Genomic DNA, 54,709 nt, shown 5'->3' with positions numbered 1-54,709 from the left:
CCGACGTGCGGCGGATCGAGATGCTGCCGCGCGCCGGCCACCTGATCCAGCTCGAACGCGCGGACGAGGTCAGTCGGCTGATGGTGGAGTTCCTGGCGGAGCTTTAGGCATCACTCAAAACCACCGTTCGTCCCTCGACTGCGCTCGGGACGAACGACTTGAGGAGGTGAGGGCTTAGGCTCCTACTCGGCCGCCTCGGCGGTGAAGGGCAGGCAGACCTCGTCGAAGCCGAGCACATGCGCGACCCGGCCGAGGCCGACCCAACTGGCGACCGAATTGGCGAGGTCGGCGATCTCGGCGTCGGAAAAGGCGGCCCGCGCTTTGGCCCAGAAGGCCTCGTCGCGCGCCAGTGCCTTGGGCTCGACGGCGAAGCGCTCGGCGAACTCGATTGCCAGCCGTTCCCGCTCGCTGAACAGCGGCGAGGTCCGCCACTCGGGCACCGCGGCGTAGAAGGCCTCGTCGGGGGCCGGGCCGTTGTCGACGACGGTCCCGCGCGTGCCGGTGCCCGAGAACATCCCGCCCAGATCGCGGGCGGCGCGGAAGCGCTGGCAGATCACGCAGCCGTTGATCTCCGCGGTGCGGGCGCGGGCGCCCTCGAACTCGCGCAGCGACAGCTTCGAATGGCGATAGACGGCATGGCTGAAGGCGCCGCCCGCCCGCATGATCTCGGGCGCCAGCGTCTCGGTGGCATAGCCATAAGGGTCATGGGCCTGGGCGGCCGGAACGTCGATGCGCATGCGTCCTCTCCTCGTCTTCCCTGTCGCGGGGAGGCTATAGCATCTTGCGATTCTGTCCATCTTTTCTGTTACGAAAGATGGAGGAAAATATCGGGAGAGATCGCGCTATGCGTGAAACGAAATCGATCATGGAGCGCAAAATTCCGGTCGGCGACGGCCTGCGCCTCCATGCGGTCGAAGCGGGCGAGGGGCCGTTGCTGCTGATGATCCACGGCTTCCCGGGCCTGGCCTGGTCGTGGCGGCACCAGATGCTCCCCTTCGCCGCGGCCGGCTTCCGCGCGGTGGCGATCGACAGCCTCGGCTATGGCGGCAGCGACCGTCCGCTCGATCCCGCGCTCTATGCGTCGGACCGGATGCAGGCCTATCTGCTCGCGCTGCTCGATCATTACGGGGCCGAGCGCGCGGTGGTGATCGGGCAGGATTTCGGCGCGCAATATGCCTGGAACCTCGCGGTGCGCGCGCCCGATCGGGTGCGGGCGCTGGTGGCGACCATCCCCTATGACTACGACCTCGCCGGCCGGGCGCTGCTCGGCGCGGCGGAGCGGCTGCCGCCAGGGTCGCCGGCGCGGCCCGAGATGGCCTCGCCCGACCATCGGCCGAGCGAGCGCTTCGCTGCGATGGCGGAGGCGCATTTCGTCCATTTCCATTATTTCCAGACGGTCGGACCCGCGGACCGCGAACTGGGCGGTGCTCTCGCCGATTATCTGCGGCGCAGCTTCCACGCACTGAGCGCGGCCGGAGACCTCTGGGCGTGGAAGACGCTGCCCTCCGAAGGCACCGGCTATCTCGATGCGCTGCCGCCCGCGCCGCCGCTGCCCTGGCCGTGGCTGAGCGAAGCCGAGTTCGCCACCTTCGTCGCCCGCTACGACCATGCGGATTCGGCGCGGCGGATGATCGGCGGACTCAATTCCTACCGCACCGCCGACCGCAACTGGGAGATCGGCCGCGCCTGGGCCGATGCCGACGTGACCGTGCCGACGCTGATGCTGTTGGGCGCCGCCGATCCCTCCTTCGCCTTCTTCCCCGATTGGGAGGACAGGCTGCGGCGGCGGGTGCCGGGGCTCGCCGGCATCGTCGCGATCGAAGGGGCGGGCCACCTCGTCCAGCAGGAGAAGCCCGAGGCGTTCAACGCTGTCGTGCTCGATTTCCTCGCCAGCCTGTGACGGACCGGCCGCGCTGAAACGGAACGGGGCCGGCAAGCGCGCGACACTGTCGCGGCCGGCCGGCCCCGGGGGGGGCTGGAGGCGGTTAGAAGGAGAAGCCGACGTCGATCCCGTAGGTCGCCGGATCGCCGTAGGAGATCGCCTGGTTCTGATAGCCGGCGATGATCGAGCCCGAGCCGATCACGAAGCCGGGATAGCGCTTGTCGAACACGTTCTTGCCCCACAGCGCGATCGAGATGTTGCGGCCGTTGCCGCGATCGATCGTGTAGCTCAGGCGCGCGTCGACGACGCCATAGGCCTTGTTGATCGGCGCGTCGCGGCCGAGCGGGACGCTCGGGCCGTCGCCGGCGGTGGTGTAGACCTTGTCCTTCCACGTATAGTCGACATGCGCGGCGAGGTCGCCGCTGCCGAACGTCCCGATCACCCAGTCGCCCGAAAGCCGGACGCTGTTCTTCGGCGTGAATGGCAGCACGAAATAGCCGGTGATGTCGTCGCCGACCTGCACCGGCGAGCCGGGATTGACGGCGGGATCGAAGATCGAGCCGGCCGGGGCCTGCACGTTGCGGATCTTCGAGGTGGTATAGGCATAGCTGGCGCTGAGCGTCAGGCCGGGGACCGGCACCGCGGTCAGGTCGGCCTCCAGCCCCTTCACCGTGGCGCGGCCGACGTTGAACGTGTCGGCCAGCGACGCGTCGGCGGGGTCGGCCGAGATGTCGAGCTGCAGGTCCTTGTACTTGGCGACGAAGCCGGCGAGGTTCACGCGCAGCCGCCGGTCGAGCAGGTCGGACTTGATGCCCGCCTCATAGCTCGTGACCGTCTCCGGCCCGAAGGTGCGGGTGAAGGTCGGCGATGCCTCGTTCGATCCGCCCGCCTTGTAGCCGGTCACGACCTTCGCATAGAGCGAGACGTTCTCGACCGGGCGATAGGACAGTGTCAGCGCCGGGTTGAACTTGCTGTTCTTCACGTCGGTCGCGCCGACCACCGAGCCGAGCGGGATGGTCGCGCCCGGGCCGTTGAAGCGGCGGGCGACCAGCGGCGACGTCTGGCCGATGAAGAAGTTCGAGGTGCGGATGCGGTCGGCGGTCCGCTTGTCGCGGGTGTAGCGGCCGCCCACGGTCACGTCGAACTTGCCGTCGGCGAAGGCCGGGGTCCAGGTCAGCTGGCCGAAGATCGCCTTGGAGGTCGACTTGGCGTTGGTGTCGCGATCGACCAGGACCTGCTGGCCCGGCGTGCCGGTGCCGACGTCGACCGTCTCGAAATGGTTGGCCTTCTCGCGGAAATAATAGATGCCGACGACATATTTGAACTGGTCGGCAACGGTGCCTACCGCCTGGAATTCCTGGGTGTAGGTCTTCGAGCCGATCCGATCGAAGGCGAAGAAGGGCGCCAGGAAGGCTTCGGTATAGTCCTGGTAGGTCCGTACCTTGATATGCCGGTAGCTGCTCAGCGAGCGCAACGTCAGCGCGTCGCTCGCCCGCCATTCGCCGATCAGCGTATGGCCGTCCGACTTCACATGGCTGTAGGGCAGGTAGACCGGGCGATAGGCGGTCTCGGGATCGGACGTGTAGCCCGGGAAGAGGAAGGGCGCGAAGGCGTTCTCGGTGACATAGCGGACCGGCGTGGTGCGCTGGTCGCTATAGTCGCCCGAATAGTCGACGGTGATCCCGTCGGTCGGTTCCCAGCGGACCGCGCCGCGCACGGCATATTTGCGGTCGGACTGGAAATCGTGCGCGTCGGGCGTGCCCGCGGTGTTGGCGGCGTTGTTCGCCCAGCCGTCCCGGTTCGAATAGAGGCCGGTCAGCTTGACCTTGAAGGTGCCGAACTGCGGCAGGTCGAGATTCACCAGCGCGCGGCGATAGTCGTAGTTGCCGAGCGACAGCAGGCCGTGCGCGCCGAGCTCGCCGGTCGGCTTCTTGCTGATGATGTTGACCGCGCCGCCGGTGGTGTTGCGGCCGTAGAGCGTGCCTTGCGGGCCGCGCAGCACCTCGACCCGCTCGACGTCGGCGAGGTCGAAGGTCGATGCCTGCGGGCGCGACTGGTAGATGCCGTCGACATAGAGGCCGACGCCGCCGTCCTTGGTGATGATGTTCGGATCGCCGATGCCCTGGCCGCGCATGAACAGGACCAGCGTGGTGGTCGAGCTGGGATAGGGCGCGAAATAGAGGCTGGGCGCCGCCTGCACCACGCCGCGCAGGTCGGTGATGCCCGACGACTGGAGGCTGTTGGCGGTCAGCGCGGTGATCGCGATCGGGGTGCGCTGCAGGTTTTCGGCCCGGCGCTCCGCGGTGACGACGATCTCCTCGACCCCGGCGACGCCATTGTCCTCGGCGGCGGCCGGAGCGGCCGCCTGCGACGGCGTCGCCTGCGCGAAGGACGGGGCGGTGGCGGCGATCGCGAGCGCGATGGTGGAGGCGCGCGCGAGCTGGAATGCGACGGTCATTTCCTCTCCCTCATATGATTATGTGTTATCCGCATATAATGACACAAAACAGGAAGTATGCAAGCCATGCGTAATAGATCGGCGATTGATTTTACGCAGAATCGCGATGAGCGTCCATCTCAGGACAGGAAGTCGAAGCTCGGCTGCGCCCGCGCGGCGATCATCGCCTGGCGTCGCTCGAGCATGGGATCGAGTGCCTCGGGCTGGGGGACGATCCAATAGTCGCCCCGCGCGATCGCGTCGAACACCGCCGCCGCGAAGGGCTCCGGGTCCATGCCATATTGGTCGATCATGCCGCGCAGTCCGGCGACGAAGCGCTCGGTCGCGGGATGGACGGCGCCGCCGAACGGATCGTCGAAGATCGCCGAGCGGACCGGGCCGGGGGCGAGCAGGCTCACCGCGACCGGCGCGCCGAGCATGTCGAGCTCGCCCTTCAGCGCCTCGGTCAGGGCGACGACCGCGAATTTGGTGGCGCTGTAGGGGGCCATTAGCGGGCTGGGGTTGAAGCCGCCTACCGAGGCGGTGTTGACGATCCGCGCGGGCCGCGCCGCCTGCAGCATCCGCGGCACGAAGGCGCGGATGCCGTTGAGGACGCCGCCGATATTGACCTTCAGCGAGGCGTCCCAGCGCGCCGGATCGATCTCCCAGCTGAAGCCGGTCGCCATGATCCCGGCATTGTTGAACAGCAGGTCGACCGGGCCGAGCCGGTCATAGGCCGCGGCGGCGAGCCGCTCGACCGCGGCCGGGTCGGTCACGTCGGTCGGCACCGCCAGCGCGTCGGGCAGCGCGTCGGCCGCCGCCGCGAGCGCATCGGCGTCGCGGTCGGCGAGGACGAGGCGCATGCCGCGGCGAGCCGCCTCGCGGGCGAGCCCCAAGCCGATGCCGCTGGCGGCGCCGGTGATGACGGCGTTGTTCGGGGCCTCGCTCATCGATCGGCTCAGAAGCTGATCTTGAACTCGACCGACACCCGGCGCGGCTCGGCGTAGAATTTGCCGCCGAAGCCGAGCGAGCCGAAGTCGATGCCGTAGAGCACCTGATCCTCATTCAGCAGATTCTCGCCGACCAGCGCGATCTCGCCCTTGGCGCGGGCGCCGAGCGCGATGTCGCTGAGGGCGATGCGCGCGTCGACCGTGTTGGTGGCGGGCGAGTCGACCTGCTGTTGATAGGGGTTCACCGCGTCGTTCGGATAGAAATAGACATGGCTGCGGTAGGCGTAGGAGACCCGCGCCGACAGCGTGCCGAAATCCATCGGCTCGAAGGTGTAGTCGACCGCGAGGTTCGAATTGAACTTGGCGACGTTCGGGAAGCGCGCCGTATCGGCGATGTCGCTGATCGTGTTGGTGTTCGGGTTGAGGAACAGGAAGCGCTTGTACTTCGGGTCGGTGTAGCCGAGCGATCCCGAAAGGGTCAGGCCGCGCGCCGGGATGGCGGTGACCTCCAGCTCGAAGCCCTTGAACTCGGCCTTGCCGGCGTTGACCAGCAGGGTCGACGCGCCGCCGCTGCCGGCCGCGAACTGTGGCACCTGCAGGTCGTCATATTTGCTCAGGAAGGCCGCCGCGTTGATCCGAAGATGGCGATCGAACAGGTCGATCTTGGCGCCGGTTTCGTAGGAGACCAGCTTTTCCGGGGCGAAGCTGTTCAGCGTGTCGGCGCGCGGGTTGAACCCGCCCGACTTGTAGCCGGTCGAGACCTTGGCATAGACCAGCGCGTCCGGGTTGATCTGGTAGCTGACCGAACCGAGGAAGGACGTGTTGGTGTTCTTCGTGCTGCCGCGGGCCGGGCCGATGATCGTCGACACGCCGCCATTGCTGTTCTGCAGGAAGATGTTCTTGCGGTCCTCGGTGTAGCGGATGCCGCCGGTCACCTCGAGTTTCTCGTCGAGCGCCTGCGGTTTCCAGCTGACCTGACCGAAGGCGGCATAGGACTTCGAGGTCTGCGAATAGGCTGCGACCGGGCTGGTATTGAAGCCGATCAGGTCGATCCCCTGCGCGGTCAGCGCATCGGCCACCGCACCGGGAAAGCCGAGGAAGGGCAGGGCGGCGGGGGCGAGGACCAGGGTCAGGTTCTGGTTGTTCCGCTCCGACACCTTCTCGCGGAAATAATAGCCGCCGAGGACATAGCTGAAGTCACCCGCCTTGCCGAGCAGCTGGATCTCCTGCGACCACTGCTTCTGCTTCTGCGGGCTGTTGTAGCCGTTGTACGGCGTCACCGACTGGACCGAGGTCAGGGTCGGCGAGGTGAAGTCGAGGACGAGGCCCTTCAGGTCGCCCTGGCCGCTGAGGCCGAGCACGTTCTCGAGCAGCAGCTTGCGGTAGCCGGTGATCGACTTGAGCGTGACGGCCGGCGAGATTTCGTAGGAGAGGGTCAGGTTGTGGCCCTGGCTGCGGCTGTGCGAGGTGTAGGTGTTGCCGGGGCCGCCGGGCTGCTGCAGCCCGCGCTCGAGCCGGGTGTCGGCGCCGACGAACTGCAGCGCCGGGCCGCCATATTGCGGCGAGCGGCTGTAATAGGTCTGGGCTGCGGGGCTGAGCGCGACCGTCTGGAAGAAGCCGGGCGCGCCGGTGCGGTCGTCATAGTCGAAGCCGTAGCTCGCCTTGAACGGGCCGAAATCGCCGTCCAGCGCGACCGAGAAGGCGTCGACGTTGAGCGAGCCGGGGTCCTTGCTGCTGGGGGTCAGCAGGTTGTTGAAATAGCCGTCGCGCTGCCGGTGATAATAGCTGCCCGAGGCCGAGATGCCCGAATCGCCGAACTCGCCGGTATCGACGCGGAGGCGCCCGAACATGTTGTCGCGGCTGCCATAGCCGCCCTTGGCGGTGACGCCGAAGCTGTCGGCGGGCTTCTTCGACACGATCTGGATCGCGCCGCCCGTCGTGTTGCGGCCGAACAGCGTCCCCTGCGGGCCGCGCAGCACCTCGATCCGTTCGATGTCGACCAGGTCGAAGATCGAACCCGCGCTGCGTGCCACATAGACGCCATCGAGATAGATGCCGACTGCGGTGTCGAGGCCGAGTGAGGGATCGGTCTGGCCGATGCCGCGGATGTTGATCGACGCAGCCGACAGCGCCGAGGACTGCTGGCTGATGACGAGGTTCGGCGCGACCTGGCCGATCTTGTCGACCGCCTGGATGTTGCTGCGTTCCAGCGCGCGGCTGTCGAGCGCGGTGATCGAGATCGGTGTCTTCTGCAGCGATTCGGACTGGCGGCGGGCGGTGACGACGATGTCCTGGATGCCGCCGTCGGCCGTGGCCTGGGGAGCCTCCTGGGCAGGCGTCGTCTGGGCGTGCGCGGCGCAGCCGCCGATGGCCAGGGCGATCACCGCGGCGCGCGTGGAAAACTGAGCTTTTTGATGCGACATCTTCTACCCCTACCGATTCCCGATTGGCTGTCGGGTGTTTCTGTATTCGTGAAACGCATAGCGCGGGAATATGGCGGTCGTCAATCTCCAACGCGTAATCATACGCGTAAAATGATGCGCATAATGAGTCGACCCGTGCCTCGATGGCGGCGATCGTCTGGCCTTTCATTCCCTTTCTCTATTAACGGATTGCGTAGAGATAACATCGGTATGGTTACGCATTGCTTCGAATGCGCTGGCCTTGACGATATGTGTCGATTAGGGTGGGCGGGTTCGCAAAGGCGGGCGAAGGAGGGCGATGTGCCGCGCGCGTGGACCGATGGCGAGCTTTGCACGGACAGGACCCGGGTCCATGTCTATACCTACCGTTACGAGCGGCCCTCGCTCGACACCCGCGCGCCGGGCAAGGACCTGATGGTATTGTGCGACAATCCGGGCCGTGGCGCGGCGGGCGTCTACCATGCCGCCGATACCCGCAGCGCGGTCCTGCCGCTCGGCCGGATGATGGTCATCCCCGCTTCGGCGGTGATCAGCGCGACCGGCCCCGGCGGCGACCGGCAGCTGTCGGTGTGCAGCACCGCCGCAGGCCTGCTGCCGCCCGACTTCGATCCTACCGACGCCCGGCAGATCGCCCTGTGCGGGGACGTGCGCGACGTACGCGTGCGCGCGACGATGGAGCGGCTGGCGGCCGAGGCGGTCGCGCCGGGCTTCGCCGCCGACCTGCTGGTCGATGCGCTCGCCGCCTCGCTCTCGGTCGATCTCGCCCGCTATTTCCACCGATCGCGCGCCGCCGCCTCGGTCGCCGGCCAGGGGCGGCTCGCGGCCTGGCAGCTCCGCCGGGTCGAGGACCTCGTCGCGGGCTCGGTCGGCAAGCGGCTGACCGTGGCCGACCTCGCCGCCGCTGCCGAGGTGAGCCCGAGCCATTTCGCGCGCAGCTTCCGTGCCAGCACCGGCCGCACCGTCCACCGCTTCGTCGAGGAGGCGCGGCTGGCGCGCGCGCAAGCGATGCTGCGCGAGACCAACCTGCCGCTGAAGCAGGTTGCGGCGGCGCTCGGCTTCAGCGGGCCGAGCAGCTTCACGCTCGCCTTCCGCCGCGCCACCGGCACCACGCCGGCGCGCTACCGGGCGGAGGCGCCGCCCTGCTGATCCGATCGGATCGGAACATCGGCGGCGGGATTCGAACAGAGGCGGTGCTCGCCCGTCGGTCCGGACGCCTTTAGCGTATCGACGAAATGAGGATGCGCGTGATCAGCAACGACCCTGTCGATGAGGGCGCCGGGACGGACGGGAAACTGGCCGTTCGTGCCTTTCGCGGCGCGGGCGGCATTGCGCTGGTCGCCGACGCGGCCGGGCCCGCCGGCGCGCAGCCGGTGCTGTTGCTTCATGGCGGCGGCCAGACGCGCGGTTCATGGGGCGCGGCGGTCCGTGCGCTCGGCGCGGCCGGCTATCAGGCGGTGGCGCTCGACCAGCGCGGCCATGGCGAGAGCGCCTGGTCCGATGATGGCGGCTATACGCTCGACCGCTTCGCCGACGATCTCCGCCGGGTGGTGGCGAGCTTCGATCGCCCGCCGATCCTGGTCGGCGCCTCGCTCGGCGGCCTCGCCGCGCTGCTCGCGGCGGGGGAGGCTCCGGCCGCCGGAGTCGCCGCGGTGGTGCTGGTCGACATCGTCCCCTGGATGGAACGGGCGGGCGGCGAGCAGGTGGTCGGCTTCATGCGCGGTACCGGCGGCGGCTTCGCGACGCTGGAGGCGGCGGCCGAAGCGATCGCCGGCTATCTGCCGCACCGGCCGAGACCCGCCAGCCTCGACGGTCTGTCGCGCAGCCTGCGCCGGGGCGACGACGGCCGCTGGTACTGGCATTGGGATCCCGCCTTCGTCCGTCCCCAGGACGGCTGGGACATGGACGCGATCAACCGCCGGCTGTCGGCGGCGGCGCAGGCGATCCGCGCGCCGCTGATGCTGGTCCACGGCACCGCGAGCGAGATCGTCTCGCCGGCGGGCGCGGCGCGCTTCCGGGCGATGCTGCCCGATGCCGAGATCGTCCCGATCGCGGGCGCGCATCACATGGTCGCGGGCGACGACAACGACGCCTTCCTCGGCGCGCTGCTCGCCTTCCTCGATTGCCTGCCGGAGCGCACCGCATGAAACCCTTCGTCCTGCCGTCCCGCGAGGAATCGATGCAGCGGCTGATGCGCGGCTATGCCCGCGTCGCCGGCTTCACCCGCGACCTCGCCTATTCGGTCGCCGACCGGCTGGAGGAGCGTGCCGCCGACGCCGCCGACACGCCCTTCATCCTGTTCGAGGATCAGTCGATCAGCTTCGCGGCGATGAACCGGCGCGCCAACCGGGTGGCGCACGCCGCGCGGGCGGCGGGGCTGGGGAAGGGCGACGTCGTCGCGTTGCTGATGCTCAACCGCCCCGAGTTCGTGACGATCTGGCTGGGCCTCGCCAAGATCGGGGTGGTCACCGCGCTGCTCAACACCAGCGCGACGGGCGAGGTGCTGGGCCATGCGCTGCGCCAGGTCGACGCGCGCGCGCTGATCGTCGGATCGGAACTGGCGGCGACGGTCGGGCGGATGGCCCCCGACGCCCTGCCGCCGCTGGTCTTCGAACAGTCGGAGACGGGCGCGGACCGATCGGCCCATGGCTGGCGCGACCTCGACGCGGCGATGGCCGCCGCGCCGGACGACGATCCGCCGCGCGGCGCGCGGGCGGGCGTTGTGCTCGCCGATCCGCTCTACCTGATCTTCACCTCGGGGACGACCGGCCTGCCCAAGGCGGCGCGGATGAGCCACATGCGCTTCCTCAACGCCGGCGAGATGATGGCCGGGCTGATGGAGTTCGGCACAGAGGACGTCTTCTACTGCGTCCTGCCGCTCTACCATGGCGCGGGCGGCATGGTGGTGCCGTCGGTGGCGCTGGCGACTGGCCGGCCCTTCGTGCTGCGCCGCAAATTCAGCCGGTCGGGCTTCTGGTCCGACGTGCGCCGGTACCGGATCACCGCCCTCTATTACATCGGCGAGATCGTCCGCTACCTGCTGGCGGCCCCGCCGGCGCCCGACGACCGCGACCACAGCCTGCGGGTGATGACCGGGGCGGGGCTGAAGCCCGACCTGTGGGAGGCATTCGCCGATCGCTTCGGCGTCGACGCCATCATCGAGGGGCTCGGCTCGACCGAGGCCAATTACGGCATCACCAACGTCGACGGGCGGCCCGGCTCGGTCGGGCGCCTGCCCTATCCCCGGGCGACCAACATCCGCATCCTGAAATGGGATGTCGCCGCAGGCGAGCATGTCCGCGACGCCGCCGGCAACCCTGTCGAGGCGGGGCCGCACGAGGCGGGCGAGCTGGTCGCCGAAGTGCTCGATGGCAACGGCGTCGCCGGTTTCTTCGAGGGCTATACCTCGGCCGAGGCGACCGAGGCGAAGCTGCTGCGCGACCTGTTCCGGCCGGGCGACCGCTGGTTCCGGTCGGGCGACCTCGTGCGGTTCGACGAGGAGGATTATTTCTTCTTCGTCGACCGGGTCGGCGACACCTTCCGCTGGAAGAGCGAGAATGTCTCGACCGCCGAGGTGGAGACGGTGCTGTCGGGGTTCCCGGGGCCGTCGGTCGTCAACGTCTACGGCGTTCGCGTGCCCGGCACCGAGGGCCGCGCCGGCATGGCCGCGCTGACCTATGGCGACGGCGCGGCCTTCGATCCGCAGGGCTTCCACGCCTTCGCAACGGCGCATCTCGCCCCCTATGCGGTGCCGCTGTTCGTGCGGCTGTCGGCGACCGCCGAGATGACCACCACCTTCAAGCTGCGCAAGGTCGATCTCCAGCGCGAAGGCTATGACCCTGCGGCGGCCAGGGGCGACCGGCTCTACGTCGCCGACCCCGCGGCCGGCCGCTACGTCCCGCTGACCGGCGACGCGCTCGCCCGGCTCGGCATCCCGCCCTTCGAAGGAGCATCCGGCGATGCATGTTGAGTTCACCCCCGAGCAGAAGGCGCTCCGTGCCGAGTTCCGCGCCTATCTCGACGGCATCATGACCCCCGAGGTGCGCGCCGCGACGGTCGATGCCGAAAGCGGCCCGGTCTATCGCGAGGTGATCCGCCGGATGGGCCGCGACGGCTGGCTCACCCCGGGCTGGCCGGTCGACTATGGCGGCCGCGGGCTCGATCCGCTGACCCAGAAGATCCTGCTCGAGGAGCTGGTGCTGGCCGAGGCGCCCTTCCCCTTCGTCACCGTCAACACCGTCGGGCCGGCGCTGATGCGGCTCGGCACCGAGAAGCAGAAGCGCGAGATATTGCCGCGCATCGCGACCGGCGAGCTGATCTTCGCGATCGGCTATTCGGAGCCGGGGGCGGGCACCGACCTCGCCAGCCTGACGACCCGCGCGGTGCGCGACGGCGACGATTATGTCGTCAACGGGCAGAAGATCTTCACCAGCGGCGCGGAGGGCGCCGACTATGTCTTCCTCGCGGTTCGGACCGATCCGCAGGCGCCGCCGCACAAGGGCATCACCATCCTGATGATGGACACGCGGCTGCCGGGCTTCTCGGTCTCGCCGATCTGGACGGTCGGGGGCTTCCGCACCAACGTCACCTATTATGAGGATGTCCGCGTCCCCGCCGACATGGTGATCGGCGAGGTGAACGCCGGCTGGCGCCTGATCGCCGAGCAGCTCAACCATGAGCGGATCGGCCTCGCCGCGCTCAGCTACAGCGGCAATGGCTGCTTCGACCAGGTCGTCCAATGGGCGCGCGAGACGCCGGCGGGCGCGGGGCGGCTGATCGACGTGCCATGGGTGCGATCGACGCTGGGCGAGGCCTATGCCCTGCTTCGCGCGATCGGGGTAATGGGCAACCGGGTCGCGGCGCAGGTGGCGCAGGGGTCGACCCGCGCCGATCTCGCCTCGGGCCTCAAGGTGTTCGGAACCGAGGGAATGATCCGGGTGATGCGGCTGCTGCTCGATGTGCTGGGGCCTGCCGGGCTGATCCGGGAGGGATCGCCGGGCGCGGTGCTGCGTGGCCGGATCGAGCGCGAATATCGCAAATGCCAGATCAACACCTTCGGCGGCGGCACCGCCGAGGTGCTGCGCGACATGGTGGCGCAGGTCGGGCTCGGCATGCCGAGGGGAGGACGCTGATGAGCGAGTTGCTCGAACAGGCCCGCGCCTGGGTGGGGCGGCCGGCCAGTCCGCCGGCGACGGCGCGCGACCCGGTCAACCTGCCGATGATCCGCCGCTGGTGCGAGGCGATGGGGGAGACCAATCCCATCTATCTGGACGAGGCGGCCGCGCGCGCCGCCGGCCATCCCGGCATCGTCGCGCCGCCGGCGATGCTCGACGTCTGGGCGATGGCCCCCTACCGCCCCGGCGGCCGCACCGCCGAGGAGGGGATGGCGGTGCTCAGCCTGTTCGACGCGGCGGGCTATACCGGCGTCGTCGCCACCAATGTCCGCCAGGATTATGGCCGCTACCTGCGGCTGGGCGAGGTCGTGACCTCGACCCCGATCGTCGCCGATGTGTCGGACGAGAAGCGGACCGCGCTCGGCATCGGCCATTTCGTCACGCTCGCCTACGACTTCACCGTCGACGGCGAGCCGGTCGGGCGGATGACCTTCCGGGTGCTGAAATTCAGGCCCAACCTGGCCCAACCGCATTCGGCGGAACCGTCGGCGGAGGCGAAGGCCTGGCCGCATCCGCGCCCGGCGATCACCCATGACAACGCCTTCTTCTGGGAGGGGGTGAACCAGCGCAAGCTGCTGTTCCAGTCCTGCGAGGGCCGGCTGCGTCATCCGCCCGGGCCGATGGATCCGCTGACCGGATCGCTCGACTTCGAGATCGTCGAGGCGAGCGGGCGGGGGACGATCCACAGCTTCGTCGTCATGCACCAGCCGCGCCTGCCCGGCTTCGACTATCCGCTGCCGGTCGTGCTGGTCGAGCTGGAGGAAGGTGTCCGCATCGTCGCCAACATGATCGACGCCGCCCCCGAGGCGGTCGAGATCGGCCGCGCCGTCGTCGCCGACTTCGTCGAGATCGAGCCCGGCTATCTGCTCCCCGCCTTCCGCTTCGCCTGAGGACATCATGGACTTCACCCTGACCGACGACCAGCAGGCGCTGCGCGACCTGGCCGTCCGCATCCTCGACGATGCGACCGGCGACGAGGCCATCCGCGCGTTCGCCGACAGCGGTCGTCCCTATGACGCTGCCCTGTGGAAGACCCTCGCCGAGGCGGGCATGCTCGGGCTGGCGCTGTCAGCCGAGGCTGGCGGGCTGGGGCTCGGCATGGTCGAGCTGGGGTTGCTGCTGGAGGAGCAGGGGCGCACCCTGGCGCCGCTGCCGCTGACTCCGGTTGCGCTCGCCGCCTGGGCGATCGATGCGCATGGCAATGCTGCGCACAAAAAATGGCTTGAAGCGATCCTGTCGGGCGCGGCGATCCTCGCTGTCGCGATCGAGGAGGTCGGCGGCGTCGATCCCTGCGATCCGGCGGTGACCGCCGCGGCGGACGGCGACGGCTGGCGGCTGGGCGGGGTCAAGGTCGCGGTGCCCTATGGCGCCGAGGCGCAGGCGCTGCTCGTCACCGCGCGCACCGCCGACGGGCCGGCGCTGTTCCTGGTCGATGCCGGCGCCGACGGCCTCGCGGTCGAGCCGCAACGCTCGACGAGCGGCGAGCCGCAGGCGATGCTGCGCTTCGACGGCGTGCGGCTGGCTGGCGACGCGGTGCTCGGGCCGGCGGGCGGACGGGCGGCGATCGTCGCCGCGCTCGTCCAGCGCGCGCAGGTGGCGCTGGCGCTGCGCCAGGTCGGCGTCGCCGCCGAGGCGCTGCGGCGCACCGCCGACTATTCGAGCGGGCGGATCCAGTTCGGCAAGCCGCTCGGATCGATGCAGGCGGTGCAGCAGCGCGCCGCCGACGCCTTCATCGACGTCGAGGCGATGCGCTCGACCGCATTGCTCGCCGCCTGGCAGATCGACGCCGGCCGCGTCCAGCCCGCCGACATCGCCGCCGCCAAATATTGGGCGGCGATCGGCGGCCACCGCGTCGTCCATGCTGCGCAGCATCTGCACGGCGGGATCGGCGCCGATATCACCTATCCCATCCATCGCTATTTCCTGACCGCCACCGCGATCGGCGAGGCTCTGGGCGGCGCCGCCCCGATGCTCGCCGCGATCGGCGATGCGGTCGCCTCGGGCCGGACGGAGCCGCTCGCATGAAGACCGTGACCGTGGGGCAGGGCCTGCCCGAACTGATCGTGCCGATCACCGCTTCCGCCATCGTCGCAGGCGCGATCGCCACCAACGACTATGAGGATGTCCATCACGACAAGGCCGCCGCGCAGGCGACCGGCGTGCCCGACATCTTCATGAACATCCTGACCAGCAACGGTTTCGTCCAGCGCTACGTGTCCGACTGGTGCGGGCCCGATGCGCGGATCGCCGCGGTCGACATCCGGCTGGGCGCGCCCAACTTCGTCGGCGACACGATGCGGATCACCGGGGAGGTGAGCCGGGTCGAGGGCGACGAGGTCGACGTGCGGGTCAGCGGCCGCAACGCGATCGGCGAGCATGTCGCCGCCACCGTCACGCTGCATTGGGGAGCGAGGGCATGAACGGGCTGTCCGGCAAGGCCGCGATCGTCGGCATCGGCGCGACCGAATTCTCGAAGAACAGCGGCCGGTCCGAACTGCGCCTCGCGGTCGAGGCGATCACCGCCGCGCTCGAGGACGCCGGCATCGACCGGGCCGAGGTCGACGGGCTCAGCACCTATACGATGGACAATAATCCCGAGATCGAGGTGTTCCGCAACATCGGCGGTCGGCAGCTCAAATTCTTCAGCCGCATCCATTATGGCGGCGGCGCTGCCTGCGCGCCGGTGATGCAGGCGGCGATGGCGGTAGCGACCGGCGTGGCCGAGGTGGTCGTCTGCTACCGCGCGATGAACGAGCGGTCGCAATATCGCTTCGGCAGCGGCTACACGCCGCCGCCCGTGCCCAACGCCGAGTCCGCGCACTACGGCTATTACGTCCCGTTTGGCCTGATCTCCCCGGCCTCCTGGGTGGCGATGGCGGCGCGGCGCTACATGCACGAGACCGGCGCCACCTCGGAGGATTTCGGACGGGTTTCGGTCGCCTGCCGTGCCCATGCCGCGACCAACCCCGCGGCCTGGTTCTACCAGCAGCCGATCACCCTCGACGATCACCAGGCGTCGCGCTGGATCGTCGAGCCGCTCCACCTGCTCGACTGCTGCCAGGAATCGGACGGCGCGGTGGCGATCGTCGTCACCAGCGCGGCGCGCGCGGCGAAGCTCAGGCAACCCCCGGCGATCATCCGCGCGGCGGCGCAGGGCGCGGCCGACGACCAGCAGATGATGACGAGCTATTACCGATCCGACATCGCCCGCCTGTCGGAGATGGACCTCGTCGCCGAGCAGCTCTACGCGCAGGCGCAGGTGCGGCCGGACGATATCCGCACCGCGATCCTCTACGACCATTTCTCCCCCTTCGTGCTGCCGCAGCTCGAGGCGTTCGGCTTCGCCGGGCGCGGCCAGGCGCGGCACTTCATCGCACGGGAAGGGATCGGGCCGGGCGGGCGGCTGCCGGTCAACACCAATGGCGGCCAGCTCGGCGAGGCCTACATCCACGGCATGAACGGCATCGCCGAAGCGGTGCGTCAGGTGCGCGGGACGTCGGTCAACCAGGTGCCGGGGCCGGGCCACGTCCTCGTCACGGCGGGGACGGGGGTGCCGACCAGCGGGCTGATCCTGGCCGCCGAATAGGCCGCCGTCAGGCGGCCCTGTCGAACCAGGTGATCAGGTGGCTGACGTCGCCGCAATCCTCGGGCTTGCGGCCGACCTTGCCGAGATGGTGGACGGTGATCGCCATCGCGTCGGTCAGCGGCTGCACCACCTCCATGATCCGGTCATATTCGGTGCGCGCGATCTTCCACGTCCCGTCGATCCGGCGATAGCGGTCGCGGTAGATGGCGGTGCCGGTGGTGACGTCGCGGCGATCGAGCGAGATGAAGATGTCCTCGAGGTACCAGATGCCCTCGGCCTCGTCGTCGCCGGTCAGGCGGATGTCGGGCATATGGCCGTGATGCATCGCCACCGCCGACGCGTTGAAGCTGTTCATCAGGAAGTCGAGCATCTCCGCCTTGCCTGTGAGCGCGACCTTGTAGCCGCCGCCGCGATATTCGACCGAGACGTCGTCGGCGAACAGCGTCTCCAGCAGCGGCTCGTCGGCGGTGTCGATGCCACGGAAATAGCGGTGCTTCACCGTGCGGATATCCTCCAGGTCCGATAGTTGCTGCAGGGTGTAGGCCATCATTCTCTCCTTGTCCGTTTCAACCATCGAAAGACGTGTCGAGGCTGAGCGCCTCGTGCTCCGCCATCGCCGCGCGGATTTCGTCCATGCGGGCGCCGATCGCGCGATAGGCGTCGGGGCCGGCGATCAACTGGCGAGGCGGATCGCGCATGTCGGCGACCGCCGCGACGATGCGGGCGAGCTTGGCGGGATCGCCCGGCTGCCGGCCGTCGACCGACTGGACGAGCTTCATCCGTTCGTGGACGCCGGCATCATAGTCGGCGAGCGCCGAATCCCCGGTCCTGAGCGATCGGCCCGAAAAGTCGGTCCGGAACATGCCCGCCGCGATCGAGCAGACCCGGATGCCGAGTTCCTCCACCTCGCGCGACAGCGCTTCGGACACGGCCTCCAGCGCGAATTTGCTGCCCGAATAATGGCCCGTCGCCGGATTGCTGATCCGCCCGGCGAGCGAGGATATCTGGATGATGCGGCCCTGGCGCCGCGCGCGCATCCCGGGCAGCACCGCGCGCATCATCCGCAGCGCGCCGAACAGGTTGACCTCGTACATCGCCTTGATCTCGGCTTCGTCACCTTCCTCGATCGACGCGACATAGCCATAGCCCGCATTGTTCACGAGCACGTCGATCGCGCCGAAGCGCGCCTCGGCCTGCGTTACCGCCGCCGTCACCTGTGCGGGATCGGCGACGTCTAGCGGCAGCGCGATCGCCCGGTCGGGATAGGCGGCGACGATGTCGGCCACGTCGGACGGGCGGCGCGCGGTGACGGCGGCCCGGTCGCCGATCGCGAGCACATGGGTGGCGATGGCGCGGCCGATGCCGGTCGAGCAGCCGGTGATGATCCAGCTCCGCATCGCGTTCATGCCTCGATCCGCCAGGCATAGGAGGCGGCGCGCTCCCGCTGCTGCGTGCGGCGCTCCTCGGGCGTCACCCAGCGCGTGCCCGCCGGCAGTTCGCCGCGCAGCGCGTCGAGCTTCACCACCCGGCTCCGCGCGCCGAAGCCCGCGCCCGGCCGGCCGTCGGCGAACTCGGCCCAGCGCAGCGTCAACAGCCCTTCGGGCAGATCGCAGGGGTCGAGCCAGTTCCACACCCCGGGATCGCGGCGCGAGACGACATAGGTCAGGCTGTCGGCATCGTCGCGCACCGACTGGGTGAGGTTGAGGCTCGACGTCCGGTCGACGATGTCGTTGGTCGTGCCCCAGATATTGGTGATCGGCGCGAGGAAATAGCCTGCGCCGCCCAGCCCGATCGAGATCAGCAGCGCCTCGTCGTCGGCCAGGTCGAAATGCCCCATGATGTAGATCTGGTTGCGGAGGGCCCCGTCGCTGTCGCGGTCGATGGTGAAGTCGAAGCCGTTGGCGGGCCTGGTGGTCGCCTGCGCGTTCCAGCGCATCGTGTTGTCGACATTGCGGACCAGCATCGCCTGCGCGTCGGCGAGCTTGCGGTCGAAGTCGCGCTCGGGCGTGCGCGGCGCGCCGCCGAGCCGTTCGACCGACAGCATGTTCGGCCGTTCGCGCGCCCAGTCGGCGATCACGTCACGGATGTAGAATTCCACTGCCTCGGGCGACGAGCGGACATGGTTGGCGCGATCGCCCTTCTCGTCGGCATCGACGAAGATCTCGAACCGGCCGTCGGCGTCGAGCACCAGCGCCTTGCCGTCGAGCACGTCGACCGTGCCCATATGCGCGTCCCACAGGGTGAAGTAGTTCTCGGTCAGCCGCGGATCGGCGACCCGGCCGCGGATCACGTAGCGTTCCGCCCCGTCGATCGGGATGACGCGGTAGACCGAATCGGGATTGTCGATGCCCCAGCGCGAGCCGGGGACGTCGACGCCGTCCAGCCTGTGCGGCAGGCGGGTGATGGTGACAACGCCGGGGCGCTGCGCGTCGGTGTTGAGCGACCAGATGATCGCGCCGAAGACAACCTCGGGATAAGCCCATTCGAACGCCTGGCGCATCGCCGGCGACGGCCGGGCCTCGTCGAGCCAATAGGCCCGCCGGTCGGCGATCGTCGCCTGCATGCGGGGATCGGCGAGGATCGTGAGCGCCTCGCGCTCGAATCGCGCCTGTTCGGTGGTTGCGATGGGGTTCACCACTCTCTCCTCTCTCTGCCGCACATTTTGCATATTATGGTATTGTTTGTACGTTGTACCTCCGCATATGCTGATATGTCTTATGATATTTTACGTAACTGCGTAAACTTCGGAGGGGATGGTGAATGTTCGAGAGGCGGCCGTGAAGCGGCTCCAGGGGCGGCGCGCCGTCGTGACCGGCGGTGCGCAGGGCATCGGCCGCGCAATCGCCGAGCGGTTGGCCGGCGAGGGCGCCCGGGTCGCCGTGATCGACCGCGATCGGGCCGCGGCGCAGGCGGTATTCGGCGATGCGGCGGACCATGTAGCCCTGGCCTGCGACGTTGCCGACAGCGGATCGGTCGACGCCGCGATGGCCGAAGCCGCACGGGCGCTGGGCGGGATCGACATCCTCGTCTGCAACGCCGGCATCGGGCGCGGTCCCGACGACGGCAGTGAGCAGATGTATGCGGGCGCCGCCGACCGCGCCGGACAGATCGCGCGGGGCGAAGCGCCGACCGCCCACCCCGACCAGACGATCCACATGTCCGACGCGGGCTGGCGCGCGGTGCTCGGCGTCAACCTCGACGGCGCCTTCTATTGCTGCCGCGCGGCGTTGCGCGACATGGCGGCGCGCGATGCGGGCGGATCGATCGTGCTGATCGCCTCGACCTCGGCGGCGTCGGGCGAAGGGCCGGTCCATTATGTCACCAGCAAGGCGGCGATCGTCGGCCTGGCGCGCGGGCTCGCCCGCGAGGTGGCGAGTCGCGGCATCCGGGTGAACGCGGTCCATCCGGGGCCGACCGATACGCCGATCATGGCGAACGTCCCCGACGAGGTGAGGAAGGGGCTCGCCGCGGCGGTGCCGCTCGGCCGGATGGCGCAGCCCGCCGAGATCGCGGCGGCGGTCGCCTTCCTCGCCAGCGACGACGCCAGCTTCGTCACCGGATCGGTCGTCGCCGCCAATGGAGGCAGCTATCTCTGCTGAGGGCGGGCCGCGCGCGGCGCTGTTCGCGCCCTTCGTCTCGCGTACGCTGACCTTGCCCAACCGCATCGTCATGTCGCCGATGGGCCGCGCCCATGCCGAGGCGGGCCGGCCGCACGCCGATTACGCCGCCTATTTCCGGCGGCGGATCGAGGGCGGCGTCGGGCTGGCGATCACCGGCGCGGCGGCGGTCGCGCACGACCTGGCGGATTATGATGGCACCGGCCCGCATTTCCATGGCGCAGAGGCGCTGGCCGGATGGCGCGCCGTGCTGGACGAGGTGCACGCGGCCGGCGGGCGGCTGATCCCGCAGATATGGCATACCGGCATGGCGCGCCATGTGGAGGCGTTCGGTGGCGGGTCGGCGATCGGGCCGTCTGGCTATGCGATCGCCGATCTCGACGCCGGCCGGGGGCCGAGCGGTCGGGCGATGACCGAGGCGGACATGGATGCAGTCGCCGCCGCCTTCGCCGGATCGGCGGCGGTGGCCAGGGCGCAGGGCTTCGACGGGATCGAGGTCCATGCGGGCCACGGATTCCTGCTCGACCAGTTCCTCTGGCCGGCGACCAACCGACGCACCGACGCGCATGGCGGATCGCCGGCCAACCGGGCGCGCTTTCCGGCCCGCGTGGTCGCGGCATGCCGGGCGGCGGTCGGCCCCGATTTTCCGATCCTGCTGCGCCTGTCGCAATTCAAGATCGACGCCTATGGCGCGCGTATCGCCGATACGCCCGACGAGCTGGGCGCGCTGCTGGCGCCGTTGGTCGATGCCGGGGTCGACATCCTCCACTGCTCGCAGCGCGAGGCGTGGGAGCCGGCCTTCGCCGGCAGCGATCGCAACCTCGCCGCCTGGGCGAAGGCGCTGACCGGGCTGCCGACGATCGCGGTGGGCTCGATCGGCCTGGCCGGCCTGTTCACCGAGGAGGAGGCCGCGACGCCTGGCGCGGGGCTGCCCGGCGTGTCGCTCGAACGGCTCGACCAGGTGGCGGAGCAGCTGGCACGCGGCGATTTCGACCTGCTGGCGATCGGCCGCTCGCTGCTCGCCGATCCGGCCTGGCCGAACAAGGTGCGCGACGGCTGCGAGGCGAGCCTGCGGCCGCTCGATCTCGCCGCGCTGACCCTGTTGCGTTGAAGGAGAAGGCGATGCGGAGATTCGAGGGACGGGTCGTGCTGGTGACCGGGGCGGCGTCGGGTATCGGCCGCGCCACCGCGCTGCGGCTGGCCGAGGAAGGTGCGCGCCTGCTGTGCGTCGACGTCAACGGCGACGGCGCCGAGGCGACGGCGCAGGCGGTGCCCGACAGCGCGGCGATGCGGATCGACGTCGCCGACGCGGCGGCATGCGAGGCGGCGGTGGCGGAGGCGGGCCGCCGCTTCGGCCGGCTCGACGGGCTCGCCAACGTCGCCGGGGTCGGCAGCTTCGGCCACGCGGCGGCGACCAGCGACGCCGAATGGCAGCGGGTGATCGGCATCAACCTGACCGGCGTGTTCCAGATGACCCGCGCGGCGCTGCCCGCGATCGAGGCGGCGAACGGAGCGATCGTCAACATCGCCAGCGCTGCGGGCCTGGTCGCGACCCCCTATGCGGCAGCCTATTCGGCGTCGAAGAGCGGCGTCGTCGGCCTCACCCGATCGGTCGCGGCGGAATATGCGCGGCGCGGAGTGCGGGTGAACGCCATCTGCCCCGGCGCGGTCGACACGCCGCTGATCGCCGGCGGCTTCGACGCGATCGACGGGGTCGACATGGACCTGTTCGGCCGGATGACCCCGCTGATCGGCCCGACCGCCCGGCCCGAGGACGTCGCGGCGGCGGTGGCGTTCCTGCTGTCGGACGATGCGCGCTTCATCACCGGCGCCACCCTGGCGGTGGACGGCGGGCAGACCGCGATCTGATCGGGTCGTCCAATCTCCGTGCAGCCTGATTAGGGACTGAGCTTTGGCGAAGGTCCATATCGAAGGATATTTCCAGCCTCGAACGCCCCTTCGAGACAGCATTTCGACTAGGCTCAATGCCTCCTCAGGGCGAGCGGGGACTTTTGCGTCGGACTCTCAGGAGGAGCGGGTTAGATAAAGGGCTCGATATTCTATCGGCGCAATGTCGCCGGGTCGGTCTCGTGCGCCTCGACCGTAACGGTGAGGGCGGTCGTCCAGCCGGCGGGCAGGGGCGGGACCGCCCCGTCGCAGCGCAGGATGGCATCGAACGGCGCGGGCTCCTTGCCGAACGGGGCGAGCAGGTCGAGCCCGGCCCCCGACTGTCGCGCGGTGTTGACCAGGGCGTCGGGATCGCCGCCCTCGGAACGGAGCAGCGCCATCGTCCGCCCGGCGTCGCTGCCCGTCGCCACCGGCTCCGCCCTGACGGCGAGAATCCGCGGCTGGTCCATGAAATTAGGCTCGTCGGCCCGCATCCTGTCACCGACCTCGCCTTCCATCAGCGATCCGATCTCGGCCAGCGACCCCACCCAGAATTCGGAGATGCAGTCGAAGCCGGGCTCCACCGCTGCGTCGGCCAGATGGTTGCGCCGATAGCGCCGGAACGGGAAGAGCGGGACGGCGAGTGGCGCGTGCCGGGTCTCGTAATAGGCCTTGAAGGCGGCGCGGTCGATGTCGGGCCGGCGCGGCATGAAACCGATCGTCTTGATCGTCTCCCCGCTCACGGCAGCATCCCTTCCGGCGCGTTGAACGACCAGCATTTCTGCTCGCGCCGATGGGTGATCCTCCAGCCATCGGGGGTGCGGACCAGCTCGTCGCAATACCACAGGCCGATGAAGAAGACCTGCTGCTTGCCCTCGTGCGGCATCACCATCGGGTTGAACAATATGGTGCGCGCTTTCGCGGTGTCGCCGTCGATGTCGAGCCGGGTGGTGGTCGACAGATGCTGGAAGGCGGAGAAGTTGGGCATCGCCTGCGCCAGATAGGCCTTGGTCTCGGCCCGGTTGCCCTTGGCGCCGCCCAGCTCGCTATAGTCGATGACCGCGTCGGGGGTGAACACCCGGTCGAGCGCGTCCCAGTCCTGGTCGTCGATCGCATGCGCATAGCGCGCGATCAGGTCCTGGATCTCCAGCCGGTCCGACATTTCCTGCAGCGACAGCATCCCTCGTCCTTTCCGGTGCGCTCTGTGGCGGTATCGGCCGCAACGATGCGCGAAGCGCGAATGTCTTGCAATTGAAATTGCTCGATGCGTAGAATGATGGCGATAATCGTTCCGCAAAATCATTTGGAGAGATCATTGGCCGACATCCTGCGCACGCCCGACGAGCGCTTCGCCGGCCTGCCGGGTTTCGCCTTCGCGCCCCATTATCTGGAGGTCCGGGACGCCGCGCTCGGCCCCCTGAGGATGCACTATGTCGACGAGGGCGAGGCGGTCCACGGCACCGTGCTGATGCTGCACGGCGAGCCGAGCTGGAGCTTCCTCTACCGCAAGCTGATCGGGCCGGTCGCGGCGGCCGGATGGCGCGCCGTCGCTCCCGACCATGTCGGCTTCGGCCGCTCGGACAAGCCCGCCGACCGCGGCGCGTTCAGCTATGACGGCCTGGTCGGCTGGATGCGCCAGTTCGTCGAGCGGCTCGACCTTCGCCGCATCGTGCTCGTCTGTCAGGACTGGGGCGGTCCGATCGGCCTCCGGCTGCTGTCGGAGATGCCGGAGCGGTTCGCCGGGGTGCTTGCGGCCAACACATTGCTCCCCAATGCCGAGCCGCCGCCGCGCGGGATCGAGGAGTGGCCGGGGCCGATCGTGCGCCCGTGGATCGAACTGTGCCGGACCAGCGACGACCTGGCGATCGGTGAGATCGTCGCCGCGACCTGCGTGGAGCGGCCCGACCCGGCGGTGCTGGCTGCCTATGATGCGCCCTTTCCCGATGCGCGCCACAAGGCGGCGGCGCTCGCCATCACCACGCTGATTCCCGCCGATCCGGAAAGCCCGGGGATCGCCGAGAATCGCGCGGCCTGGGACATGCTCGAACGGTTCGACCGGCCGTTCGCGACCGCATTCAGCGACGCCGACCCGTCGACCGCCCCGTGGCAGGCGGTTTTCCGCGCTCGCATCCCCGGCGCGGCGAAGGCGCCGCATCTGCGGATCGAGCGGGCGGGGCATTTCGTGCAGGAGGAGCAGGGCGAGGCGCTGGCCGCCGCGCTCGTCGATTTCCTCTGCGGACTGGAGGATTGAATGGAGAAGCTGATCTACGCGCTGTGGCGGGACGAGGGGCGGCCGCGCGACGCCTTCAACGCCGCGCTGCTGGGGGAGGTGGCGGAGGCGATCGCGCCGCACGTCCACGCGCTGCGCATCAACGTCCGCGACGATCGCCTGCCCCAGGGCAGCAATCCCGTCTTCGTCGTCACCGAGCCGCAGATGGAGGCGGCGGTCCAGCTCTGGGTCGACACCGCCTATCCGCCAGCCCGCGCGCCGATCGAGGCGGCGCTGGCCACGGTCGCGTCGCGGATCGAAGGGTGGCTGGTCGCGGAATCGACCCCGCTTCCCAACCGGCTGCACCCGCCGGGCCAGCCGACAGGGGGTTTCTCCCAGGTCGTGTTCATCGAGAAGCCCGATGCGCTCGATCATGAGACGTGGCGCCGCAACTGGCAGGACGGCCATACCGAGGTCGCGATCGTGACGCAGAGCAATTTCGAATATGTCCAGAACCTGGTCGTGCGGCCGGTCACCGATCCGGCCGGGCCCTATGCGGCGATCGTCGAGGAATGCTTCCCGATCGCCGCGATCACCGACAAGCAAATCTATTACGACGCGGCCGGCGACCCCGCGAAACTCGCCGCGAACGAGAAGGCGATGCTGGAGAGCTGCGCCAACTTCATCGGCGCCAAGGGCTGCGACTGCATCCCGATGCGGCAATATGAGGTCAAGACGTTCGGCTGAGACCGAAGGAGAGAATGTGATGAACGACGCGCTGAACCTGCCCGATTATCCGGCCGACTCCACCGTCCGATCGGAGGTGGTGACGATCGACGCCCCCGCCGCGGTGGTGTGGGAGGTGCTGACCGACCTGCCCAACTACGGTAAGTGGAACCCCTTTTGCATCGGCGCGGAATCGACGCTGGAGATCGGCGATCCGATCCACATGACGCTCGCCAACTACACGATGCCGGGCGAGACCGCGCCCAATGTCGAATATGTCTGCGCCAAGATCCCCGAGCGGCTGATCTCCTGGGAACTGCTCGACAATCCCATCTGGCCCTATCCGGCGCGGCGCGACCAGATCATCGAGGCGATCGGTCCCGAAAGCTGCCGCTACTGGTCGACCGACGCCTTCTTCGGGCCGAACGGCATCCATGTCATGCGCTTCTGCGGCCCCTGGGTGAAGCGCGCCTTCGACGACACCGCGCGCGGCCTGAAGGCGCGGGCCGAGGCGATCCACGCAGCCCGGAAGGCGGCGGCGTGAGCCTCCGGCTCGAGGAGATCGAGCTGATCCGACGGCTCAAATACAGCTATTCGCGCGCGATCGACACCGGCGACATGGCGACCGTCGCCGGCCTGTTCGCCGAGGATGCGACGGTCGATTATCGCGGCGGCAGCTACCATGTCCGGCTGACCGGCCGCGACGCCATCGTCGCGGCGCTCGCCGGCATGTTCAACCCGCAGTTCGTCGGATCGCACACGGTCCACATGCCGGTGATCGACATCCTGGGCGACGACGAGGCGACCGGCACCTGGACCCTGCTCGACTATGCGCTCAACCTGGCCGAGGGCAACAAGACGACGGTCGGCGCGGCGATCTACCGCGACCGCTACGTCCGGCAGGGCGGCCGCTGGCTGATCGCGCACAGCGAATATGACCGGGTCTACGAGCGGGTCTATGTCGATCCCGCGCCGGGCCTGACCGCGCATTTCCTGGCGCAGCGGGGGGCGGCATGATCCCCGATCCCGCCAAGCTGCAGGAACTGATCGACCGTGAGGAGATCCGGTCGCTCGTCCACGCCTATTGCAACGCCGCCGACCGGCACGACCATGCGAAGATGCGCAGCCTCTACCATGAGGATGCGATCGACGAGCATGGCCATATGTCGAAGGGGCCCGCGATGGACTTCATCGACAAGCTGCCCGAGATCCAGGCGCCGATGGAGATCCTCCACCACAACGTCACCACCATCAACCTGGCGCTCGACGGGGACCGGGCGGAGGGCGAGGTCTACCTGATCGCGCTCCACCGGGTGAAGGGGCCCGACGGCCCGTTCGACGTGCTGGTCGGCGGCCGCTATTTCGACCGCTACGAGCGGCGCGACGGCCGCTGGAAGTTCGCGCACCGCGCGATCGTCGCCGACTGGGCGAACGTCCACAGCCCGTCGATCGTCGATCTCGACCATCCCTTCCTCGAAGGGGCGCATATCGGCAAGCCGGGTCCCGCCGATCCGTCCTACGCCTTCTTCAAGCTGCTGAAACGGGGAGCGGACACATGAGCCGGGTCAAGTCGATCGCCTTGCTGCGCCGCCGGGCGGACCTGAGCCGCGAGGCCTTCATCGACTATTACGAGACGCGGCACGTCCCGCTGATCCGGTCGCTGCTGCCCGGCATCGTCGACTATCGCCGCAACTTCGCCGATTTCGACGGCGCCTATGTCAATGCCGGCGCGGCGCCGTTCGACTTCGACGTGGTGACCGAGCTGTGGTTCGCCGACCGCGCCGCCTATGACCGGGCGATGGCCCGCGTCGCCGATCCCGCGATCGGCGCGCGGATCGCCGCCGACGAGGAGAATTTCCTCGATCGCAGCGGCACGCGGATGTTCCTGGTCGAAGAGCGGATCAGCGCGATCTAATTGGATGGGGCCTATAAGGCCTCGTCATGCCCGCCTTCGCGGGGATGAGGAATGGGAGGCGCGGCCGGCCGTCTATGGGAGGACCGGCCGACGCTCGCTCAATCCACCAGCGCGCAATAGCGGAAGTCGTGCTTGATGAAGTTCTGGCCCAGGCTGTAGCGGACCCGCCGCACGCCGGGGATCTTGTCGATCGTCTGGTGGAGGAAGTCGGTCAGCTGGCTGCCATTCTCCACCAGCGTCATCGCCAGCACGTCGGCGCGGCCGAGCATCGTCGAGACGAAGGTGATCTCGGGCAGCGAGGCGAGCCGTTCGGCCAGCGCCTGGATGTCGCCGGCGGTGTCGGCCTCGATCCACAGATAGGCAAGGAACGGGTTCTTCAGCCGGTTGGCGTTGGTGACGGCGGCGACGCGGATCACCTTGTTGTCGAGCAGCCGCTTCAGGCGCGAGCGGATCGTGCCTTCGGTCAGGCCGAACTCGCGCCCGATCTCGCGGTTGCTGACCCGCGCGTCGCGGCTCAGCCGGTCGATGATCTTCTGGTCGAGCTCGTCGAGCGGGATGCGGGTCATAGCGGGGCCCATTCTGGGTTGTATTTGAGGATCTTCATCGACAGGCCGGGGAACAGCCGCTCGACGCCGTCGATATGGGCTATGACGTCGGTCAGCAGCCGGTCCAGCTCCTCGATGTCGGTGGCCACCACCTGCGCCTCGATGTCGTACATGCCGATCGTCACGTTGACGGTGATGACGTTCTCGAGCTTGGCGAGGTCGGCGCCGACCTCGCTGGCGGAGCGGCCCTTCACCTGCACGCCGACCGCGGCCATGGCGTTGAAGCCCATCGCGCTGATGTCGCGCATCGCCACGACGCGGACCGCGTTGGTCGCCTCCAGCTTGCGCAGCCGGGTGCGCACCGTCGCCTCGTTGACGTCGATCAGGCGGGCGAGGTCGCGGTTGGCGATGCGGCCCGACTGGCGCAGCGCGGCGATGATCTTCTCGTCGATCGGTTCGAGCACGGCGGGGGGCGGAACGGACTGCCGCGCCGTCGCGGCTTCATCGTCCTTGGTCTTCTTCGGTTTTTTCGCTGCCACAAGCCAATCCCTCTTGGGCGGCCGGTCGTCCCCTAGCGGTGACGCCGGCCCGCCTAGCCTACCTCCTTAACGAACGATAGCCGGGTGGGGAAGGCGCGGTTCGCCCAGCATCGCCCGGAAGGACGGGGGCTGCTTGCCGCCCGCGTCGCTGATGCCGAAGCGCTCGCCGAGCTCGGCGCCGATGAAGGTCTGTCCCGACATCGCCATGCGATCGGGCGAGCCGTGGATCGCGGCGATCAGCTTGCCGGTGAACTCGGGGGTCTCGGCATTGGCCATGATCGCCTCATATTGGTCCGGCCGCTCGGCGATCGCCTTGTCGGTCCGTTCGGTGCGGAGCGGGCCCATCCAGATCGAGACGGTGGCGGCGTCGTGATCGCGCAGGTCGACGCCCATGTCGGCGGCGAATTTGTCGACGCCGGCCTTCTGCGCGCCATAAGCGGGCCCATGCATGTAGCAGGCCGAGCCGAAGGAGGAGGTGAAGGCGATCAGGCCGCCGCCAGTGCGGATCAGCAGCGGCGCGGCGTGGAAGCTCGCGACATAGCCCGAGCGCAGCCCGACATCGAGGATGTCGACCAGGGCGAGCGGCCGTTCCCAGAAGCCGCCGGGCTGGATCAGCGCGTCGTCGATGATCGCGGCGTTGTTGACGAGGATGTCGAGCCGTCCCTCGTCGCGTTCGACCCGATCGAACAGCGCCTTGACCTGGGCGTCGTCGCGATGGTCGACCGCGACCGCCACGCCGCGCCCGCCGAGCCGGTCGACCGCCTGGGCGGTCGCGCCGATCGTGCCGGGCAGGGGGGCCTTGCCTTCCTCGACCGTACGGCCGGTGACGTAGACGGCATAGCCCGCCTCGCCCAGCGCGCGCGCGATGCCGGCGCCCGCGCCGCGGCTGGCGCCGGTGACGACGGCGACCTTGCGATTGTCGTTGCTCATCGAATTCGCTCCTCTCAAAGATCGATCAGGCATTGGCCCGGGCGGCATGCCGCGCGGCGCGGCGGCCCGAGAAGAAACAGTCGGCGAAGGACAGCCCGCTGACATAGGTCTGCGAGGCGAGCCCGACCGCGCAGCGCCCCGCGGCGTAGAGCCCGGCGATCGGCCGGCCCGCGCCGTCGAGCACCTGCCCGCTCTCCTCCTCGACGCGCAGGCCGCCGAAGGTGATCACCGGCAGCGGCAGGAAGCGGCTGTCGATCGAAATGTCCATCGCATAGAAGGGGCCGGTCGCGATCGGCCGCATGTCGGCCGGCTCCTTGCCGAACGGGTCGGCGCCGGCGCCGGCGCCGCGCGCGGCGTCGTTATAGGCGGCGACGGTGCGGGCGAGGCCGGCGGGATCGACTCCGATCCGGCGCGCCAGCGCCGCGAGGCTCGGTGCCTTGCGCGCGTTGAACATCAGGTTGAGCAGGGTCACGTCGCGCTGGAAGGGGACGAGGTGCGGGTCGCGCGCCTGGGTGAAGGCGGCGTCGCGCGCCGCCCGGTCGTAGATCAGCCAGGCGACGCCGCCATGATGGTCGACGATATGCTCGCCGAGGGTCGCGCCATAGACGGTCTCGTCGACGAAGCGCTCGCCGGCGCGGTTGACCGCGATCGCCTGCGCCCAGGCCTTGGGCGGGTTGATGAAGCGCCAGGCGCTGACCTTGTCCATCAGCGCGGTGGCCCCGCCCGCGCTCATGCCGAGCAATATGCCCGATCCCTGGTCGCCGAGCGTGCCGTTGGGCATGCCCCTGGCATAGGCCGGGGCGAAGCGGGCGACCATCTTCGGGTTCATGATGAAGCCGCCGGCGCTCAGCACCACGCCTTCGCGGGCGCGGATGGTGCGGGTGAAGCGCGCCTTCGCCTCGATCGCGCCGGCCTTGCGCAGATAATGGTTGCCGAGCGCGATGGTGATCGAGGCGAGCGGGATGCTGGGCGGCAGCGCGGCGAGCAGCGCGTTGGCGCGGGCGATGTAACGCGCGAAGCGCCGCGCCTCGGGCGAGCCGTCGCGGATCGACCGGATGCGGACGCCGATCACCCGGCCGTCGCGGTCCTGCACCAGCTGGTGCGCCTCGCTGTAGCGGTGGAAGACGAGGCCGAGGCGCAGCGCGGACTCGGTCATCGGACCTGTGATGAATTTGCCGAGGCCCCAGGCCTTCTTGCCGTCGCGGCCGAAGGCGCGGTGGCCGCGCGCCGCCGGCCGCGCGCGGGCCCGGTAGCTCGCCACCAGTGAATTGTCGGGATGGTAGAGGAAGCGGTCGAGCGGCGGGTAGGAGCATTTCTCCCGCCACACGCTCGCCGCCAGCCGGCCGCCATGCTTCAGGATCCAGTCGATCGTCGCCGGGCTGTCCTCGACGAAGCGGCGCAGGGTCGCGTCCGACACGACCCTGCCCGCCTCGATACGAAGATAGGCGAGCATCGCCTCGGGGCTGTCCTCCTCGCCCGCCTCGCGCTGGATCGCGGTGCCGCCGCCGGCGTAGAACACACCGCCATTGGCCGCCGTCGATCCGCCGCAGGCATAGCGGTCGACCGCGATCACCGACAGGCCGCGTTCCAGCCCTTCGATCGCCGCCGCGACTCCCGCGCCGCCAAGCCCGACGACGACGAGGTCGGCTGTCTCGTCCCAGGCGAAGCCGTCGGCATCGTCGACGACAAGCGGTTGGTCGACCGCGACGCCGAGCTCGACGCCGAGGGGGAAGGGCGCGTTCACCGGAAGGCGTAGCTGATCTGGCCGAGCACCTCGCGCGGGCGGCCCTGCCGGGCGGCGATCGCGGCGGTGTAATTGGCGGTGCCGACGATATAGTCCTTGTCGAACAGGTTGGTGGCGATGAGCTGCGCCTTCCAGCGGTCGTCCAGGCTGGTCCAGCCGATCCGCGCGTTGACGATGCCGTAGCCCTTCTGCTGCTCGGCATAGCCGGAGACCGCGCCGACTCCGTCATTCGCGGCGGTGAAGTAGATGGTGCTCTGGACATGGGCGTCGGCGCCCAGCGTCAGCCTGCCGGCCCCGCCCAGGTCGAAGCCATAGGCCGCACCAAAGGTGGCCGACCAGCGCGGCGCGTTGTTCAGCCGCTTGCCCGACGCGTCGAAGGATCCGAAGGAGCTGACGAAGGCGTTGGGGTAGCGGCGATATTTGGCATCGAGCCAGGCGACGTTCGCCGACAATTCGAGCGCGCGGACCGGGCGGGCGACGATCTCGGCCTCAAGACCCTTCACCCGCGCGGTCGCCGCATTCTGGGTGCGCGCGCCGAACGAGGCGCCGATCTGGACGTAGCTCTGCACCTGCAGATCGGTATAGTCGTAGTAGAAGCCGGTCAGGTTGACCCGGAGCCGCCGGTCGAGCCAGTCGCTCTTCAACCCGAGTTCGTAGGACCACAGCTTCTCGGGGCCGTAGCCCGCCGCGGCGTCGGCCGCGTTGCTCGTGCCATAGTCGAAGCCGCCGCTCTTGAAGCCGCGGGTCGCCGATGCATAGAGCAGGACCTGCTCGGTCGGCTTGAAGTTGATCCCGAATTTCGGCGTGAAGGCGTCGTCGTGGCGGCGCGCGTCGACGGTGAACGGATCGGGCAGGCCGGGGATGCCAGCCAGCACGAAGCCCTTCTCCGCGACCGCCGGGTCGAGATCGGTCGAGGCGGTGAAATAGTCGGTGATCGCATAGGCCTTGCGCTCGCGGGTGTAGCGCAGGCCGGCGACGAAGGAGAGCTGGTCGGACAGCTTGTACTCGCCCTGCGCGAAGCCCGCGGCCGAACGCGCCTTGAGCAGCGGCCGCTGGATGTGCGACGCACCGAACGGGAACAGCGCCAGGGTCAGCGGCTCGCGGTTGCGCTCGTTGAAATAATAGGCGCCGAGCACCCATTCGAGCGGGCCGGTGTCGCCCAGCAGGGTGAACTCCTGGCTGAACTGGTGCTGCCGGATCGGCGAGATCAGGTTGCGCAATATGTCGATCGAGCTGGCGTCGGCGTCGGTCTCGATCGAGCCGCGAAAGACGCGGTAGCCGGTCAGCGAGCGCAGCTTGATCGAGTCGCTCAGCGGCAGCACCAGGTCGCTCGCCGCGCCGTAATTCTTGAGCACGGTGAAATTGTCGCGGTTCATCGACACCTTGTCGAAGTCGCCGAGGATCGCGTCGTCGAACGGATTGCCGGTCGGCCGGATCAGCTTGGGATAGGCGCCGAACGCCCCCGACTGGCGCGACCAGTCGGCGCGGATCGTCCATTCGCCGTCGCCGACCGGGATCAGGACCTGGCCGCGCACGCCGCGCGACTTCAGGTCCTCGGCATCGTTGCCGGTCGAGATGTTCTTGCGGAAGGCGTCGTGGCCGGAGATGTCGACCGCCAGGCTCGCGCGCACCCCGCCCGCGATCGGGCCGGAGACATAGCCCTGCGCGGCATAGCGGTCATAGCTGCCATAGCCGAACTGCACCTTGGCCTGCAGCGTGTCGGACGGCTTGCGCGAGACGACGTTGATCGTGCCGCCCACCGAGTTGCGGCCGTAGAGCGTGCCCTGCGGCCCGCGCAGCACCTCGACCCGCTCGACGTCGAGGAAGTCGGTGAGATAGCTGAGCGGCCGGGCGAGATAGATGCCGTCGCTGTGGATCGTCGTGCTGGGATCGGAGCCGATGAAGACGATGTTCGATCCGATGCCGCGGATGAAGAGCTGGGTATAGCCCGACAGGTCCGACACCTGGAGCGAGGGGACATAGGCCTTCAGGTCCTGCACGTCGCGCACGCCGCGCGCGTCGAGCTGGTCGCCGCCCAGCGCGGTCACCGCGATCGGCGTCGACTGGAGCTGCGTCTCGCCCATGCGGGTCGCGGTGACGACGATGTCGGGCACGCCGTCGGCGTCCGGGGCATCGACGACATTCTGCGCGAATGCGGTGCCCGTTCCGGCGGTGGCGATGGCTGCGATTGACGCTGCGGCGGACAGAAGCACGCGTTTCATTTATACCCCTTCCATTACGTAAGTCGCCGGTCTTTGGCCAGTCGATCGGATATATGCGTAACATGAGCCGGGGAAGGATGCTAGATCGGCAATCGGAAAACTTCGTGGCGATAGTTGACGCTTTGCGTAGAAATCGATAGCTAAGATTACGAATCTGGTCGACGATCGGATTGGGAGAGAGTGACAGGAAGGCGATAGATGGCGACGGTGTTGAAGGGTGATGTCGCGATCCCCAGCGCGGAAGAGTTGATCGAGCGCGCACGGGCGATGATCCCGGTATTGCGGGAGCGCGCGCGCCGCGCGACGGCGGAGCACAAGGTTCCCGACGAGTCGATCGCGGAGATGCAGGCCGCGGGCTTCTTCCGCATCCTCCAGCCCAAGCGCTGGGGCGGCTACGAAATGCATCCGAACGTCTTCTTCGAGGTGCTCAAGACCATCGCCGAGGGCTGCATGTCGACCGGCTGGGTCTATGGCGTCGTCGGCTGCCACCCTTATGAGCTGGCACTGTTCCACGATCAGGCGCAGGTCGACGTGTGGGGCGACGACAGCAGCGTGCTGATCTCCTCCTCCTACCAGCCGGTCGGAAAGGTCGAGCATGTCGACGGCGGTTTCCGCCTGTCGGGCCGTTGGGGTTTCTCCTCGGGCTCGCAGCATTGCGACTGGGTGCTGCTCGGCGCGATGGTGCCGCCCAAGGCCGAGGGCGACGCCCCCGACATGCGCACCTTCCTGGTGCCGCGCGCCGACTATCGGATCGAGGAGACCTGGGACACGTTCGGGCTCCAGGGCACCGGCAGCCACGACATCGTCGTGGAAGGCGCCTTCGTCCCCGACTATCGCACCCACCGCGCCGCCGACGGCTTCCTGGGCACCAATCCGGGGATCAAGGAGAATGACGCGCCGCTGTTCACCCTGCCCTGGGCGCAGGTCTTCGTCCGCTCGGTCTCCTCGGCGGCGCTCGGCGGCACCCGGGCGGCGATCCAGGCCGCGGTCCAGATCGCGAAGGAGCGCGTCTCGACCAACACCGGCAAGGCGTCGAAGAACGATCCGATCCTGATGGGGGCGATCGCCAAGGCGCAGGCCCAGCTTCTCGAGATGGAGGCGACACTCGCCGCCAGCTTCGACGCGATGATGGCGAAGGCCGAGCGCGGCGAGCCGCTCGACATGGCCGAGCGCGCGCTCAACCGCTACCAGTCCTCTTCGGTCGTGCGCCGCTGCGCCGGGCTGGTCGACGAACTGATGCCGCTGCTCGGCGGGCGGGCGATCTACATGTCGAGCCCGATCGTCCAGCCCTGGCTCGATATCAGCGCCGCCCGGGCGCATGTCGCCAATGATCCGAACAACATGGCCGCCGATCTGGTCGGCACGCTCAACGGAGAGCCGCCGTCCTTCCTGTTCCTCTGAGGGCAGCCGGACGCGAAGGAGAGGATATGACCCAGGATTATGCGCGCACGACCTATGCGGTGTCGGGCGGCTACGAGATCGGCATGGCCGAGGCCGGCGAGGGGCCGGCGGTCGTATTCCTCCACGGCAGCGGGCCAGGCGCGTCGGGCACGTCGAACTTCCGGTCGAACGCGCCGGCCTTCGTCGCGGCGGGCTATCGCGTGCTGCTGCCCGACCTGATCGGCTACGGCGCCTCGTCGAAGCCCGAGGGCATCGATTATACGCTCCAGCTGTTCGCCGACACGGTGTACGAGGCGTTGGCCCAGGCCGGAGTGACCTCGGCGGTGCTGGTCGGCAATTCGCTGGGCGGCGGCATCGCGATGCAGCTCGCCTTCGACCATCCTGGCTTCGTCGAGAAGCTCGTGATGATGGCGCCGGGCTGCATCGAGGAGCTGCCCATCTATTTCGCCATGCCCGGCATCGCCAAGATGAAGTCGAGCTTCGGCAGCCCCGAATTCTCGCTGGCCGACCAGAAGGCGCTGATCACCAACCTGGTCTACGACCCGTCGTCGATCGACGACGCCCTCGTCGCCGAGCGCTTCGCGGTGGCGCGGACCCAGTCGAAGGACGTGCTGGCGCGGATGCGTACACCGAACCTCGCACCGCGGCTCGGCGAGCTGGCCATGCCGATCCTCGGCTTCTGGGGGCTGCAGGACGATTTCTGCCCCGCCTCGGGCGCGCAGCGTTTCCTCGATGCCTGCCCCGACGCCCGCTTCATGACCTTCAACAAGGTCGGCCACTGGGTGCAGGTCGAGCGTTCGGAGGAGTTCAACCGCTACACGCTCGCCTTCCTCCGCGGCTAAGAAAGGCATGACCGGCTATTCGCTCCATCGCCCGCTGCCCATCGGGGAGGTTCCCCGCTGGGACATCGAGACCGGCGTGGCGGTGATCGGCTTCGGCGCGGCCGGCGCCTGCGCGGCGCTCGAGGCGGCACGCGGCGGGGCGCGCACCACCCTGTTCGAGATGGGATCGGGCAGCGGCGGCGCCTCCGCGCTGTCGGGCGGCGAGATCTATATCGGCGGCGGCAGCGATGCGCAGAAGGCGGCGGGCTTCGCCGACACCCCCGAGGCGCTGGCCGCCTATCTGAAGCTTGCCGGCGGGCCCGATGCGGACGCCGCCAAATGCGATCTCTACGCGGCGCAGAGCCTCGCCCATTATGAATGGCTGAAGGCGCAGGGTGTCCCCTACAAGGGCAGCTTCGTGCCCGGCAAGATCATCGAGCCGGCGACCGACGACACGCTGATCTGGTCGGGCAGCGAGGAGGCCTGGCCTTTTTACGAGACAGCGGCCCCCGCGCCGCGCGGCCACGTCATCCAGTTCGAAGGCTGGGGTGGCGGGCGCCTGCTGGTCGACATTCTCGAACGCAATGTGCGCGCGGCCGGCGTCGACGTGCGGACCGATGCGCGCGTCGTCGCGCTGATCGCCGATGGCCCCGCGATCGTCGGACTGGTCGTCCGCATCGACAATCGCGACCATTTCGTCCGCGCGGGCTCGACGGTGATCTGCACCGGCGGCTTCTGCATGAACCAGGACATGATCCGCCGCTACGCGCCCGAGGCGCTCAAGCTCAGCGATCCGATCGGCGAGAACGACAACGGCTCGGGCATATTGATGGGGATGGGCGCCGGCGGCGACGCGATCCACATGGACGAGTTCTTCACCACCTGCCCGTGGATCATGCCCGAAAGCCTGGTGAAGGGGATCTTCGTCAACCGCAACGGGCAGCGCTTCATCAACGAGGACTGCTATCACGGCCGGGTCAGCCGGACGATGATCGACCAGCCCGGCGACCGTGTGTGGCTGCTCGTCGACAATGCGATCTTCGCGCGGCCGATCGACCTGGCGCGGATCGACATCGCGGCGGTGGGCGAGAGCTGGGAGGAGGTGGAGCGTGAGCTCGGCCTGCCCGAGGATACGCTGAGCGCCACGGTCCGCACCTTCAACCGCTACGCCGCCGAGGGCGAGGACCCGCTGTGGCACAAGGCGGCCAAATGGCTGAAGGTGCTCGACGAGCCGCCCTTCGCCGCACTCGAGCTCAATTTCGCGGGCAGCTATTTCTCCTTCTTCACCCTCGGCGGGCTCGCGACCCGCCCGACCGGCGAGGTGCTGGACCGCGCCCGCGAGCCGGTGCCGGGCCTGTTCGCCGCAGGGCGGGCGACGGCCGGCCTGCCGCGCTGGGGCCATGGCTACAGCTCGGGCATGAGCCTTGCCGACTGCACCTTCTTCGGGCGCCAGGCGGGTATGGCGGCGGCTGCGCGGGTGCGGGAAACCGCCTGAGCTGAGAGCTTTCATCTGATCCGCTCATCCTGAGGAGGGACTGAGCCCTGGCGAAGGCCCGTCTCGAAGGATCCTGTGTCCTTCGAGACGCCATTTCGCCTCCGCTCAATGGCTCCTCAGGATGTGCGGATTAAGGCGCGTACACGAACCCCAGTTCACGCCAGCAGCGTGACGCTGTCGAGGACCACGCGGACCAGGTCGGCCTGGCCGCGCGTGCCGGTCTTGGCGTAGATTCGCTTCGAATAGTTGCGCGCGGTCTCCAGCGAGAGGCGGAGCGTCGCCGCGGCCTCGGCGATCGACCGGCCGCGCGCGAGCGCGAGCGCCAGCCCGGCCTCGCTGGCCGACAGGCCATGGCGCGCCGCGAGCAGCCGGGCATGGCGGTTGTCGAGCGTGCGCGGCAGCCGCGCCACCGCAGCATAGGCCGGCATGACCGGTGCCGTCAGCGGCTTCTCGGCGATCGGCAGGGCGATCAGTGCGCCGTCCTCGTCGTCGTCGAGCGGCGCGAGCTGCGGTGGCGCGTCGGGCTGCGCGGTGAACAGCTCGACGAGCCGGGCCAGCCGCCGCTCGGCCTCCACCGACCCCGCGCTGATCCGCGCACCGGTGGCCGACAGCATCGGACCGGCGGCCGAGGAGGAGAGCTGCACCGCCCCGTCATTGCCGAGCACCGCCCAGGCGAGCCCGGCGCGGCGCAGCACGTCCTCGCTGACATGGGCGCGCAGCCGCTCGCGCTCCAGCACCGCGAAGTTGCGCAAGGCGATCGACAGGTGCGGCTGCAGCGCGGCGAGGATGGCGCTGTCCGACGCGGTGAAATTCTCCTTGTCGCGCAGCAGCACTGCCCAGGCACTGGTTCCGCCAGGCTCGGTCACGCGCATGAAGCGCCCATGGCCGACGCCGATCCGGTTGAGATATTCGTGGCGGAAGCGGTCGTGGCGCGGATCGGCGGCATCGATCAGCTCCTCGGGCGCATAGACCCGACCGGGGCGGAGCCGTTCATAGGGAATCGGGTCGAGGCGGGCGAGTTCCTCGAACTCGTGCGCGCGGGCGCGGACGTCGCGGCCGGCATGGACCTGGGTCGCGCGATGGATCGGCGCCTGCCCCTGCGAGAAGATCAGCGAGGCGTAATCGGCCCGCGTCCGGCGGCGGAGCCGTTCGAGGAAGCTGCCCCAGCGCGGCGTCTCGTGCAGCCCATCGTGCAGGGCCGTGAGCAGTTCCATCTCGTCGGTGCGGGTCAGCGCCATATTACCTCCCATATGGGAGGTTCGGCGCGATGTCAGCCCTCTAGATAGGGCGGCGAACGATAATCAGAGGATTCGCCGATGGTCGCCGACCCCAAGACCCTGACCCATCTCGAACGGCTCGAGGCCGAAAGCATCCACATCCTGCGCGAGGTGGTCGCCGAGTGCGAGAAGCCGGTGATGCTCTATTCGGTGGGCAAGGATTCGGCGGTGATGCTGCACCTCGCCCGCAAGGCCTTCTATCCCTCGCCGCCGCCCTTCCCGCTGCTACACGTCGACACGACCTGGAAGTTCCGGGCGATGTACGAGCTGCGCGACCGGATGGCGCGCGAGAGCGGCATGGAGCTGCTCGTCTACCATAATCCCGAGGCGCAGGAGCGCGGGATCAACCCGTTCGACCATGGCGCGCTCCACACCGACATGTGGAAGACCGAGGGGCTGAAGCAGGCGCTCGACAAATATGGCTTCGACGCGGCGTTCGGCGGCGCGCGGCGCGACGAGGAGAAGAGCCGCGCCAAGGAGCGCGTATTCAGCTTCCGCTCGGCCAATCACCGCTGGGACCCGAAGAACCAGCGGCCCGAGTTGTGGAACCTCTACAACGCCCGCAAGAACAAGGGCGAAAGCATCCGGGTGTTCCCGATCTCGAATTGGACCGAGCTCGACATCTGGCAATATATCCAGCTCAACGACGTGCCGATCGTGCCGCTCTACTTCGCCGACAAGCGCCCGACGGTGGAGCGCGACGGCATGCTGCTGATGGTCGACGACGACCGCTTCCCGCTCAAGCCCGGCGAGGTCCCGGTCGAGCGCTCGATCCGCTTCCGCACGCTCGGCTGCTACCCGCTGACGGGCGCGGTCGAGAGCGAGGCGAAGACGCTGAGCGAGGTGATCCAGGAGACGCTGCTGACCACGACATCCGAACGGCAGGGCCGCGCGATCGACAAGGATGCCGGCGGCGCCGGCATGGAGAAGAAGAAGCAGGAGGGCTATTTCTGATGACGACGGTCAACGCGGCCTCCGACGCCAGCGTCTACAAGGTCGAGGCGCTCATCGCCGAGGACATCGACGCCTATCTGGAGCTTCACCAGCACAAGACGCTGCTGCGCTTCATCACCTGCGGCTCGGTCGACGACGGCAAGTCGACCCTGATCGGCCGCCTGCTCTACGATTCGAAGATGATCTTCGAGGACCAGCTCGCCGCGCTCGAGGCGGACAGCAAGCGGGTCGGCACGCAGGGGCAGGAGATCGACTTCGCCCTTCTCGTCGACGGCCTCGCCGCCGAGCGCGAGCAGGGCATCACCATCGACGTCGCCTATCGCTTCTTCGGGACCGAGAAGCGCAAGTTCATCGTCGCCGATACGCCGGGGCATGAGCAGTACACCCGCAACATGGTGACCGGCGCCTCCACCGCCGACCTTGCGGTGATCCTGATCGACGCGCGCAAGGGCGTGCTGACCCAGACGCGGCGGCACAGCTATCTCGCGCACCTGATCGGTATCCGCCACATCGTGCTGGCGGTGAACAAGATGGACCTGGTCGACTATGACCAGAAGGTGTTCGACGACATCGTCGCCGACTATCGCGCCTTCGCCGAATCGATCGGCATCCGCGACTTCGTCGCCATGCCGATCTCGGGCTTCAAGGGCGACAACATCACCGGGCTGTCGCCCAACACGCCCTGGTATCGGGGGCCGGCGCTGATGGAGCATCTGGAGACGGTCGAAGTCGACCAGGTCTCCGACCAGGCCAAGCCGTTCCGCATGCCGGTGCAATGGGTCAACCGGCCCAATCTCGACTTCCGCGGCTTCTCGGGCCTCATCGCGGCCGGCACGGTCAAGCCGGGCGACAAGGTGCGCGTGCTGCCGTCGGGCAAGACCTCGACCGTGACCCGCGTGGTGACGATGGACGGGGACCTCGACGCCGGCGTCGCCGGCCAGTCGGTGACGATCACCCTGGCCGACGAGATCGACTGCTCGCGCGGCGACGTCATCGCCGCCGCCGACAATCCCCCCCAGGCTGCCGACCAGTTCGAGGCGACGATCGTCTGGATGTCGGACGAGGAGATGCTGCCGGGCCGCCCCTATTGGCTGAAGCTCGGCACACAGACCGTGTCGGCGAGCATCCAGGCGCCCAAATATCAGGTCAACGTCAACACCATGGAGCATCTGGCGGCCAAGACGCTGGAGCTCAACGCGATCGGCGTCGCCAATCTGTCGACCGATCGCAACCTGGTGTTCGAACCCTATGATGACAGCCGGTCGCTCGGCGGCTTCATCCTGATCGACAAGATCACCAACGCCACCGTCGCGGCGGGCATGCTGCACTTCTCGCTGCGCCGCGCGCAGAATGTCCACTGGCAGGCGACCGACATCTCGCGCGAGCATCACGCCGCGCTCAAGCACCAGAAGCCGGCGGTGCTGTGGTTCACCGGCCTGTCGGGCGCGGGCAAGTCGACCATCGCCAACCTGGTCGAGAAGAAGCTGGCGCGGATGAACCGCCACACCTTCCTGCTCGACGGCGACAATGTCCGCCACGGCCTCAACAAGGATCTCGGCTTCACCGATGCCGACCGGGTGGAGAATATCCGCCGCGTCGGCGAGGTCGCGAAGCTGATGACCGACGCCGGCCTGATCGTGATCACCGCGTTCATCTCGCCCTTCCGGGCGGAGCGCGACATGGTGCGCGCGATGATGGCGCCGGGCGAGTTCGTCGAGGTGCATATCGACACGCCGCTGGCGGCAGCCGAGGCGCGCGACGTGAAGGGCCTCTATGCCAAGGCGCGGTCGGGCCAGCTCAAGAACTTCACCGGCATCGACAGCCCCTATGAGGCGCCCGAGGATCCCGAGATCCATATCGACACCACCGCCATGACCGCAGAGGAAGCGGCCGATGCGATCGTCGCAAGGCTGATCCCGTGAGCGCCGCCATGACCGACGCCGAACTCGCCGCCCATCTCGCCGACTTCGCCGGGCGCCTGCTGCTCGACGTGCGCGCGAGCGGGATGTTCCCGGCCAAGGCGCTGGGCAAGGCGGGCGACCAGACCGCCAACCAGTTCCTGTGCCACGCGCTCCGCGCGCAGCGCCCCGACGACGGGCTGCTGTCCGAAGAGGAGAAGGACAATGCCGACCGGCTGTCCAAGGGCCGCGTCTGGATCGTCGATCCGGTCGACGGCACCCGCGAATATGGCGAGGAGCGCGCCGACTGGGCGGTCCATGTCGGGCTTTCGGTCGACGGTGTCGCAACCGTCGGTGCGGTGGCGCTGCCGGGGCTGGGCGTGGTCCTGCGGTCGGATCGGCCGCAGCCGCTGCCGCCCGCCAACCAGCCGCTCCGCATGCTCGTCAGCCGCACCCGGCCGGCGGCGGAGGCGGTCGCGGTCGCCGAACGGCTGGGCGCCGAGCTGCTGCCGATGGGGTCGGCGGGCGCCAAGGCGATGGCTGTGGTGCGCGGCGAGGCCGACATCTACCTCCACACCGGTGGCCAATATGAATGGGACAGCTGCGCTCCCGTCGCGGTCGCGGCGGCGCACGGCCTGTTCTGCGCGCGTGTCGACGGATCGCCGCTGCGCTACAACCAGCCTGACGTCTACCTGCCCGACCTGATCATCTGCCGGCCCGAGCTGGCCGACGCGGTGCTGTCGGCGGCGCGCGCCGAAGCCGCCTGACCGGATCAGGCCCGGTCGCGGTCCAATAGGCCGTCGATGATCATCCGGGTCACCCGCTCGGGATAGTCGGGCGGGGCGGCTTCCATGCTGAACAGCGCCCGGTAGAGCGACGGCCCGACCACCATGTCGAACAGCGTGTCGGGGCAGGTCGCGGCGGCGATCCGCCCCGTCGCCTTGCCCCGCGCGACGATCGCGGCGAAGGCGGCGCGGGCGTCGGCCTCGGCCTTGGCCTGCAGGTCGCGCTGGAGCGCGCGGTCGCCCTGCGTGTCGGCGATCACCCCGACCGCCGCCGCGCCGATGTCGGGCTGCCGATAGCGGTCGAACACCTGGTGGACGAGCGCCAGCACCTGCGCCTCCAACCCTTCGGAGTCGATCAGCACGGGGAAGGTACCGTCGCCACCGCTGGCGATCTCGCTGGCGAGATGCGCGCGCGTCGGCCAGCGCCGGTAGATCATCGAGCGGGGGATGTCGGTCATCTGCGAAATGGCGTCGAAGGCGAGCGCGCGATAGCCGCCCTCGGCCAGCAAGTTGCGCGCCGCGTCGACGATCCTGCGGTCGATCTCGGCGTCCCGCGGCCGCCCCCGGCCGCGCGCGGCCGCCTTTTCCTCGGTCATGGCGGCACGCTGCCACGGCGACGCGCGGCAAGTCCAGACGCTTGAACCGATGCGCTTGATTTTATCGGTACAATATGTACCTTTTATCTATGGCGACCGCGGGGACTCGCGGCGCCGTGGGAGAAGATGCCGATGCTCGACCTCGTGATTCGCAATGGACTTGTCTGCGACGGCAGCGGCGCGCCCGCCTATCGCGGCAGCGTCGGCATCCGCGACGGGCGGATCGTCGCGATGGGGGAGGTCGACGGCCTCGCCCGGCAGATCGTCGACGCCGGCGGCCTGGTCATCGCGCCGGGCTTCATCGATCCGCACACCCATTATGACGCCCAGCTTGTCTGGGACGGACAGGCGCAGCCCTCGCTCGAACATGGCGTGACGACGGTGGTGCCCGGCAACTGCTCGCTCAGCCTGGCGCCGCTCCGCGCCGAGCATCGCGAGCTGCTCGGCGCCACCTTCCGCAAGATCGAGGAGATGCCGAAGAACGCCTTCGATGCCGGGCTGAGCTGGGAATGGGAGAGCTTCGCCGACTATCTGGCGGCGATCCGGCCGGGCCTCGGCGTCAACGTTGCGCCGCTCGTCGGGCACAGCCTGTTGCGGCTCTGGGTGATGGGTCTGGAGGCGCGTGAGCGGGCGGCGACCGATGCCGAGATCGCCGCGATGCAGGCGCTGCTCGGCGAATGCCTCGACGCCGGGGCGGTGGGGATGAGCGGGTCGTGGGTCGACATCGACCATGAGAACCGCCCGGTGCCGGCGCGGCTGGCCGAGCCGAAGGAGCTCGACGCCCTCTGCGCCACGCTCGGCGAAAAGGGCGGGATCCTCCAGATCGTGCCCGAATTCTGGGACGCCGACCTGCTTTGCGCGCGGATCGACCTGCTCGCCGACCTGTCGCGCCGGCATGGCATCCGCACCACATTCTCGCCGCTGTTCGACAGCAATGCCGCGCCCGAGCTGGTCGGCATCGCGCTCGACCGCATCCGGCTGCAGACCGCGCATGGCGCGACCGTGGTGCCGCAGATGCAGACCCGGCCGATCGACCTGTCGTTCGACCTGACCGCGCCGATGTCGACCTTCGCGACGCTGCCCGGCTGGTGGGCGATGACCCTGCTGCCGCAGGCGGAGAAGCTGGTGCTGCTCCGCGACCCCGACCGCCGCCGCGCGCTGGCGGCGGAGATGGACGACTTCTTCATGCCGATCGGCCTGCAGATCGACTTCGCCGACGCCTATGTGAAGCGGATGGGCACGCCCGATGGGGCGCTGATGGGCCGACGGATCGGCGACCTTGCCGCCGAGCGCGGCTGCCACATCGCCGACGTGATCATCGACATCGCCTTGGCCGACGACCTCGCCACTTCGTTCGGCCTCGATGCGATCGGCCATGACGACGCGGCGAAGATCGCGACGATGCTCGCCGATCCCCTGGTCGGGATCGGCGCGGGCGACGGCGGCGCCCATGTCACCAATTTCGCGACCTATGGCGACACCGGCTATCTGTTCAGCCGCTATGTCCGCGGCTTCGGCGCGATGCCGCTGGAAACGGCGGTGCGCAAGCTGACCCACGACGTCGCGCGGCTCTGGGGTCTGGACAGACGCGGCCTGCTCCGGCCCGGCTATGCCGCCGACATCGTCCTGTTCGATCCCGAGCGGATCGACCGAGGGCCGGAGATACCGGTCGAGGACCTGCCGGCGGACGGCTTCCGCTACATCCGGCGGGCGAGCGGGATCGACCGCGTCTTCGTCAACGGCGCGCTCGCCTATAGCCGCGACGGCGGCTATGCGGCCGCGCGCGCCGGCACGGTCGCGGAAAGGGTCGCGGCATGAGCGCCACGCCCGCCCCCGCGCGCCGCTTCGTCCAGCCGGAGAGCGGCGACGACTGGCCGCGCATCGCCGCGCGGGTCCTGCCCGACCTGCCGGTCGAGACCGCGATCGAGCAGCTCAAGAGCTGGAACCTGCACCTCGTCTTCCGACCGATCAGCGTGATCACGCCGTCGGACATCCTGTTCGTCGAACCGCCGCGCGCCGCAGCCGGGGCGTGAACGGGGAAGCGCGGATCGAGGCGGTGCGGCTGACCCCGACGCATGACGGGGAGACGGCGCTGGCGGTGACGCTGCGCTTCGCCAATGGCGGCCGGTCGCAGGTGCAGATCGACGCCGACGGCCTGCGCCGGGTGCTGGCCCGCGCTGGCGCCAGCCATGCGGCGGAGCTGATCGGACGGAACTGGGTCGTGCTGGACGTCGCGCAGCCGGCCTTCATGACGGGACCAAAGGGAGGGAAAGGGCGATGAACGGGCAAACCGGTCTGGCAGCCGACGAGGCGGCCTATCTGACGGGCGCGGCGGAGCCGGCGACGTCGAGCGTGCTGATCAGCAATTCCAAATTCCTCAACAGCCCGTTGTTCCGCGACGTCTATGCGCAGATGGGGCTGAAGCGCGACGGCCACGACCTGCCCGACGCCTATCTGATCCCCACCCTGTCGCGGGCGATGGGCGAGGTGGTCGATCCGGCGCGGACGATGGCGCTGCTCGCCGCCGAGCGCGAACGCCTTCCCGAATTCGCCGCCTGGCTCGACGAACGTTTCGTATCCGACTTCACCGCCGAGCAGGTGGCGCATTGCGCCGAGGGGACGCTGGGCGCCCGCATCCATGATTTCATCGCCGGCAGCGGCTACCAGATCGACTTCCTGTTCAAGGACGCGCCGCGCAACGACTATGAGTTCCTGCTCAAGCGACGCGCCCAGAACCACGACATCGAGCATATCGTCACCGGCCTCTGCCCGAGCCAGGTGGGCGAGGTCGCGCTGATCGCCGCCAACACGATCGCCAATGCCCGCTATTTCTCGACCGACTTCGCGCATGAGCTGAACCTCTACGGCACGGTCCTCATGTCGACCTCGCTCAGCCGGTCGGGGCTGCATTATCCGAAGACGCTGCCATCGCTGCTCGAGGGTTTCGCGCGCGGCTATGCGCTGGGCGCGAAGCAGGAAAAGCCGCTCTTCATGATCCGCTGGGAGGATCATATCGATCGACCGATCGCCGATATCCGCGCCGAGTTCGGTTTCGAGGACGGGCCCGAGCCCGGCCATTGGGACTGGATTTTCGAGGCGTTCAAGGGCTGACACAGCAAGAGGGAGAGATGGAGATGACCGTGACGACCGGCCTGAGGGGCCCCGAGGGCCTGTGCCGCAGCTATGGCCAGGCGATGCTCGATCGGGACGGGCAGGCGCTCGCGGCCCATTATCTGTTCCCCTACATCTCCTTCACCCTTGGCCATGTCCACAGCTTCGAGGATCGCGCGACCGCCGACGCGGCCTGCGCCGACCAGATCGCCCGCTTCGGCCGCGCCGGCGTCGGTACCGACATCCGCCTCGCCGGCTATCGGGTCGAACCCGTCTCGGCCGATTCCGCACTGTGCCATGTGACCTGGGAAGTGTTCCCGGTGAACGGCACGCCCGGCTGGTCCTGGACCAACGTCTACGGCTATCGCCGGCGCGGCGAGGAGGAGGGTTTCGAGTTCAACATCTCCGACCAGGAGATCGGCGAGCTGCTCCGGCGCTTCCCCGACTTCTACAGCCTGTAGCGGCCCGGTCTTGAAGCCGATTCCAGATCGCCGTTGACGTTCACCGCGGGCTCGGCCAGCAGGCGGGGATGCCGATCGAACGCTATCTCCGCCCCATCGTCGATGCCTATGCCGAGCTGGTCGAGCGGATCGCCGCCGCGACCGGCTTCCCGGATCAGCTGCTCCACGTCCATGCGGGGCTGCTGATCCTGGTTCTTGCCCGGCTGTTCACCCGGCGCTCCTTCGCCTCGCCGGTGCCGCTCGCCGTGGTCGCCGCGGCGGAATTGATCAACGAGATCCTCGACCGGCTTCACCATGGCCGCTGGATGCCCGACACCGCCAGCGACGTGATCAACACGCTGTTCTGGCCGCTGGTCATCTTCGCGATCGAGCGGTGGCGCTCCGGGGGATCGGGCGGCCGATCGCGGCGGCGCTAGGCGTCGTGGTGGCGGTTCGGTGAACCTCGCGTCGCGCGCGTCGTTGTCCTGTCGGGAGAAACGGGATGGCGCGCAGGCTGAAGGTGTTCCGGACGGCGATCGGCTTTCATGACGCCTATGTCGCGGCCCCTAGCCGCAAGGCCGCCCTCGATGCCTGGGGCAGCGATCATGATCTCTTCGCGACCGGTGCGGCCGAGCTCGTCACCGAGCCGGAGCTGACGCGCGAGCCGCTGGAAAAGCCCGGCACCGTCATCAGGCGGGCGCGGGGCACCGCCGACGAGCATCTGGCATCGATCGAGAAGGATCGGCCGAAGCGCAGCCGGGCCGCTGCGCCTCCGCGCCGCGCGCCGCCGCGACCGAGCAGGGCTGCGGTGGACCGGGCCGAAGCCGCGCTGGCCGAGGCGGAGGCGGCGCGAAGGGCCGAGCTGGACGAGGTCGTCCGGAAGATCGAGGCGCTGTCCCGCCGCAAGCGCCAGCTGGAGGCGAAGCACCGCCGCGCGATCGACCGCCTGACACGCGCCCTGGACGAGCGGCGATCGGACTATGACGACCGGCTCGCCCGCTGGCGCGAGGAGCGATGAAGCATGGAAAGGAAAATGGTCGGGGAGAGAGGATTCGAACCTCCGGCCCCTGCCTCCCGAAGACAGTGCTCTACCAGGCTGAGCTACTCCCCGACGGAGATCCGGTCGTTTTTTCGGCTTCGGGAGCCGACCGGATTGAGCCAAGTCGGGGCCCTATAGGGGGCGCTCCGATTCCATGCAAGGGGCTGTTTTCGACTTTTTCGGCGGAAGCCGACCGCCGTTCCCCATGGCTCAATGTGCGAAGGCCGGCGCCTTGTGGCCGAGACCCATCGCGGCGAAGGCGGCAAGCACGCCGAACGCGCCTGCGATGGCGAAGGCGAGCAGGTAGCTGCCCGTCTGCTCGCGGATCAGGCCCGCGCCGAATGCGGCGACGGCGGCACCGATCTGGTGGCCGGTCATCACCCAGCCGAAGATGATCGGCGCCTTCGCCTCGCCGAAATGGCGGGTCGCCAGCGCCACGGTCGGCGGCACCGTGGCGATCCAGTCGAGCCCGTAGAAGACCGCGAAGAGCAGCAGGCCGGTCGGCTGGAAATCGAGCGCCGGCAATGCCATCAACGACAGGCCGCGCAGCGCGTAATAGACGAACAGCAGCTTGCGCGGATCGTAGCGATCGGTCAGCCAGCCCGAGGCGGTGGTGCCGATCAGGTCGAACAGGCCCATGAGCGACAGCAGCCCCGCCGCCTGCACCGGCGAAATGCCGTTGTCGCCGCAATAGGCGATCAGGTGGGTGCCGACGAGGCCGTTGGTGGTCAGCCCGCAGACGAAGAAGGTGCCGAACAGCAGCCAGAAGGCCCGGCTGCGCATCCCCTCGGCCAGGGTGGTGATCGCCAGCATCGCGCCGCGCCGGTTCTCGGCCGGCGGCGGGGTGCCGGGCGCTTCGCCATAGCGTTCGGCACCGATCGCCGCCGGGCCATCGGGCATCAGCAGCCAGACCACCGGGATCAGCGCGGCGGCGGCCAGCCCGACCGCGAGCGCCACCGGCGTCCAGGCGCCGTTGCGGGTCAGCCAGGCCATGGCGGGCAGGAACAGCAGCGATCCGGTCGCGGTGCTCGCGGTGAGCAGGCCGATCATCAGCCCGCGCCGCGTCGCGAACCAGCGGTTGACCACGGTCGCGCCGAGCACCGGCGCGATCGCGCCGCTGCCGATACCCGAGATTACGCCCCAGCTCAGCACATAATGCCAGCTCTCGGTCATCCACAGGCTGGCGAGGCTGGACGCCGCCATCAGCGCGAGGCTGCCGATCATCGTCCGGCGGATGCCGATCGACTGCATCAGCGCGGCCGCGAACGGGCCGGTCAGGCCGTAGAGGAAGATACCGACCGCCGCGGCGAAGGAGATGGTCGCGCGGTCCCAGCCGAAATGCGCTTCGAGCGGCAGGATCAGCACGCTCGGCGCCGAGCGCAGCGCCGCCGCGACGAGCAGGGCGAAGAAGGTGACCGCTATGACGACGAAGGCATAGCGCTGTCCGGTGGCGCGACGATAGAGCATGGCGCGACCGTACCGATCGGTACGTCGTCGCGCAAGGGGGATGTGGTTGAGGAGAAGAGGGCCGTCATCCCGGCGAAAGCCGGGATCTCACTTCTCTGTCGGTGCTACCGAAAGGTAGGAGATTCCAGCTTTCGCTGGAATGACGGTGGGTTCTTTCCAGGGTGTCAGGCCGCCTTGGCCTGCTTCGCCCGGTCGATCGCTTCGAGCACGATGGTGCGCGCGTCGCTGGCGCCGCCCCAGGTGCCGATCCGCACCCACTTCTCGGCTTCGAGGTCCTTATAGTGGGTGAAGAAGTGCTCGATCTGCTGCAGCACGATCTGCGGCAGGTCGTCACGCTCGTTGACGTCGGTATAATAAGGGAAGGTGCTGTCGACCGGCACGCAGACGAGCTTCTCGTCGCCGCCATGTTCGTCCTCGAGGTTGAGCACCGCGATCGGGCGGGCGCGGACGACGCAGCCCGGCACGAAGGGCGAGCGCGCGACGACCAGCGCGTCGAGCGGATCGCCGTCGGGCGACAGCGTGTGGGGCACGAAGCCGTAATTGGCGGGATAGCGCATCGGCGTGTGCAGGATGCGGTCGACGAACAACGCGCCCGACTTCTTGTCGAACTCATATTTCACGGGTTCGCCGCCCACCGGCACTTCGATGATGACGTTGAGGCTGTTGGGCGGATCGTCGCCCACGGGGATGAGGTCGATGTTCATGGCCGCGCCTTTATGCTGCACCGCATCGGATTCCAAGCGCCAATAGGGATGATATGGCGGTTTTCCGCGACGGAAGGGCGTTCGCGCGCGCCAAGTCCCTGCAAGCTATGCTTTTACCATGATTTTCGGGCCTCCGCATCGCCCGTCCCCACATGGCCGGGGAATCGCAAAGCGCTTCCACCCCGGCCAAAGGGACGATAAGGGCGCGGCATGAGCAGGATCGAAACACCGCGCCCGATCCGGGGCACGCAGGATATGCTGGGCGAGCAGGCATTGCGCTTCGGCCATGTCGTCCAGACCTTCGATCGGGTCCGCCGCCTCTATGGCTTCGGCCGGGTCGAGGTGCCCGTGTTCGAGCCGACCGCGGTCTTCGCCCGTTCGCTGGGCGAGACGACCGACGTCGTCTCCAAGGAGATGTACAGCTTCGAGGACCGCGGCGGCGATTCGGTGACGCTGCGCCCCGAATTCACCGCCGGCATCGCCCGCGCCTATCTGACCGAGGGCTGGCAGCAGCATGCGCCGCTCAAGGTCGCGACCCACGGCCCGCTGTTCCGCTACGAACGGCCGCAGAAGGGGCGCTACCGCCAGTTCCACCAGCTCGACGCCGAGGTGATCGGCGCCGCCGAGCCGCAGGCCGATGTCGAGCTGCTGTGCATGGCCGACCAGTTGCTGCGCGAGCTCGGGGTCGCGGACGGCGTGACGCTGACGCTCAACACGCTCGGCGACGGCGAGACGCGCGAGGCGTGGCGCGCCGCGCTGGTCGCGCATTTCGAGAAGCATCGCGGCGAGCTGAGCGAGGACAGCCTCGACCGGCTGGCCAAGAACCCGCTGCGCATTCTCGATTCGAAGGACCCGCGCGATCGCCCCATCGCCGACGCCGCGCCCGAGATCGACGATTATCTTTCGGCCGAGGCGGGCGCCTTCTTCGCGGCGGTGACCAAAGGGCTCGACGCCGCGGGGGTGGCCTGGACGCGCAACGCGCGGCTGGTGCGCGGGCTCGATTATTACCGCCACACCGCGTTCGAGTTCGTCACCGACCGGCTCGGCGCGCAGGGCACGGTGCTGGGCGGCGGCCGCTATGACGGGCTGATCGAGACGCTCGGCGGCCCGGTTACGCCGGCGGTCGGCTGGGCGGCGGGGATCGAGCGGCTGGCGATGCTGATCGACCTGCCGGCGCCCGAGCGGATCGAGGTCGCGGTGGTGCCGATGGGCGAAGGCGCACAGGCCCTCGCGGCCCGCGCACTGGCCGACCTGCGCCGCGCCGGCATCGCTGCCGACATGGCCTATAAGGGCAATATGAAGCGGCGGATGCAGAAGGCCGATGCCAGCGGCGCGCGTTATGCGGTGATCATCGGCGACGACGAGGTCGCGCGCGGCGAGGTGTCGCTCAAGGACATGGCCGCGCAGACCCAGGGCCCCGTGGCGATCGACGCTCTCGTGGCGGCGATCCGGGGCTGACGCCATGGCGGGGATAACCTCGGCGCGGATCGCGCAGATCGAGGCTCGTCGCGACGAGCTCCAGGCGCTGATGGCGCGCGGCGACCTGCCGTCGGACCAGTTCGTCCAGCTTTCCAAGGACTATGCCGAGATCGAGCCGGTCGCCCAGGCGGCGGGCGAGGTGCGGCGGTTGCGCGCCGAGCTCGAGGTGCTCAAGGGCATGGCGGAGGACGAGGCGGGTGATGCCGAGCTGCGTGCCATGGCGATCGAGGAGGCCGAGGAGATCCGCGCCCGCCTGCCCGAAGCGGAACGCACGCTGGCGCTCAAGCTGCTGCCGCGCGACGCCGCGGACGAGCGTTCGGCGATGCTCGAGATCCGCGCCGGCACCGGCGGCGACGAGGCGGCGCTGTTCGCGGGCGACCTGTTCCGCATGTACCAGCGCTATGCCGAGGATCGCGGCTGGCGGGTCGAGCTGATCTCGGCGAGCGCGGCCGACCTCGGCGGCTACAAGGAAGTGGTCGCGAGCGTCACCGGCGCGGGGGTGTTCGCGCGGCTGAAGTTCGAGAGCGGCGTCCACCGCGTGCAGCGCGTGCCGGTCACCGAATCGGGCGGACGGATCCACACCTCGGCGGCCACCGTCGCGGTGCTGCCCGAGGCCGAGGAGGTCGACGTCCATATCGACGACAAGGATCTGCGGATCGACGTCTATCGGTCGTCGGGACCAGGCGGCCAGTCGGTCAACACCACCGACAGCGCGGTCCGCATCACCCATCTGCCGACCGGCCTGGTGGTGATCCAGCAGGACGAGAAGTCTCAGCACAAGAACAAGGCCAAGGCGCTCAAGGTGCTGCGCACCCGGCTCTACGAGATGGAGCGTGAGCGGCTGGCGAGCGAGCGGGCCGGCGCGCGCAAGTCGATGGTCGGGTCGGGCGACCGCTCCGAACGCATCCGCACCTATAATTTCCCGCAGGGGCGGGTGACCGATCATCGCATCAACCTGACCCTCCACCGCCTGTCGGAAATCCTCGAAGGGCCGGGGCTCGACGAACTGGTCGGCGCACTGATCGCCGAGGACGAGGCCGAACGGCTCGCTCAGCTGGATGGCTGAGACGGTTCGCGCGGCCCTCGTCCGCGCGGCGGCGGCGCTCTCCGCGACCAGCGACACCGCGCGGCTCGATGCCGAACTGCTGATGGCGCATGCGTTGGGCGTGTCGCGGGATGGGATGCTGCTGGGACGGCTCGACGATCCCGCGCCTGCCGCGTTCGAGCCGCTGCTGGCGCGGCGGCTGGCGCGGGAGCCGGTCGCCTATATCGTCGGCGAGCGCGATTTCTGGACGATCAGCCTGAAGGTCGGCCCCGGCGTGCTGATCCCGCGTCCCGACAGCGAGACGCTGATCGAGGCTGCGGTCGAGCATTTCGCCGCTGCGGGGCCGGCGCGCATCCTCGACCTCGGCGTCGGATCGGGGGCGCTACTGCTGGCGGCCCTGGCGCAATGGCCGGCGGCGAGCGGGATCGGCGTCGACAGGTCCGCGGCTGCGGCGGCGATCGCGCGGGACAATGCCGCCCGGCTGGGCCTGGCTGGCCGGGCCGAGATCCGGATGGGCGACTGGGCCGAGGGGATCGACGAGCGCTTCGACCTGCTGCTGTGCAATCCCCCCTATGTCGAGAGCGGCGCGCGCCTCGCGCCCGACGTGGTGGGGCACGAGCCGGCCTCGGCACTGTTCGCGGGCCCCGACGGGCTCGACGATTATCGCCGGTTGGCGCCGATGATCGGCCGGCTGCTCGCGCCGGGCGGCCTTGCCGCGGTCGAGATCGGGGCGGAGCAAGGGGATGCCGTGGTCGCGCTGTTCGCCCGCCACGGGCTCGCCGGATCGGTCCGCCGCGATCTCGCGGGGCGCGACCGGGCGATCCTCGTCCGCGCCTGAACCTTTTGTCGAAAGCCAGCATATTCCGCTTGGAAAATGCCGCGCGAGCCCCTACATCAGGTCCATGGACAGGGCTCGGGATGCCATTGCGCACCGGCCCGATGCTACGACCTCCAATGTCACGGACGCCTTTTTCGGCGGCCTTGTCACATGGCGGATGCGGGCCTTGACCGGCCCGCGCCTTGGGGCGGCGTGCATCATAGGACGGTTTGGGGCGGGGCCCCGACAGGTTCCGGGGTGGTCCCGGAAATGGGAGTGGTGAACCGATACCACCAGTGACGAGGACATCGGAAAGTTGATCAATAATCGGCAGAACGGCCGCCGTCGCGGTCGTGGCGGTGGGTCGGGCGCGCCCCGGCCGAACGGTTCCAACGGCGGCCAGGATCGCGGCAACCGCATCGACAATCGTGCGCGCGGCAACGCGGCCCAGCTTCTTGAGAAATACAAGGCGCTGGCGCGCGACGCCCAGATGCAGGGCGACCGGGTCAACACCGAATATTATCTGCAGTTCGCGGACCATTATTTCCGGGTGCTGAGCGAGAGCCGCTCGCGCTTCGAGGATCAGCAGCCGCGTCCGCGCCGTGACGAGTTCAGCGGCGCCGCCGACGAGGAATATGGCGACGAGGGCGAGCGGATCGGCGCCGACGAGCAGCAGCCGGCGCGTGGCCCCGGGCAGGAGCGGGGCTTCCATCGCCGCGACCGGGACCGCGATGCCGAGCCGCGCCGCGAGCGGGATGCCCGCGACCGTGATGTCGAGGCCGAGGCGCCCGTTACGGCCCAGGCCCAGGCCCCCGTCGATGCCGACGGCGAGGACGAGGATCGTCGGCCGCGCCGTGGCCGCGCCCCGCGTACCGATCGTCATGTCGAGGCGCCGTCGGTGGCGCCCGAGCTGCCGCTGGCCCAGGCGGGGCCCGAGCCGCTCGCTGCCGCCGAGGAGGAGCCCGCCGCGCCGGTCCGCCGTCGTGGCCGCCCGCCGAAGGCGAAGCCCGCCGAGGCGGCCGAGCAGATCGAGGTCGATCGCCTGCCCCCGTCGCTGACGCTGCAGGCACCGGTCAATGACGGCGGCGAGGGCGACGAAGCCCCGCGTCCGCGGACCCGGACCCGCAAACCGCGCGGTGAGACCGCAGCGGCCTGAGCGGCTTCGCATATGGCTGGAAAACGAAAGGGCGGCCTTCGGGTCGCCCTTTTGCGTTCAGTCCCGGTTTTTGCTCAGTCGCGGGGGCGCCTGTCCCAGCGGCTGCCGTCCTCGGGTTCGAAATGGGCGACGTCCTCGTCATGGCCGGTGCCCGAGCTCATGAAGATCAGCGCCATCAGCGCGCCGGCGAGCAGCACCGACAGCGCGACCCCGGCGCTCGTCGCGATCACCACCGCCACCGTCAGCGGCGATCCGTCCGCCCAGAGATAGAGGAGCGCGGCGGCGACGGCGAACATGGCGGTCGCGATCACCCAACGCATGATCCAGCGGAAGCGAAGCCAGGCGCGAGCCGCCTGCTGGGGATCGGACAGGTGATTGCGGGGCTTCGACATGGCTTCCATTTGGGGCGGAAAAGTGGGATCATCAACCCCGCCGGGACCCGGCGACATTCGGACCTCCGTTGCGGAACGGACGACCCGGACCCGGCATTGACAGTCCAGGGCCATGCGGCCCCCGGACGAACCATGTTGGGGAAGGAGGCCGAGATGACGATTGCGGCGATTCTGCAGGACCGAGGCGAGAACAGCATCATCAGCGTGTCGCTGGACATGCCGGTGGTCGAAGCGCTCGCGCTGCTCGCGGACAAGCGGATCGGCGCGGTGCCGGTGATCGACCGGGAACAGGTGGTGGGGATCCTGTCCGAACGCGACATGATCTACGGCATGCGGCGCGACGGAGCCGCCTTCCTTGATCGGCCGGTGCGCGAGGCGATGACCTCCCCGGTGATCACGGTGACGAGCAGGACCACGCCGCTCGAGGCGCTGGCGATGATGACGCGGCGCCGGATTCGCCATCTGCCGGTGGTCGACGACGGCGTGCTGGTCGGCTTCGTCTCGATCGGCGACTTGGTGAAGGCGCGGATGGAGCGGATCGAGCAGGAGGCTGCGGCGATGCGCGAGTATATCCAGACCGCCTGAGGTTGAGCCCGCGCGGCGCCTGAGCGATGCCCTCTCGTGATCGGTCGCAGACCGGGCATGATGGCAGGACAGGAAAAGCGGCTCGTTCCAGTGACTTGTCGGGCGGCGCGATTCCCGCCGCCCGAATCGCGGCGGGGTTGATTCGGCGTCGCCGCTTCCTATCTCCTCTTCTGATGCAGCGCTGAAAGCCCCGGATTCCGGGCCTCTATTTGCGCTGCAAAAAAGTTGTAATTTTGTTGTTGACCGGCGGAGGCCTCGCCCATAGAAGCCCCTCCACCGACGGCGGCGACGCGGTTCACCGAGGCGCCACCGACTTCCCGATCGACAAGTCGATCACCCGAAGAGCGATCTTGGGGGAGGGAAGGTTTTCGGTTCTTTGACATTGTTGGAAGATGAAGGGACATGTGGGCGGCGGCTCCGGGTTTCGACGGCTTCAAGGCGTCGGGGTTCGGTTAAAGCCAAGC

Annotated in this window: 56 protein-coding genes and 1 tRNA gene (1 of these 57 cut by a window edge); 37 read left to right on the top strand and 20 right to left on the bottom strand. The window is 69.0% G+C overall.

Annotated elements, in window-relative coordinates; genetic code table 11:
- Positions 1–107, top strand: the final stretch of a protein-coding gene (locus B5X82_RS14195; RefSeq protein WP_079648827.1) for an alpha/beta fold hydrolase. It extends 859 nt beyond the left edge of the window; 107 of the gene's 966 nt are visible here — the last part of the coding sequence; the start codon falls outside the window, past its left edge; the stop codon is at positions 105–107.
- 75 nt (positions 108–182) lie between these two features.
- Here B5X82_RS14195 and B5X82_RS14190 read toward each other — a convergent pair whose 3' ends face one another.
- On the bottom strand, positions 183–737 hold the full coding sequence (locus tag B5X82_RS14190; RefSeq protein WP_079648826.1) for a carboxymuconolactone decarboxylase family protein: 555 nt from the start codon (positions 735–737) through the stop codon (positions 183–185).
- Positions 738–844: 107 nt separating this feature from the next.
- On the opposite strand from B5X82_RS14190, the gene B5X82_RS14185 reads away from it, so the two are divergent.
- Positions 845–1,900, top strand: coding sequence for an alpha/beta fold hydrolase (locus B5X82_RS14185; protein ID WP_079648825.1), 1,056 nt, complete (start codon positions 845–847; stop codon positions 1,898–1,900).
- A gap of 85 nt (positions 1,901–1,985) precedes the next feature.
- Here B5X82_RS14185 and B5X82_RS14180 read toward each other — a convergent pair whose 3' ends face one another.
- From B5X82_RS14180 to B5X82_RS14170, 3 genes are all read right to left on the bottom strand, one after another.
- Positions 1,986–4,340: a TonB-dependent receptor gene (locus tag B5X82_RS14180; protein ID WP_079648824.1), complete on the bottom strand. Its 2,355-nt coding sequence runs from the start codon at positions 4,338–4,340 to the stop codon at positions 1,986–1,988.
- A gap of 119 nt (positions 4,341–4,459) precedes the next feature.
- Complete coding sequence (locus B5X82_RS14175) at positions 4,460–5,269, bottom strand: SDR family NAD(P)-dependent oxidoreductase (protein ID WP_079648823.1); 810 nt, start codon at positions 5,267–5,269, stop codon at positions 4,460–4,462.
- Between the two features lie 8 nt (positions 5,270–5,277).
- Positions 5,278–7,692, bottom strand: coding sequence for a TonB-dependent receptor (locus B5X82_RS14170; RefSeq protein WP_079648822.1), 2,415 nt, complete (start codon positions 7,690–7,692; stop codon positions 5,278–5,280).
- A 300-nt stretch (positions 7,693–7,992) separates the two neighbouring features.
- Between B5X82_RS14170 and B5X82_RS14165 the strand changes: the two genes are divergently transcribed.
- The 8 genes from B5X82_RS14165 (at position 7,993) to B5X82_RS14130 (ending at position 16,449) form a co-directional block, all read left to right on the top strand.
- The gene (locus tag B5X82_RS14165; protein WP_079648821.1) at positions 7,993–8,838 is read left to right on the top strand and encodes a helix-turn-helix domain-containing protein; all 846 of its coding nucleotides are present in this window, start codon (positions 7,993–7,995) and stop codon (positions 8,836–8,838) included.
- 98 nt (positions 8,839–8,936) lie between these two features.
- A complete protein-coding gene (locus tag B5X82_RS14160; RefSeq protein WP_223811133.1) occupies positions 8,937–9,836 on the top strand; it encodes an alpha/beta fold hydrolase in 900 nt (299 codons plus the stop codon).
- A complete protein-coding gene (locus B5X82_RS14155; RefSeq protein WP_079648819.1) occupies positions 9,833–11,659 on the top strand; it encodes a long-chain-acyl-CoA synthetase in 1,827 nt (608 codons plus the stop codon). The genes B5X82_RS14160 and B5X82_RS14155 overlap by 4 nt, the downstream gene beginning before the upstream one ends.
- The gene (locus tag B5X82_RS14150; RefSeq protein ID WP_079648818.1) at positions 11,649–12,821 is read left to right on the top strand and encodes an acyl-CoA dehydrogenase family protein; all 1,173 of its coding nucleotides are present in this window, start codon (positions 11,649–11,651) and stop codon (positions 12,819–12,821) included. Before B5X82_RS14155 ends, B5X82_RS14150 begins: the two co-directional genes overlap by 11 nt.
- Positions 12,821–13,753, top strand: coding sequence for a bifunctional MaoC family dehydratase N-terminal/OB-fold nucleic acid binding domain-containing protein (locus B5X82_RS14145; protein ID WP_079648817.1), 933 nt, complete (start codon positions 12,821–12,823; stop codon positions 13,751–13,753). Before B5X82_RS14150 ends, B5X82_RS14145 begins: the two co-directional genes overlap by 1 nt.
- A gap of 7 nt (positions 13,754–13,760) precedes the next feature.
- Positions 13,761–14,888 (top strand): acyl-CoA dehydrogenase family protein, encoded by a 1,128-nt coding sequence (locus tag B5X82_RS14140; RefSeq protein ID WP_079648816.1) that lies wholly within the window; start codon positions 13,761–13,763, stop codon positions 14,886–14,888.
- Complete coding sequence (locus tag B5X82_RS14135; RefSeq protein ID WP_079648815.1) at positions 14,885–15,283, top strand: MaoC/PaaZ C-terminal domain-containing protein; 399 nt, start codon at positions 14,885–14,887, stop codon at positions 15,281–15,283. The genes B5X82_RS14140 and B5X82_RS14135 overlap by 4 nt, the downstream gene beginning before the upstream one ends.
- A complete protein-coding gene (locus B5X82_RS14130; protein WP_079648814.1) occupies positions 15,280–16,449 on the top strand; it encodes a lipid-transfer protein in 1,170 nt (389 codons plus the stop codon). The genes B5X82_RS14135 and B5X82_RS14130 overlap by 4 nt, the downstream gene beginning before the upstream one ends.
- Before the next feature lie 7 nt (positions 16,450–16,456).
- Here B5X82_RS14130 and B5X82_RS14125 read toward each other — a convergent pair whose 3' ends face one another.
- Genes B5X82_RS14125 through B5X82_RS14115 form a run of 3 tightly spaced genes read right to left on the bottom strand, consistent with a single transcriptional unit; the run spans position 16,457 to position 19,084 of the window.
- The gene (locus B5X82_RS14125; RefSeq protein WP_079648813.1) at positions 16,457–16,996 is read right to left on the bottom strand and encodes a nuclear transport factor 2 family protein; all 540 of its coding nucleotides are present in this window, start codon (positions 16,994–16,996) and stop codon (positions 16,457–16,459) included.
- Between the two features lie 19 nt (positions 16,997–17,015).
- Entirely contained in the window at positions 17,016–17,855 is an 840-nt protein-coding gene (locus B5X82_RS14120) for an oxidoreductase (RefSeq protein ID WP_235862695.1), read from the bottom strand.
- Positions 17,852–19,084, bottom strand: coding sequence for a hypothetical protein (locus B5X82_RS14115; protein ID WP_139385109.1), 1,233 nt, complete (start codon positions 19,082–19,084; stop codon positions 17,852–17,854). The genes B5X82_RS14120 and B5X82_RS14115 overlap by 4 nt, the downstream gene beginning before the upstream one ends.
- A gap of 142 nt (positions 19,085–19,226) precedes the next feature.
- On the opposite strand from B5X82_RS14115, the gene B5X82_RS14110 reads away from it, so the two are divergent.
- The 3 genes from B5X82_RS14110 to B5X82_RS14100 are packed head-to-tail and all read left to right on the top strand — an operon-like array spanning position 19,227 to position 21,935.
- The gene (locus B5X82_RS14110) at positions 19,227–20,048 is read left to right on the top strand and encodes an SDR family NAD(P)-dependent oxidoreductase (protein WP_235862694.1); all 822 of its coding nucleotides are present in this window, start codon (positions 19,227–19,229) and stop codon (positions 20,046–20,048) included.
- A complete protein-coding gene (locus tag B5X82_RS14105; protein WP_079648810.1) occupies positions 20,026–21,177 on the top strand; it encodes an NADH:flavin oxidoreductase in 1,152 nt (383 codons plus the stop codon). The genes B5X82_RS14110 and B5X82_RS14105 overlap by 23 nt, the downstream gene beginning before the upstream one ends.
- Positions 21,178–21,188: 11 nt before the next feature.
- The gene (locus B5X82_RS14100; RefSeq protein ID WP_079648809.1) at positions 21,189–21,935 is read left to right on the top strand and encodes an SDR family NAD(P)-dependent oxidoreductase; all 747 of its coding nucleotides are present in this window, start codon (positions 21,189–21,191) and stop codon (positions 21,933–21,935) included.
- Positions 21,936–22,126: 191 nt separating this feature from the next.
- Here the strand turns inward: B5X82_RS14100 and B5X82_RS14095 are convergent, their stop codons facing one another.
- Together B5X82_RS14095 and B5X82_RS14090 are read right to left on the bottom strand one after the other, a co-directional pair.
- Positions 22,127–22,696, bottom strand: coding sequence for an EthD domain-containing protein (locus B5X82_RS14095; protein WP_079648808.1), 570 nt, complete (start codon positions 22,694–22,696; stop codon positions 22,127–22,129).
- Entirely contained in the window at positions 22,693–23,133 is a 441-nt protein-coding gene (locus B5X82_RS14090) for a nuclear transport factor 2 family protein (RefSeq protein ID WP_079648807.1), read from the bottom strand. The genes B5X82_RS14095 and B5X82_RS14090 overlap by 4 nt, the downstream gene beginning before the upstream one ends.
- A gap of 135 nt (positions 23,134–23,268) precedes the next feature.
- Here B5X82_RS14090 and B5X82_RS26405 point away from each other — a divergent pair, with 135 nt between their 5' ends.
- The 6 genes from B5X82_RS26405 to B5X82_RS14065 are packed head-to-tail and all read left to right on the top strand — an operon-like array spanning position 23,269 to position 26,803.
- On the top strand, positions 23,269–24,204 hold the full coding sequence (locus B5X82_RS26405) for a haloalkane dehalogenase (protein ID WP_235862693.1): 936 nt from the start codon (positions 23,269–23,271) through the stop codon (positions 24,202–24,204).
- Positions 24,205–24,909: an EthD domain-containing protein gene (locus B5X82_RS26400; protein WP_139385107.1), complete on the top strand. Its 705-nt coding sequence runs from the start codon at positions 24,205–24,207 to the stop codon at positions 24,907–24,909. It begins immediately after the preceding gene.
- Between the two features lie 19 nt (positions 24,910–24,928).
- Positions 24,929–25,432, top strand: coding sequence for an SRPBCC domain-containing protein (locus B5X82_RS14080; RefSeq protein WP_079648806.1), 504 nt, complete (start codon positions 24,929–24,931; stop codon positions 25,430–25,432).
- A complete protein-coding gene (locus B5X82_RS14075; RefSeq protein ID WP_079648805.1) occupies positions 25,429–25,905 on the top strand; it encodes a nuclear transport factor 2 family protein in 477 nt (158 codons plus the stop codon). Before B5X82_RS14080 ends, B5X82_RS14075 begins: the two co-directional genes overlap by 4 nt.
- Entirely contained in the window at positions 25,902–26,447 is a 546-nt protein-coding gene (locus B5X82_RS14070; protein ID WP_079648804.1) for a nuclear transport factor 2 family protein, read from the top strand. The genes B5X82_RS14075 and B5X82_RS14070 overlap by 4 nt, the downstream gene beginning before the upstream one ends.
- Positions 26,444–26,803, top strand: coding sequence for an EthD domain-containing protein (locus B5X82_RS14065; protein WP_079648803.1), 360 nt, complete (start codon positions 26,444–26,446; stop codon positions 26,801–26,803). The genes B5X82_RS14070 and B5X82_RS14065 overlap by 4 nt, the downstream gene beginning before the upstream one ends.
- 98 nt (positions 26,804–26,901) lie before the next feature.
- Here B5X82_RS14065 and B5X82_RS14060 read toward each other — a convergent pair whose 3' ends face one another.
- The 5 genes from B5X82_RS14060 to B5X82_RS14040 all read right to left on the bottom strand — a co-directional run bounded on the left by B5X82_RS14060 (position 26,902) and on the right by B5X82_RS14040 (position 32,783).
- Complete coding sequence (locus B5X82_RS14060; RefSeq protein WP_012049522.1) at positions 26,902–27,369, bottom strand: Lrp/AsnC family transcriptional regulator; 468 nt, start codon at positions 27,367–27,369, stop codon at positions 26,902–26,904.
- Entirely contained in the window at positions 27,366–27,887 is a 522-nt protein-coding gene (locus B5X82_RS14055; protein WP_012049523.1) for an Lrp/AsnC family transcriptional regulator, read from the bottom strand. The genes B5X82_RS14060 and B5X82_RS14055 overlap by 4 nt, the downstream gene beginning before the upstream one ends.
- Positions 27,888–27,953: 66 nt before the next feature.
- Complete coding sequence (locus B5X82_RS14050) at positions 27,954–28,817, bottom strand: SDR family NAD(P)-dependent oxidoreductase (RefSeq protein WP_079648802.1); 864 nt, start codon at positions 28,815–28,817, stop codon at positions 27,954–27,956.
- Between the two features lie 25 nt (positions 28,818–28,842).
- Positions 28,843–30,561 (bottom strand): FAD-binding protein, encoded by a 1,719-nt coding sequence (locus B5X82_RS14045; RefSeq protein WP_079648801.1) that lies wholly within the window; start codon positions 30,559–30,561, stop codon positions 28,843–28,845.
- Positions 30,558–32,783 (bottom strand): TonB-dependent receptor, encoded by a 2,226-nt coding sequence (locus tag B5X82_RS14040; RefSeq protein WP_079648800.1) that lies wholly within the window; start codon positions 32,781–32,783, stop codon positions 30,558–30,560. The genes B5X82_RS14045 and B5X82_RS14040 overlap by 4 nt, the downstream gene beginning before the upstream one ends.
- Positions 32,784–32,981: 198 nt before the next feature.
- Here B5X82_RS14040 and B5X82_RS14035 point away from each other — a divergent pair, with 198 nt between their 5' ends.
- Genes B5X82_RS14035 through B5X82_RS14025 form a run of 3 tightly spaced genes read left to right on the top strand, consistent with a single transcriptional unit; the run spans position 32,982 to position 36,500 of the window.
- Positions 32,982–34,184, top strand: a complete 1,203-nt coding sequence (locus tag B5X82_RS14035; RefSeq protein WP_079648799.1) for an acyl-CoA dehydrogenase family protein — start codon at positions 32,982–32,984, stop codon at positions 34,182–34,184.
- A 26-nt stretch (positions 34,185–34,210) separates the two neighbouring features.
- On the top strand, positions 34,211–35,026 hold the full coding sequence (locus B5X82_RS14030; protein WP_079648798.1) for an alpha/beta fold hydrolase: 816 nt from the start codon (positions 34,211–34,213) through the stop codon (positions 35,024–35,026).
- Positions 35,027–35,033: 7 nt separating this feature from the next.
- Positions 35,034–36,500: an FAD-dependent oxidoreductase gene (locus B5X82_RS14025; RefSeq protein ID WP_079648797.1), complete on the top strand. Its 1,467-nt coding sequence runs from the start codon at positions 35,034–35,036 to the stop codon at positions 36,498–36,500.
- Between the two features lie 155 nt (positions 36,501–36,655).
- Here the strand turns inward: B5X82_RS14025 and B5X82_RS14020 are convergent, their stop codons facing one another.
- Positions 36,656–37,738, bottom strand: coding sequence for a helix-turn-helix transcriptional regulator (locus tag B5X82_RS14020; RefSeq protein ID WP_223811137.1), 1,083 nt, complete (start codon positions 37,736–37,738; stop codon positions 36,656–36,658).
- 78 nt (positions 37,739–37,816) lie between these two features.
- Between B5X82_RS14020 and cysD the strand changes: the two genes are divergently transcribed.
- The 3 genes from cysD to B5X82_RS14005 are packed head-to-tail and all read left to right on the top strand — an operon-like array spanning position 37,817 to position 41,396.
- Positions 37,817–38,731 (top strand): sulfate adenylyltransferase subunit CysD, encoded by a 915-nt coding sequence (cysD, locus tag B5X82_RS14015; protein WP_047170027.1) that lies wholly within the window; start codon positions 37,817–37,819, stop codon positions 38,729–38,731.
- The gene (gene cysN / locus B5X82_RS14010) at positions 38,731–40,653 is read left to right on the top strand and encodes a sulfate adenylyltransferase subunit CysN (protein ID WP_079648795.1); all 1,923 of its coding nucleotides are present in this window, start codon (positions 38,731–38,733) and stop codon (positions 40,651–40,653) included. The genes cysD and cysN overlap by 1 nt, the downstream gene beginning before the upstream one ends.
- An 8-nt stretch (positions 40,654–40,661) precedes the next feature.
- Positions 40,662–41,396 carry a 3'(2'),5'-bisphosphate nucleotidase CysQ gene (locus B5X82_RS14005; RefSeq protein WP_176152573.1) on the top strand — a complete coding sequence of 245 codons (735 nt, stop codon included), beginning with the start codon at positions 40,662–40,664 and terminating at the stop codon, positions 41,394–41,396.
- Between the two features lie 5 nt (positions 41,397–41,401).
- Here the strand turns inward: B5X82_RS14005 and B5X82_RS14000 are convergent, their stop codons facing one another.
- Positions 41,402–42,010 (bottom strand): TetR/AcrR family transcriptional regulator, encoded by a 609-nt coding sequence (locus B5X82_RS14000; RefSeq protein WP_079648793.1) that lies wholly within the window; start codon positions 42,008–42,010, stop codon positions 41,402–41,404.
- Positions 42,011–42,142: 132 nt separating this feature from the next.
- Between B5X82_RS14000 and B5X82_RS13995 the strand changes: the two genes are divergently transcribed.
- The 7 genes from B5X82_RS13995 to B5X82_RS13965 all read left to right on the top strand — a co-directional run bounded on the left by B5X82_RS13995 (position 42,143) and on the right by B5X82_RS13965 (position 46,579).
- Positions 42,143–43,828 (top strand): N-acyl-D-amino-acid deacylase family protein, encoded by a 1,686-nt coding sequence (locus B5X82_RS13995; RefSeq protein WP_223811138.1) that lies wholly within the window; start codon positions 42,143–42,145, stop codon positions 43,826–43,828.
- A complete protein-coding gene (locus B5X82_RS13990; RefSeq protein WP_079648791.1) occupies positions 43,825–44,043 on the top strand; it encodes a hypothetical protein in 219 nt (72 codons plus the stop codon). Before B5X82_RS13995 ends, B5X82_RS13990 begins: the two co-directional genes overlap by 4 nt.
- Positions 44,040–44,291, top strand: coding sequence for a hypothetical protein (locus tag B5X82_RS13985; protein WP_079648790.1), 252 nt, complete (start codon positions 44,040–44,042; stop codon positions 44,289–44,291). The genes B5X82_RS13990 and B5X82_RS13985 overlap by 4 nt, the downstream gene beginning before the upstream one ends.
- Complete coding sequence (locus B5X82_RS13980) at positions 44,288–45,121, top strand: Coq4 family protein (protein ID WP_079648789.1); 834 nt, start codon at positions 44,288–44,290, stop codon at positions 45,119–45,121. The genes B5X82_RS13985 and B5X82_RS13980 overlap by 4 nt, the downstream gene beginning before the upstream one ends.
- 23 nt (positions 45,122–45,144) lie before the next feature.
- Complete coding sequence (locus B5X82_RS13975; RefSeq protein WP_079649077.1) at positions 45,145–45,582, top strand: hypothetical protein; 438 nt, start codon at positions 45,145–45,147, stop codon at positions 45,580–45,582.
- A gap of 68 nt (positions 45,583–45,650) precedes the next feature.
- Entirely contained in the window at positions 45,651–45,998 is a 348-nt protein-coding gene (locus tag B5X82_RS13970; RefSeq protein ID WP_079648788.1) for a hypothetical protein, read from the top strand.
- Between the two features lie 65 nt (positions 45,999–46,063).
- A complete protein-coding gene (locus B5X82_RS13965) occupies positions 46,064–46,579 on the top strand; it encodes a hypothetical protein (protein WP_079648787.1) in 516 nt (171 codons plus the stop codon).
- 16 nt (positions 46,580–46,595) lie between these two features.
- Here the strand turns inward: B5X82_RS13965 and B5X82_RS13960 are convergent.
- The 3 genes from B5X82_RS13960 to ppa all read right to left on the bottom strand — a co-directional run bounded on the left by B5X82_RS13960 (position 46,596) and on the right by ppa (position 48,771).
- Positions 46,596–46,672, bottom strand: a tRNA-Pro gene (locus B5X82_RS13960).
- Between the two features lie 138 nt (positions 46,673–46,810).
- On the bottom strand, positions 46,811–48,067 hold the full coding sequence (locus B5X82_RS13955; protein ID WP_079648786.1) for an MFS transporter: 1,257 nt from the start codon (positions 48,065–48,067) through the stop codon (positions 46,811–46,813).
- Between the two features lie 164 nt (positions 48,068–48,231).
- Positions 48,232–48,771, bottom strand: a complete 540-nt coding sequence (gene ppa, locus B5X82_RS13950; RefSeq protein WP_079649076.1) for an inorganic diphosphatase — start codon at positions 48,769–48,771, stop codon at positions 48,232–48,234.
- A gap of 210 nt (positions 48,772–48,981) precedes the next feature.
- Here ppa and hisS point away from each other — a divergent pair, with 210 nt between their 5' ends.
- The 4 genes from hisS to B5X82_RS13930 all read left to right on the top strand — a co-directional run bounded on the left by hisS (position 48,982) and on the right by B5X82_RS13930 (position 53,268).
- On the top strand, positions 48,982–50,229 hold the full coding sequence (gene hisS / locus B5X82_RS13945; RefSeq protein ID WP_079648785.1) for a histidine--tRNA ligase: 1,248 nt from the start codon (positions 48,982–48,984) through the stop codon (positions 50,227–50,229).
- A 4-nt stretch (positions 50,230–50,233) separates the two neighbouring features.
- Positions 50,234–51,316, top strand: coding sequence for a peptide chain release factor 1 (gene prfA / locus B5X82_RS13940; RefSeq protein WP_079648784.1), 1,083 nt, complete (start codon positions 50,234–50,236; stop codon positions 51,314–51,316).
- A complete protein-coding gene (prmC, locus tag B5X82_RS13935; RefSeq protein WP_079648783.1) occupies positions 51,309–52,133 on the top strand; it encodes a peptide chain release factor N(5)-glutamine methyltransferase in 825 nt (274 codons plus the stop codon). The genes prfA and prmC overlap by 8 nt, the downstream gene beginning before the upstream one ends.
- A gap of 295 nt (positions 52,134–52,428) precedes the next feature.
- On the top strand, positions 52,429–53,268 hold the full coding sequence (locus B5X82_RS13930; RefSeq protein WP_079648782.1) for a DUF4167 domain-containing protein: 840 nt from the start codon (positions 52,429–52,431) through the stop codon (positions 53,266–53,268).
- Positions 53,269–53,342: 74 nt separating this feature from the next.
- Here the strand turns inward: B5X82_RS13930 and B5X82_RS13925 are convergent, their stop codons facing one another.
- Entirely contained in the window at positions 53,343–53,669 is a 327-nt protein-coding gene (locus tag B5X82_RS13925) for a hypothetical protein (RefSeq protein ID WP_139385115.1), read from the bottom strand.
- 144 nt (positions 53,670–53,813) lie between these two features.
- Between B5X82_RS13925 and B5X82_RS13920 the strand changes: the two genes are divergently transcribed.
- Positions 53,814–54,245 (top strand): CBS domain-containing protein, encoded by a 432-nt coding sequence (locus B5X82_RS13920; RefSeq protein WP_079649075.1) that lies wholly within the window; start codon positions 53,814–53,816, stop codon positions 54,243–54,245.
- Positions 54,246–54,709: the final 464 nt, after the last annotated feature.

Origin of the sequence: Rhizorhabdus histidinilytica (assembly GCF_900167915.1) — a bacterium.
Lineage (GTDB): Bacteria > Pseudomonadota > Alphaproteobacteria > Sphingomonadales > Sphingomonadaceae > Rhizorhabdus > Rhizorhabdus histidinilytica.
The sequence above is the reverse complement of the archived record's forward strand: the minus strand, read 5'-3'. Positions and strand labels throughout refer to the sequence as shown.

Coding starts and splice junctions, on each gene's coding strand:
- B5X82_RS14125 (WP_079648813.1), bottom strand. CDS start 16,996: ATGGCCTACACCCTGCAGCAACTATCGGACCTGGAGGATATCCGCACG.
- B5X82_RS14040 (WP_079648800.1), bottom strand. CDS start 32,783: ATGAAACGCGTGCTTCTGTCCGCCGCAGCGTCAATCGCAGCCATCGCC.
- B5X82_RS13990 (WP_079648791.1), top strand. CDS start 43,825: ATGAGCGCCACGCCCGCCCCCGCGCGCCGCTTCGTCCAGCCGGAGAGC.
- B5X82_RS14090 (WP_079648807.1), bottom strand. CDS start 23,133: ATGCTGTCGCTGCAGGAAATGTCGGACCGGCTGGAGATCCAGGACCTG.
- B5X82_RS14060 (WP_012049522.1), bottom strand. CDS start 27,369: ATGACCCGCATCCCGCTCGACGAGCTCGACCAGAAGATCATCGACCGG.
- ppa (WP_079649076.1), bottom strand. CDS start 48,771: ATGAACATCGACCTCATCCCCGTGGGCGACGATCCGCCCAACAGCCTC.
- cysD (WP_047170027.1), top strand. CDS start 37,817: ATGGTCGCCGACCCCAAGACCCTGACCCATCTCGAACGGCTCGAGGCC.
- B5X82_RS13925 (WP_139385115.1), bottom strand. CDS start 53,669: ATGGAAGCCATGTCGAAGCCCCGCAATCACCTGTCCGATCCCCAGCAG.
- B5X82_RS13970 (WP_079648788.1), top strand. CDS start 45,651: ATGCCGATCGAACGCTATCTCCGCCCCATCGTCGATGCCTATGCCGAG.
- B5X82_RS14100 (WP_079648809.1), top strand. CDS start 21,189: ATGCGGAGATTCGAGGGACGGGTCGTGCTGGTGACCGGGGCGGCGTCG.
- B5X82_RS14120 (WP_235862695.1), bottom strand. CDS start 17,855: ATGAACGCGATGCGGAGCTGGATCATCACCGGCTGCTCGACCGGCATC.
- B5X82_RS14140 (WP_079648816.1), top strand. CDS start 13,761: ATGGACTTCACCCTGACCGACGACCAGCAGGCGCTGCGCGACCTGGCC.
- B5X82_RS14130 (WP_079648814.1), top strand. CDS start 15,280: ATGAACGGGCTGTCCGGCAAGGCCGCGATCGTCGGCATCGGCGCGACC.
- B5X82_RS14190 (WP_079648826.1), bottom strand. CDS start 737: ATGCGCATCGACGTTCCGGCCGCCCAGGCCCATGACCCTTATGGCTAT.
- B5X82_RS14070 (WP_079648804.1), top strand. CDS start 25,902: ATGATCCCCGATCCCGCCAAGCTGCAGGAACTGATCGACCGTGAGGAG.
- B5X82_RS14050 (WP_079648802.1), bottom strand. CDS start 28,817: ATGAGCAACGACAATCGCAAGGTCGCCGTCGTCACCGGCGCCAGCCGC.
- B5X82_RS13920 (WP_079649075.1), top strand. CDS start 53,814: ATGACGATTGCGGCGATTCTGCAGGACCGAGGCGAGAACAGCATCATC.
- B5X82_RS14025 (WP_079648797.1), top strand. CDS start 35,034: ATGACCGGCTATTCGCTCCATCGCCCGCTGCCCATCGGGGAGGTTCCC.
- cysN (WP_079648795.1), top strand. CDS start 38,731: ATGACGACGGTCAACGCGGCCTCCGACGCCAGCGTCTACAAGGTCGAG.
- prmC (WP_079648783.1), top strand. CDS start 51,309: ATGGCTGAGACGGTTCGCGCGGCCCTCGTCCGCGCGGCGGCGGCGCTC.
- B5X82_RS14150 (WP_079648818.1), top strand. CDS start 11,649: ATGCATGTTGAGTTCACCCCCGAGCAGAAGGCGCTCCGTGCCGAGTTC.
- B5X82_RS13955 (WP_079648786.1), bottom strand. CDS start 48,067: ATGCTCTATCGTCGCGCCACCGGACAGCGCTATGCCTTCGTCGTCATA.
- B5X82_RS14105 (WP_079648810.1), top strand. CDS start 20,026: ATGGAGGCAGCTATCTCTGCTGAGGGCGGGCCGCGCGCGGCGCTGTTC.
- B5X82_RS13995 (WP_223811138.1), top strand. CDS start 42,143: ATGCTCGACCTCGTGATTCGCAATGGACTTGTCTGCGACGGCAGCGGC.
- prfA (WP_079648784.1), top strand. CDS start 50,234: ATGGCGGGGATAACCTCGGCGCGGATCGCGCAGATCGAGGCTCGTCGC.
- B5X82_RS14005 (WP_176152573.1), top strand. CDS start 40,662: ATGACCGACGCCGAACTCGCCGCCCATCTCGCCGACTTCGCCGGGCGC.
- B5X82_RS14000 (WP_079648793.1), bottom strand. CDS start 42,010: ATGACCGAGGAAAAGGCGGCCGCGCGCGGCCGGGGGCGGCCGCGGGAC.
- B5X82_RS14030 (WP_079648798.1), top strand. CDS start 34,211: ATGACCCAGGATTATGCGCGCACGACCTATGCGGTGTCGGGCGGCTAC.
- B5X82_RS14170 (WP_079648822.1), bottom strand. CDS start 7,692: ATGTCGCATCAAAAAGCTCAGTTTTCCACGCGCGCCGCGGTGATCGCC.
- B5X82_RS14185 (WP_079648825.1), top strand. CDS start 845: ATGCGTGAAACGAAATCGATCATGGAGCGCAAAATTCCGGTCGGCGAC.
- B5X82_RS14180 (WP_079648824.1), bottom strand. CDS start 4,340: ATGACCGTCGCATTCCAGCTCGCGCGCGCCTCCACCATCGCGCTCGCG.
- B5X82_RS14145 (WP_079648817.1), top strand. CDS start 12,821: ATGAGCGAGTTGCTCGAACAGGCCCGCGCCTGGGTGGGGCGGCCGGCC.
- B5X82_RS14155 (WP_079648819.1), top strand. CDS start 9,833: ATGAAACCCTTCGTCCTGCCGTCCCGCGAGGAATCGATGCAGCGGCTG.
- B5X82_RS14065 (WP_079648803.1), top strand. CDS start 26,444: ATGAGCCGGGTCAAGTCGATCGCCTTGCTGCGCCGCCGGGCGGACCTG.
- B5X82_RS26400 (WP_139385107.1), top strand. CDS start 24,205: ATGGAGAAGCTGATCTACGCGCTGTGGCGGGACGAGGGGCGGCCGCGC.
- B5X82_RS14135 (WP_079648815.1), top strand. CDS start 14,885: ATGAAGACCGTGACCGTGGGGCAGGGCCTGCCCGAACTGATCGTGCCG.
- B5X82_RS13965 (WP_079648787.1), top strand. CDS start 46,064: ATGGCGCGCAGGCTGAAGGTGTTCCGGACGGCGATCGGCTTTCATGAC.
- B5X82_RS13975 (WP_079649077.1), top strand. CDS start 45,145: ATGACCGTGACGACCGGCCTGAGGGGCCCCGAGGGCCTGTGCCGCAGC.
- B5X82_RS14080 (WP_079648806.1), top strand. CDS start 24,929: ATGAACGACGCGCTGAACCTGCCCGATTATCCGGCCGACTCCACCGTC.
- B5X82_RS13980 (WP_079648789.1), top strand. CDS start 44,288: ATGAACGGGCAAACCGGTCTGGCAGCCGACGAGGCGGCCTATCTGACG.
- B5X82_RS14175 (WP_079648823.1), bottom strand. CDS start 5,269: ATGAGCGAGGCCCCGAACAACGCCGTCATCACCGGCGCCGCCAGCGGC.
- B5X82_RS14020 (WP_223811137.1), bottom strand. CDS start 37,738: ATGGCGCTGACCCGCACCGACGAGATGGAACTGCTCACGGCCCTGCAC.
- B5X82_RS14035 (WP_079648799.1), top strand. CDS start 32,982: ATGGCGACGGTGTTGAAGGGTGATGTCGCGATCCCCAGCGCGGAAGAG.
- hisS (WP_079648785.1), top strand. CDS start 48,982: ATGAGCAGGATCGAAACACCGCGCCCGATCCGGGGCACGCAGGATATG.